At 56.9% G+C, this 57671-nt stretch carries 47 protein-coding genes, 2 tRNA genes and 1 riboswitch (2 of these 50 cut by a window edge); of the genes, 42 read left to right on the forward strand and 7 right to left on the reverse strand.

Going from position 1 to position 57671, the window contains the following annotated elements; translation table 11 throughout:
- Nucleotides 1-507, reverse strand: the 5' end (the start) of a protein-coding gene (locus tag Q4P78_RS03375; protein ID WP_303338909.1) for a DEAD/DEAH box helicase. 3411 nt of this gene lie to the left of the window's left edge; only the first 507 of its 3918 coding nucleotides appear in the window; it begins with the start codon at nt 505-507; its stop codon lies beyond the left edge, outside the window.
- A gap of 152 nt (nt 508-659) precedes the next feature.
- Nucleotides 660-789, forward strand: a riboswitch (SAM riboswitch).
- Nucleotides 790-821: 32 nt separating this feature from the next.
- Here Q4P78_RS03375 and Q4P78_RS03380 point away from each other — a divergent pair.
- The 3 genes from Q4P78_RS03380 (at nt 822) to Q4P78_RS03390 (ending at nt 3902) form a co-directional block, all read left to right on the forward strand.
- Nucleotides 822-1046: a nuclease PIN gene (locus tag Q4P78_RS03380; RefSeq protein WP_303338910.1), complete on the forward strand. Its 225-nt coding sequence runs from the start codon at nt 822-824 to the stop codon at nt 1044-1046.
- 179 nt (nt 1047-1225) lie between these two features.
- Nucleotides 1226-1660 (forward strand): plasmid stabilization protein, encoded by a 435-nt coding sequence (locus Q4P78_RS03385; protein WP_303338911.1) that lies wholly within the window; start codon nt 1226-1228, stop codon nt 1658-1660.
- Nucleotides 1661-1853: 193 nt separating this feature from the next.
- Nucleotides 1854-3902, forward strand: coding sequence for a DUF6350 family protein (locus Q4P78_RS03390; protein ID WP_303338912.1), 2049 nt, complete (start codon nt 1854-1856; stop codon nt 3900-3902).
- Between the two features lie 68 nt (nt 3903-3970).
- On the opposite strand, the gene Q4P78_RS03395 is transcribed toward Q4P78_RS03390, so the two are convergent.
- Complete coding sequence (locus tag Q4P78_RS03395) at nt 3971-4591, reverse strand: hypothetical protein (RefSeq protein ID WP_303338913.1); 621 nt, start codon at nt 4589-4591, stop codon at nt 3971-3973.
- Between the two features lie 120 nt (nt 4592-4711).
- Here Q4P78_RS03395 and purN point away from each other — a divergent pair, with 120 nt between their 5' ends.
- The 5 genes from purN (at nt 4712) to Q4P78_RS03420 (ending at nt 10312) form a co-directional block, all read left to right on the forward strand.
- Complete coding sequence (gene purN / locus Q4P78_RS03400) at nt 4712-5254, forward strand: phosphoribosylglycinamide formyltransferase (RefSeq protein WP_303339095.1); 543 nt, start codon at nt 4712-4714, stop codon at nt 5252-5254.
- Between the two features lie 104 nt (nt 5255-5358).
- Entirely contained in the window at nt 5359-6966 is a 1608-nt protein-coding gene (purH, locus tag Q4P78_RS03405; protein WP_303338914.1) for a bifunctional phosphoribosylaminoimidazolecarboxamide formyltransferase/IMP cyclohydrolase, read from the forward strand.
- A 155-nt stretch (nt 6967-7121) separates the two neighbouring features.
- Entirely contained in the window at nt 7122-7709 is a 588-nt protein-coding gene (locus Q4P78_RS03410; protein WP_303338915.1) for a TetR/AcrR family transcriptional regulator, read from the forward strand.
- Nucleotides 7710-7949: 240 nt separating this feature from the next.
- Complete coding sequence (gene glyA / locus Q4P78_RS03415) at nt 7950-9251, forward strand: serine hydroxymethyltransferase (protein ID WP_303338916.1); 1302 nt, start codon at nt 7950-7952, stop codon at nt 9249-9251.
- A gap of 182 nt (nt 9252-9433) precedes the next feature.
- Nucleotides 9434-10312: a bifunctional methylenetetrahydrofolate dehydrogenase/methenyltetrahydrofolate cyclohydrolase gene (locus Q4P78_RS03420; protein ID WP_303338917.1), complete on the forward strand. Its 879-nt coding sequence runs from the start codon at nt 9434-9436 to the stop codon at nt 10310-10312.
- 102 nt (nt 10313-10414) lie between these two features.
- Here Q4P78_RS03420 and Q4P78_RS03425 read toward each other — a convergent pair whose 3' ends face one another.
- Nucleotides 10415-11254, reverse strand: a complete 840-nt coding sequence (locus Q4P78_RS03425) for a GntR family transcriptional regulator (RefSeq protein WP_303338918.1) — start codon at nt 11252-11254, stop codon at nt 10415-10417.
- 116 nt (nt 11255-11370) lie between these two features.
- Here Q4P78_RS03425 and Q4P78_RS03430 point away from each other — a divergent pair, with 116 nt between their 5' ends.
- From Q4P78_RS03430 to Q4P78_RS03445, 4 genes are all read left to right on the forward strand, one after another.
- Nucleotides 11371-12219, forward strand: coding sequence for an exodeoxyribonuclease III (locus Q4P78_RS03430; RefSeq protein ID WP_303338919.1), 849 nt, complete (start codon nt 11371-11373; stop codon nt 12217-12219).
- Between the two features lie 45 nt (nt 12220-12264).
- Complete coding sequence (gene trpS / locus Q4P78_RS03435) at nt 12265-13335, forward strand: tryptophan--tRNA ligase (protein ID WP_303338920.1); 1071 nt, start codon at nt 12265-12267, stop codon at nt 13333-13335.
- A gap of 5 nt (nt 13336-13340) precedes the next feature.
- Nucleotides 13341-14000 (forward strand): 2'-5' RNA ligase family protein, encoded by a 660-nt coding sequence (locus Q4P78_RS03440; RefSeq protein ID WP_303338921.1) that lies wholly within the window; start codon nt 13341-13343, stop codon nt 13998-14000.
- A gap of 323 nt (nt 14001-14323) precedes the next feature.
- Nucleotides 14324-15658 carry a hypothetical protein gene (locus Q4P78_RS03445; protein WP_368660891.1) on the forward strand — a complete coding sequence of 445 codons (1335 nt, stop codon included), beginning with the start codon at nt 14324-14326 and terminating at the stop codon, nt 15656-15658.
- Between the two features lie 120 nt (nt 15659-15778).
- Here Q4P78_RS03445 and Q4P78_RS03450 read toward each other — a convergent pair whose 3' ends face one another.
- Nucleotides 15779-16888 (reverse strand): mannose-1-phosphate guanylyltransferase, encoded by a 1110-nt coding sequence (locus Q4P78_RS03450; RefSeq protein WP_303338922.1) that lies wholly within the window; start codon nt 16886-16888, stop codon nt 15779-15781.
- Between the two features lie 326 nt (nt 16889-17214).
- Between Q4P78_RS03450 and sdhC the strand changes: the two genes are divergently transcribed.
- The 18 genes from sdhC to ilvA all read left to right on the forward strand — a co-directional run bounded on the left by sdhC (nt 17215) and on the right by ilvA (nt 38551).
- A complete protein-coding gene (gene sdhC / locus Q4P78_RS03455; protein WP_303338923.1) occupies nt 17215-17661 on the forward strand; it encodes a succinate dehydrogenase, cytochrome b556 subunit in 447 nt (148 codons plus the stop codon).
- 3 nt (nt 17662-17664) lie between these two features.
- Nucleotides 17665-18150, forward strand: coding sequence for a succinate dehydrogenase hydrophobic membrane anchor subunit (locus Q4P78_RS03460; RefSeq protein WP_303338924.1), 486 nt, complete (start codon nt 17665-17667; stop codon nt 18148-18150).
- A 33-nt stretch (nt 18151-18183) separates the two neighbouring features.
- Nucleotides 18184-19947, forward strand: coding sequence for a succinate dehydrogenase flavoprotein subunit (sdhA, locus tag Q4P78_RS03465; RefSeq protein ID WP_303338925.1), 1764 nt, complete (start codon nt 18184-18186; stop codon nt 19945-19947).
- A gap of 1 nt (nt 19948) precedes the next feature.
- Nucleotides 19949-20737: a succinate dehydrogenase iron-sulfur subunit gene (locus Q4P78_RS03470; protein WP_303338926.1), complete on the forward strand. Its 789-nt coding sequence runs from the start codon at nt 19949-19951 to the stop codon at nt 20735-20737.
- Between the two features lie 208 nt (nt 20738-20945).
- The gene (locus tag Q4P78_RS03475) at nt 20946-22196 is read left to right on the forward strand and encodes an amidohydrolase (RefSeq protein WP_303338927.1); all 1251 of its coding nucleotides are present in this window, start codon (nt 20946-20948) and stop codon (nt 22194-22196) included.
- A gap of 69 nt (nt 22197-22265) precedes the next feature.
- Nucleotides 22266-25055, forward strand: a complete 2790-nt coding sequence (locus Q4P78_RS03480; protein ID WP_303338928.1) for a hypothetical protein — start codon at nt 22266-22268, stop codon at nt 25053-25055.
- Between the two features lie 106 nt (nt 25056-25161).
- Complete coding sequence (locus Q4P78_RS03485; RefSeq protein ID WP_303339098.1) at nt 25162-25866, forward strand: MazG nucleotide pyrophosphohydrolase domain-containing protein; 705 nt, start codon at nt 25162-25164, stop codon at nt 25864-25866.
- 208 nt (nt 25867-26074) lie between these two features.
- Nucleotides 26075-27355, forward strand: a complete 1281-nt coding sequence (gene eno / locus Q4P78_RS03490; RefSeq protein WP_303338929.1) for a phosphopyruvate hydratase — start codon at nt 26075-26077, stop codon at nt 27353-27355.
- A 177-nt stretch (nt 27356-27532) separates the two neighbouring features.
- The gene (locus Q4P78_RS03495) at nt 27533-28129 is read left to right on the forward strand and encodes a septum formation initiator family protein (RefSeq protein ID WP_303338930.1); all 597 of its coding nucleotides are present in this window, start codon (nt 27533-27535) and stop codon (nt 28127-28129) included.
- Between the two features lie 121 nt (nt 28130-28250).
- Nucleotides 28251-28841: a DUF501 domain-containing protein gene (locus Q4P78_RS03500; RefSeq protein WP_303338931.1), complete on the forward strand. Its 591-nt coding sequence runs from the start codon at nt 28251-28253 to the stop codon at nt 28839-28841.
- Between the two features lie 181 nt (nt 28842-29022).
- On the forward strand, nt 29023-29979 hold the full coding sequence (locus Q4P78_RS03505) for an exopolyphosphatase (RefSeq protein ID WP_303338932.1): 957 nt from the start codon (nt 29023-29025) through the stop codon (nt 29977-29979).
- Nucleotides 29980-30093: 114 nt separating this feature from the next.
- Nucleotides 30094-31584, forward strand: a complete 1491-nt coding sequence (locus tag Q4P78_RS03510) for a S8 family serine peptidase (protein WP_303338933.1) — start codon at nt 30094-30096, stop codon at nt 31582-31584.
- 394 nt (nt 31585-31978) lie between these two features.
- Nucleotides 31979-33364, forward strand: coding sequence for an NAD(P)/FAD-dependent oxidoreductase (locus Q4P78_RS03515; RefSeq protein WP_303338934.1), 1386 nt, complete (start codon nt 31979-31981; stop codon nt 33362-33364).
- A gap of 121 nt (nt 33365-33485) precedes the next feature.
- Nucleotides 33486-33559, forward strand: a tRNA-Leu gene (locus Q4P78_RS03520).
- Nucleotides 33560-33788: 229 nt separating this feature from the next.
- The gene (locus tag Q4P78_RS03525) at nt 33789-34688 is read left to right on the forward strand and encodes a Cof-type HAD-IIB family hydrolase (protein ID WP_303338935.1); all 900 of its coding nucleotides are present in this window, start codon (nt 33789-33791) and stop codon (nt 34686-34688) included.
- Nucleotides 34689-34763: 75 nt separating this feature from the next.
- Complete coding sequence (locus tag Q4P78_RS03530; protein ID WP_303338936.1) at nt 34764-35672, forward strand: Bax inhibitor-1/YccA family protein; 909 nt, start codon at nt 34764-34766, stop codon at nt 35670-35672.
- Nucleotides 35673-35846: 174 nt separating this feature from the next.
- The gene (locus Q4P78_RS03535; protein WP_368660892.1) at nt 35847-37232 is read left to right on the forward strand and encodes an AI-2E family transporter; all 1386 of its coding nucleotides are present in this window, start codon (nt 35847-35849) and stop codon (nt 37230-37232) included.
- A 68-nt stretch (nt 37233-37300) separates the two neighbouring features.
- Entirely contained in the window at nt 37301-38551 is a 1251-nt protein-coding gene (gene ilvA, locus Q4P78_RS03540) for a threonine ammonia-lyase (RefSeq protein WP_303338937.1), read from the forward strand.
- 422 nt (nt 38552-38973) lie between these two features.
- Here the strand turns inward: ilvA and Q4P78_RS03545 are convergent, their stop codons facing one another.
- On the reverse strand, nt 38974-40557 hold the full coding sequence (locus tag Q4P78_RS03545; protein WP_303338938.1) for a hypothetical protein: 1584 nt from the start codon (nt 40555-40557) through the stop codon (nt 38974-38976).
- 223 nt (nt 40558-40780) lie between these two features.
- Between Q4P78_RS03545 and Q4P78_RS03550 the strand changes: the two genes are divergently transcribed.
- On the forward strand, nt 40781-41959 hold the full coding sequence (locus tag Q4P78_RS03550) for a glycosyltransferase (protein ID WP_303338939.1): 1179 nt from the start codon (nt 40781-40783) through the stop codon (nt 41957-41959).
- A 189-nt stretch (nt 41960-42148) separates the two neighbouring features.
- Here the strand turns inward: Q4P78_RS03550 and Q4P78_RS03555 are convergent, their stop codons facing one another.
- Nucleotides 42149-43105 carry a glycosyltransferase family 2 protein gene (locus Q4P78_RS03555; protein ID WP_303338940.1) on the reverse strand — a complete coding sequence of 319 codons (957 nt, stop codon included), beginning with the start codon at nt 43103-43105 and terminating at the stop codon, nt 42149-42151.
- Between the two features lie 72 nt (nt 43106-43177).
- A complete protein-coding gene (locus Q4P78_RS03560) occupies nt 43178-45007 on the reverse strand; it encodes an ABC-F family ATP-binding cassette domain-containing protein (protein ID WP_303338942.1) in 1830 nt (609 codons plus the stop codon).
- 145 nt (nt 45008-45152) lie between these two features.
- On the opposite strand from Q4P78_RS03560, the gene Q4P78_RS03565 reads away from it, so the two are divergent.
- The 11 genes from Q4P78_RS03565 to Q4P78_RS03615 form a co-directional block, all read left to right on the forward strand.
- A tRNA-Gln gene (locus tag Q4P78_RS03565) sits at nt 45153-45223 on the forward strand.
- Nucleotides 45224-45279: 56 nt separating this feature from the next.
- On the forward strand, nt 45280-46746 hold the full coding sequence (gene glmU, locus Q4P78_RS03570; RefSeq protein ID WP_303338943.1) for a bifunctional UDP-N-acetylglucosamine diphosphorylase/glucosamine-1-phosphate N-acetyltransferase GlmU: 1467 nt from the start codon (nt 45280-45282) through the stop codon (nt 46744-46746).
- Between the two features lie 14 nt (nt 46747-46760).
- Nucleotides 46761-47744: a ribose-phosphate diphosphokinase gene (locus Q4P78_RS03575; protein WP_303338944.1), complete on the forward strand. Its 984-nt coding sequence runs from the start codon at nt 46761-46763 to the stop codon at nt 47742-47744.
- Nucleotides 47745-47849: 105 nt separating this feature from the next.
- A complete protein-coding gene (locus Q4P78_RS03580) occupies nt 47850-49661 on the forward strand; it encodes an ABC transporter ATP-binding protein (protein ID WP_303338945.1) in 1812 nt (603 codons plus the stop codon).
- A 6-nt stretch (nt 49662-49667) separates the two neighbouring features.
- Nucleotides 49668-50579, forward strand: coding sequence for a glycosyltransferase family 2 protein (locus tag Q4P78_RS03585; protein ID WP_303338946.1), 912 nt, complete (start codon nt 49668-49670; stop codon nt 50577-50579).
- Between the two features lie 164 nt (nt 50580-50743).
- Nucleotides 50744-51742, forward strand: a complete 999-nt coding sequence (locus Q4P78_RS03590; protein ID WP_303338947.1) for a glycosyltransferase — start codon at nt 50744-50746, stop codon at nt 51740-51742.
- Nucleotides 51733-52794, forward strand: a complete 1062-nt coding sequence (locus Q4P78_RS03595; RefSeq protein ID WP_303338948.1) for an RNA-binding protein — start codon at nt 51733-51735, stop codon at nt 52792-52794. Before Q4P78_RS03590 ends, Q4P78_RS03595 begins: the two co-directional genes overlap by 10 nt.
- On the forward strand, nt 52795-53520 hold the full coding sequence (locus Q4P78_RS03600; protein WP_303338949.1) for an acylneuraminate cytidylyltransferase family protein: 726 nt from the start codon (nt 52795-52797) through the stop codon (nt 53518-53520).
- A gap of 53 nt (nt 53521-53573) precedes the next feature.
- Entirely contained in the window at nt 53574-55817 is a 2244-nt protein-coding gene (locus Q4P78_RS03605) for an N-acetylneuraminate synthase family protein (protein ID WP_303338950.1), read from the forward strand.
- An 11-nt stretch (nt 55818-55828) separates the two neighbouring features.
- Nucleotides 55829-56902, forward strand: coding sequence for an acyltransferase (locus Q4P78_RS03610; RefSeq protein WP_303338951.1), 1074 nt, complete (start codon nt 55829-55831; stop codon nt 56900-56902).
- A protein-coding gene (locus Q4P78_RS03615) for a glycosyltransferase (RefSeq protein WP_303338952.1) crosses the window boundary here: on the forward strand, nt 56899-57671 show its 5' portion. Its footprint extends 355 nt past the window's final position; only the first 773 of its 1128 coding nucleotides appear in the window; it begins with the start codon at nt 56899-56901; the stop codon falls past the right edge of the window. The genes Q4P78_RS03610 and Q4P78_RS03615 overlap by 4 nt, the downstream gene beginning before the upstream one ends.

Below are 57671 nucleotides of genomic sequence, written 5' to 3' on the forward strand. Positions count from 1 at the left end.
GCCAGATGCCGCGCCATATGCCGGAGCAGAGACCGGTGCAGAATCCCTGTATGTCTGAATATCTTCTTCAAGTTTGCGAGCGGTAGTCAGCCCCGCCAACTTGGGGTTGGCCAGCAGGGACTCAATCTCGGGGGCGTTACGCTGCCCGGCGCGGGTTGCCTTGGGCTCGGGTGCATTGGGGTCGGGAATATTGAGTGCTTTACGCGCTCGCGCTGCCTGCTCCACGGCGGTAACCACCAGCGCCACCGCATGCTTGCACACGGTGCGCACGGGGCAATCGCAGTTCACGCTCAGGGGGCGCTCCCCGCTACCAATACGCACGGTGCATTCATAGGGCACCGCCAGGGATCCGGCGACCTGTCCGCTCAGGGTTCGAGTCTTTTCATCGTAGCTATAGCGAACCACCGCACCTTCGCGTGCGTAGCGTTGGCCGCGCGTGTACACCGTATTGCCCACCTGGCGAATAATGGCGGCGGTGGTAATGGGAATCTGCGGGAAAGCACTCATGCCCCCATTATCTCAAGAGGCACTCGGGCGCAGGACAGATCGGGTGCATATTCGAGCCCAGCGAAAGGGGCTGGGGGAGGTAAAAAAATATTTCGGAAATTTTTCGGGGCGGTGTTTACAAAGACAGAAAAGGTGTTGTAAGCTGTACTCAGCTTCAAGAATTTCGACTGATAAGCTCCGACTATGGTCGAATGCCAACCCCATGTTCACGGGTGGCTCGGATGACGAAGCGGTTTGTATTCGCCGCCCACGCGCGGTAACCGGTACAGGCAAGAGCAACGCGAAAGGAACGCGCATTTAGCGCAGGTTGTCACATGTACAACAGCTCTGCAACTGAAGCAGTCACTCTCAACCCCTCCCGTACTTTCCAGGAAAGCCTGCGTGCAGCATCCGTGCCCGCACGCAATGGCTACACCGCGGTGAGCATTCAGGATTACGAACGTATTTCTTCCCGTCGCGATGAATTTCTGAACTTCCTGCTGCTGCCCAACCCCGAGGGCATTCCCGCTATTGAATACGCGGGTCTGCGCGTGGCATAGCCCAAAAGATTCTCTACCGTCCCCTTCACGCCTGAACACCGTGGAGGGGACGTTTTTGTATCTGCGGGTGTTCTCTGTAAGTAGGGGAGAGAGCCTATTGAACGAGGGCAGAAGTGCTGACCATGAAATATTTCGCCTGCGGCTACACTGCACGCTCTAAGATTCGGTAGCATAGAAGAATGAACTTTTCTGGTATGCTCCTCGACTCGGATGTGCTGGCTGAAATTCGTAAGGCCACCCCCGACCCTAAAGTGGTCGCCTTTTTACGTCGACGAGCATACCGCCATATGTACATTTCCGTGCTGAGCGTGGGTGAGCTCAAGGGGCTCTACCCCTATCCGGAGACCGAACGCTGGATTGCAGAGCTGCTGGAACGCTTTGATGATCATGTGATTGATATTGATGCGCGCGTGAGCCTGCAATGGGCTGGACGTAATGCTGCCCCCGGATCCGTGGGTGCTGGGCGTGTGGATGCGGCGCCCCTGCCCACCGCGGCTCTTGAGGGTCTGATCTGTGCCAGTGCGATGGTGCACCAGCTGGAGATTGTCTCCTCTAAGGCGGATATTTATCGTGCCTGGGGTGCTACGGCGTCCAATCCCTGGGTTGAGGATTAAATCGCCGTACACTACGTGCGAGCCCGGTAGCTTACCGGGCTCTTTCTATGAGGGAACCATCTCTTCTCACTCACAATCCAAGTCTATATAGCCTGCTATCTATATGCGCCGTGCGCTAGGTAAACCGCTTATTTCATGGCATGATGGAAAGATAATGAAAAGCAGCATTTCTGAACCCCGCACTCTACGGCGTATGCCCCTGTGGCTTCAGGGCGCCCTCAATCTTTCATTGACCGCCCTCGCCTCCGCCCTGGCAATTCTTGCTATCCTGACGGCAATCTGGGCAAGCAATGGTTTTGAAACCATGAGCCTAACGCCGCTGGTACGCATGACCGGCCATTTCTGGCTGCTCATTCACGGAGTGCCGCTGAACCTTAGCCAAGTCTTTGGCGCTGGGGCTCCCGAAGCGACCCTGACTCTCATTCCCCTTGGCCTGAGCGTCATTCCGCTGCTGCTTTGCTTTGGTGCGGGCCGACGCCTGGCGCGCGCCTCCTATGAAGGCGAATTCTTTGTGCCCGTACTCAGCGGGTCCATTGCCTACGGCATTTTTAGCTCCGCGCTCTATGCCCTGAGCGCCGATTCTTCCTCCCCCCTGGCAATTCTGGGTGCTGCTTTTATTCCCCAGGTCATTGTCTGGTTAGGTGTTGTGCTGGGCGGTTTCTACGAGTCCCGATCCCTGGCACGTATGGTCGGCGTGGATACCGCCGAGCAGATTTCCCATATGAGCCAGTACTCTCGCTGGGCGGGATCCTATGTTTGGGCGGTAGTGCGCGCTGCCTTTGTTGCCTGCCTAGCGTTGGTTGTTACCGGTTCCCTGGTGCTGGGTATTGCTATTACCACCCACTGGGCGCAGATTGTGACCGTTTATCAGGAACTGAATGCGGGACCGGTGGGCGATAGCGCCCTGAGCGTGCTGCAGCTAGGCTTTATCCCCAATATGGTTATCTACGCCATGAGCTGGTCCACCGGCGCCGGCTTCTTCTTTGGTACCGGCACCCACGTGGGCCTGGAATCAACCGTCATGGGCTCCGTGCCCATGCTGCCCATTACCGCAGCTATTCCGGCATCCCTGGGCCCCTGGGGGTACACGGGTCTGCTGGCATCGGTGGGCGCGGGCGTATGCGCGGGCATTTGGTTTCTGCGCGAAGGCGAGGATCACCTCGAAGAGTGGCTGTGGGTCAAGACCCGCATGCGCTTTATCTCCTACCCCGTGGCGGCTCTGGGTACCGGCCTGCTGGTGGGCGCTCTGAGCGCTGTGGTGATGGCGGCTCTGGGCTGGGCTGCCTCCGGTTCGTTGGGTCTGGGTCATTTCACGCAGATCGGTGTGGGTCCGGCTGATTTTGCCCTGGGCGCTTTTGTGACCCTGGGGGCAGGCACTGCCCTGGGTAATATGCTTGCGCGCGTGGTCATTCATGACGAGAGCCGTTCCCTGCCGCGCTTTGCTCGTGAACCCGAGCTCAGTAGTGATGCTGAGGTGAACCGCGCAGCTAAGACTCAAGAGAAGAGCGCAGAAGAGAGTGCGGATGCATCGCAGCAGAGCGAGGGGTCGGTGCGCGCTAAGCGTTCTTTGCGCGGTCTTAAGCTTTCCCGTCGTGCTTCTGACACTGAGGAAGTCACTGCCTCTGAGATCTCTAGCGAGATTGCTGAAACCGAAACCAGCGCTGAAATCGTAGCGGAAGAGCCCGTTGAAGAGAGCGCACCTGCTCCCCGCCGCCGTAGGGATCCTCTGCTATCTATGAGCCGTATCTTTGCTCCCGCGCGCACTCGAACTGAGAGCGACGCTAATATCTCGGTTGAAGAGTCCGAAGAGATTATGAGTGTTAGCTCCGTGGATGAGAGCCTGCTGGAGCCGGTGTCTGAGCAGGATAGCGCAGAAATTCAGGCGCTCAATGAGCAGTTGCACTCGGAGTATTCTGCTGAGTCTATGGGTGCTGACTCTATCGGTGCTGAATCCGCCGACACCGAATCTGCCGATAATTCTGCCGGGGAGATTGTTGCACCGGCTCATACCGAATCTGACATTGAGGACGCTTCGGAGGGTGCTCTGGAACCTGAAGAGCACGCTTCCGAAAACTCCGACTCTGAGCATCAGGAAGAATCTGAGGCCCCGGCAGAGGACTCTGAGGACAGCTCCAATACTTCCGATACTCGGCAAGAGCCCGAAGAGTATCCGGTGATTACTCGCCGTCGCCGCCGTCCCGTGGGCACCCTACCCCGAGATCTGAAGTGGCCAACCTTCTAAACATGACATAAAGAGCGTGCGTCGCGTACCCGACAAAGGTACGCGGCGCACGCTCTATAGTCTAAGAATTAGCGCCCGGAAACACCCGAGACCGCATTATCCTGGCATTGCTGCAGCTCGCTGACGGTCAGCGCATTCTCCGCACAGGAGCGCGCATCATTGACCGAGGGCAGCAGCAGCGCCGTCAGGCTCATCATGAGGGTTCCCAGCGAGAGGAACATAGCCATGCCGACAACAATATAGGTCAGCGCCGGGCCGCGGAAGGACGCGCAACGCACAATCACGGTCACACCCAGGCCAATGGTCGCAGCGGCGAAAAGGAAAGCGACCACCAGCCACAGGGTACCGGGCAGGGTCATTGCCCAGGTGGCGGCAAACATGCAGGCAAGAGCGCCCCAGGTCATGGCGCGCACGCTGCGTAGCTTGGCGGAGCGTTCTTCTTCGCTCAGTTGAGGGCGCGCAGGTGCCGGCTGCTGATAATACGCAGGAGGTACCTGCTGAGGCTGCGCCTGGTGAATCTGCGCGGGCTGAACCGGCTGTACAGGTTGAACCGGCTGTGCTGGCGCCTGCTGAGCGTTCTGCTCGGCCGCGGGTGCCTGCACGGGCGCGTTCTGCACAGTAGTGTTGTGCTCGTGGCTTGCGGGCTGTTCGTGGCTCGCGGGCTGCGAGGGGGTGGGGCTTTGAGACATATCTCTAGGGTACCGGAGAAGGGCTCAACGTTGAATTTTTCACATTGACGCCTTAAAGCACTCCGCCCGGCTGTGTGCGCCCCGCCGGTACGATAGACTGGAGGAGTGCGTATTGTGATTATGGTCTCCGGCTCTGGTACAAATTGTCAAGCGGTTTTGGATGCGGTGGCATCCGGCGCCCTCTCCGCCGATATTTTGGCGGTTGGTGCTGATAAGCCCTGCACCGGTATTGAGCGCGCTCGCGCCGCCGGTGTTGAAACCTTCCTGGTGGAACCCAAGGATTTTGAATCTCGCAGTGACTGGAACCGTGCTCTGGAAGAAAAGATTGCTTCCTACGCCCCCGATTATGTCCTCTTCGCAGGCTTTATGCGCATTGTTGACGCGCAGCTGGTCTCCCGTTTTGAGAACCGCATTATTAATACTCACCCGGCTCTTCTGCCCTCCTTCCCGGGCGCTCACGGTGTGCGTGACGCCATGGCGCACGGTGTAAAGATTACCGGTGTGACCGTGCACTTTGTGGACTCCGGTGTGGACACCGGCCCGATTCTGGCGCAGGCAGCTGTTCCCGTGCTGCCCGAGGATACCGAAGAGTCCCTGCACGAACGCATTAAGGAACAGGAGCGTCCGCTTCTGGTTGCTACTCTGGCCTCCCTGGCCTCCTAAAGCTGCCCACACGGCATATGACCCCGGCAGCTTGATGAGCTGGCGGGATACAAGAAAAGCGGGCTACACCCGTTGACCCATCCACGAAAGAATCTGGAGTATCTGTGTCTCTTATTCAGCTCGATCGCGTGCCTCTGCGCCGCGCCCTGATTTCCGTATACGATAAGACCGGTTTGGCGGAATTGGCTCAGGGTCTGCACGCAGCTGGCGTGAGCCTGGTGTCCACCGGTTCCACCGCCTCCACCATCGCGGCTGCCGGTGTTCCGGTGACCGAGGTGAGCGAAATTACCGGTTTCCCGGAGGTTCTGGAGGGTCGCGTGAAGACCCTGCACCCGCGTATCCACGCCGGTATTCTGGCTGACCGCCGCAAGCAGGACCACATTGATACCCTCAAGGAACTGGATGTTGAGGCATTCGACCTGGTGGTTGTGAACCTGTACCCCTTCGTTGAGACCGTGGCAGCCGGCGGCACCCAGGACGAAATCATTGAGAAGATCGACATTGGCGGTCCCTCCATGGTGCGCGCAGCGGCAAAGAACCACGACGCTGTTGCAGTGGTCGTTGACCCCGCCGACTACGATGCTGTGATCGCTGCAGCTCAGGACGGCGGCTTCTCCCTGGCAGCACGCCGCCGCCTGGCAGCAAACGCTTTCGCTCACACCGCAGCATACGATAACGCCGTGGCAGAGTGGACCAGCCAGCAGTTCGCCAACGATGAGGATGCCTCCTTCTTCCCGCCCTACGCCGGCGTGAACTTCGAGCGCAGCGAATCCCTGCGCTACGGCGAGAACCCCCACCAGCAGGCAGCTCTCTACGCCGAGGTGAACCCCACCCCCGGTATCGCTCAGGCTGAGCAGCTGGGCGGTAAGGCAATGAGCTACAACAACTACGTGGATGCCGACGCAGCTCTGCGCGCAGCCTACGACTTCGATCAGCCCGCTGTTGCCGTGGTCAAGCACAATAACCCCTGCGGTATTGCTGTAGCTTCTGCCGATGCAGCCGACCCGATCGCTGAGGCACACGCAAAGGCCCACGCCTGCGACCCGCTCTCTGCATACGGTGGTGTGATTGCCGCTAACCGCGAGGTGACCCTGGCAATGGCAGAGACCGTTAAGGGTATTTTCACCGAGGTTATTGTGGCTCCCTCCTACCAGCCCGAGGCTCTGGAAGTGCTGCTGACCAAGAAGAACCTGCGCGTGCTGCAGCTACCCGAGGGCTTTGAGCGCCCGGCTATTGAGTACCGTCAGATTTCCGGTGGCGCTCTCTTCCAGGAAGCTGACCGCCTGGACGCTGAGGGTGACAACCCCGCTAACTGGCAGCTGGTTGCCGGCGAGGCAGCCGATGAGGCAACTCTGCGTGACCTTGAGTTCGCATGGCGTGCCCTGCGCGCACCGAAGTCCAACGCTATTTTGCTGGCGAATAACGGTGCCGCTGTGGGTATTGGTATGGGCCAGGTGAACCGCCTGGATTCCTGCCGCTTGTCGGTGGAGCGCGCTAATACTCTAGCGGGCGATGAAGAGCGTGCACGCGGTGCGGTTGCTGCATCGGATGCATTCTTCCCCTTCGCTGACGGTCTGGAGGTGCTGCTGGCTGCTGGCGTGCGCGCTGTGGTTCAGCCCGGCGGTTCGATTCGCGATGAAGAGGTTATTGCAGCTGCCCAGGCTGCTGGCGTGACCATGTACTTCACCGGCACCCGCCACTTCTTCCACTAAGAATTACGTCTTAGACTGTGCGCTGAACGTGGATAAGTCCTAAAGCGTATATGACGGGCATGCGTCTGGATATTCTCCGGCGTGTGCCCGTCTTTTTATGGGCGAAGAGGGCGTGCGGGATGCGCAATGGGGTGTAAAAACGTTAGGATTGAAACGTGCCTAAAGTCAGCGAAGAATATAAAAAGAACCGCCGCGCCGAAATCATCGCCGCGGCGCGCGAATGCTTCAGTAAAAACGGCTACCAGAAAACCTCCATGAGCGAGATTATTGCCGCATCCAACCTCTCCGCTGGAGCCATCTACAACCATTTTGAATCCAAGCATGAGATCATGCTTGCCGCCGCCGAACTGGACTACGCGCCCTTCGAAAAAATCAAAGCGGACGCGCCCTGGGACTATGTACTCGGCTGCCTGAAAGTACTCGATGCACCCAAGCTGCGCCGCTTCCTGCTGATCACCTGGGGCGAGGCGGTTACCGACCGTGAACTGGCTGCCGTGGTCTCCACCCAGCTGCAGACCCTGCGCGACCTGGCGCTGGAGCGCTACCGCCGCTGGGCTATTGAGACTCTGGGAGCACAGGAAGATCAACTGGAGGCATTCCTTGACTCTACGGGAGCTGCGATTCTCTCTGTGCTCACCGGCTACACGGTGCAGACTCAGCTGTTGGCTGGCGCGAAGAGCGAGCAAGCGCGTGACGCTTATTTGAGCTACGCTCTGGCAACCTTGGACCTTTCGGGCGAATAGCACCCGCACATACACAGTCCCCGGACACCGCGATAGAGGGTGTCCGGGGATTGCTTTAAGCACCTTGCTCAGCCCTTGGACCGACGTCTTAAATCTGACTATCGTCCGAGAAATGAACGGGGTACATTCACGTCTGGTCAGGGGCATTCAGCTTAGCTATACTTGAGAGTAATGTATAGCACATCATAGTGTTGAATTTTTATCCCAGCGCCTAATCCCGCGCCCAACTCTGGAGAGAGCATGACTGAGATTAACCCGACCGCAGAGGCGGCAGCAACCCTGCTGGAAACTCCCCTGGAAGTTTTCGACCCCGAGGTTGCCGAAGCCATCACCCTGGAACGCCGCCGCCAGCAGAACACCCTGGAAATGATCGCCTCCGAGAACTTCGTGCCGCATTCGGTGCTGCAGGCTCAGGGTTCGGTCCTGACCAATAAGTACGCTGAGGGCTACCCCGGCCGTCGCTACTACGGTGGCTGCGAATACGTGGATATTGTTGAGTCCCTGGCTATTGAGCGCGTGAAGGCTCTCTTCGGTGCCGAGCACGCCAATGTGCAGCCCCACTCCGGCGCGCAGGCAAATAACGCCGTTATGCACGCCCTGCTGAACCCGGGAGATAAGATTATGGGTCTGTCCCTGGCACACGGCGGCCACCTGACCCACGGTATGAAGCTGAACGTCTCCGGTAAGCTCTACGAGGTTGTCGCCTACGAGGTGGGCGAGGACGGCCGCGTGGATATGGAGAAGGTGCGCGAGCTGGCTCTGGCTGAGCGCCCCAAGCTGATTATTGCCGGCTGGTCGGCATACCCTCGTCAGCTGGATTTTGCCGCTTTCCGCGCTATTGCTGATGAAATTGGCGCCTACCTGTGGGTGGATATGGCTCACTTCGCGGGCCTGGTGGCAGCGGGTCTGCACCCGAACCCCGTGCCTCACGCTCATGTGGTTTCCTCCACCGTGCACAAGACTCTGGGTGGTCCGCGCTCGGGCTTCATTCTGTGCACCGAGGAGCTGAAGAAGAAGATTGACTCGGCTGTGTTCCCCGGTCAGCAGGGCGGCCCGCTCATGCACGTGATCGCTGCAAAGGCTACCGCTTTTAAGCTGGCTGGTACCGATGAGTTCAAGGATCGTCAGCAGCGCACCATTGAGGGCGCTCAGATTCTGGCGCAGCGCCTGACCGCTCCCGATATGGTTGAGGCGGGCGTTTCCATCGCTACCGGCGGCACTGATGTGCACCTGGTGCTGGTGGACCTGCGTAACCACAAGTTCAACGGTAAGGAAGCCGAGGATGCCCTGCACGCAGCCGGTATTACCGTTAACCGTAACGCCGTGCCGAATGATCCTCGCCCGCCGATGGTCACCTCCGGTCTGCGTATCGGTACCTCCGCTCTTGCCACCCGCGGTTTCGACGCCCAGGGCTTCACCGAGGTTGCCGAGATTATTGCTCAGGTGCTGCTCGGTGGCGACACTGCGGCTCTGCGCCAGCGCGTGGATGCTCTGTGCGAGCGTTACCCGCTGTACCGCGGCAGCGATGAGTGGAACTCCTAAACCGCTAACTTAATCTAAAACCCGCCCTGGTTATCCACTGCTGGAGAGCCCGGGCGGGTTTTCTCTGCCCATATGCTGCGTGTATGGTGGCGCACACGGAGGTGACGGGGGATAATGGTAGTACCTATGTCCCGGTAACTTGATTGACCGGGCAATAATGAATCAACATATTGGAGGATTCCATGCCGAAGATTTTGGACGGTACCGCCACCGCAGCCGCCATTAAGTCCGAACTGATTGAGCGCGTTGAGGCGCTCAAGGCCAAGGGTATTACCCCCGGTCTGGGCACTGTGCTGGTGGGCGACGACCCCGCTTCTCACTCCTATGTGGGTGCTAAGCACCGCGATTGCGCTGAGATTGGCATTAACTCCATTCGCGTGGACCTGCCGGCTGATATTAGCCAGGAGCAGCTGGAAGCCGAGATCGACAAGCTGAACAATGACCCGGAGTGCACCAGCTACATTGTGCAGCTGCCCCTGCCCAAGCATCTGGATACCAACCGCATTCTGGAAAAGATTGCCCCCGAAAAGGACGCTGACGGCCTGCACCCGACCAACCTGGGCAAACTGGTGCTTAATGTTTCCGAGCCGTTGGATTCGCCCCTGCCCTGCACCCCCAATGGTGTGATTGAGCTGGTGAAGCGTCACGGTATTGACTGGTCGGGTAAGAATGTTGTGGTGCTCGGTCGCGGTATTACCGTGGGTCGTCCCCTGGGTCTGCTGCTGACCCGCCGCGAGATTAACGCGACCGCTACCCTGGCTCATACCGGCACTGAGAACCTGGATGAGGTTCTGCGCGAGGCGGATGTTATTGTCGCCGCTGTGGGTGTTGCTCATGTGCTCAAGGAGCACCAGGTCAAGGACGGCGCTATTTTGCTGGATGTTGGTGTTTCCCGCGTTGAGGATCCCGAGACCGGTAAGAAGAAGCTGCGTGGCGATATCTCTCCTGAGGCTGCAGAAAAGGCTTCCTGGGTTTCCCCGAACCCCGGCGGTGTGGGGCCGATGACTCGCGCCATGCTGCTGGTGAATGTGGTGGAGACCGCCGAGCGTAACGCTCGCTAAGCTGAGCTAATAACAGATAATGCCCCGTATCCTTGGCGGATACGGGGCATTATCTTTAAGTGTTCTTAGGCTATATCCTCCTGCCCAAGGAATCCACATGAGCTAGAGAATAATCTCGTAAAAATAGGAATCCTGAGTGTAGAGGGTACGGCTATGCTCCACGGGAATACCTGTATCGGTGTATCCGATCACGCTCACATCCATCATTGCCTGACCGGGCTCAATGAGCTGATTAAACTCTTCATAATCATCCACGGTGCTTAGCGTTGCACCCACGCGCATGGTGCCGTGGCGCATGGCAAAGGCACTGCCTTCGAGCTGTTCAAAAATATTGCTGCCCTGGTTCACCGGCTGACCCATATTTTCCATCATTGCCTGCAGTAGAGCTTGGCCTGCGTCGGGGGAGAGGTGAATGCGCTCGTAGCCAATGATTTCCTGATCCGACAGGCGCAGGCGGCGCACATAGAGTACGGAGGTGCCCGCTTCAAGACCCAGGGATGCGCAAATAGCTTCTTCAGCCTCTACCCACTGGGTGGCAATGACGCGCGTGGAGCCTTCGTGGCCGCGCTGGGACATATCCTCCAGATAGGAGCACATACGCGGGGTGAAACGCGCCTGATTGCGCGGGGCAATATAGCTGCCGGAGCCGTGCACATTGTAGATGTGGCCGCGCTCGGTCAGCAGGGAGAGGGCATTACGCACGGTTTGGCGGCTGACGCTAAATTGCTCCTGCAGGGTGCGTTCGGGCGGCAGACGGTCGCCGGGCTCTCCCACAATCACATAGCGCTGCAGCAGGTACTGGGCGAGCTGCTCATACTTAGTTCCGGGTACCGGCGGCAGTTCACGGTCGGGGTAAATGACCGGTTCGCAATCCTGGGCACGATTCAGGTGCGGCAGGGGGTAGCCGGGGTCAGCGTTTTCTGTGTGTGAGGAGCGAAGCATTGTTTTATTTTACCCTGTGCAGTCCTGCACGCCTAGAGCTGGCATAATGGTTAGAGTATGTCCGGGCACAGGATTCGGACTGCACTGTACCCACTAGTCCAGCTGAAGGGAATGCCATGAGCCGCCCCGCTAAGAGCCTGCGCGTTGCCAGTGTGAATGTCAACGGTATTCGTGCCGCCTATAAAAAAGAGATGGCAGCATGGCTGCAGGAGCGCGATGTGGATATCCTCTGCCTGCAGGAGGTGCGCGCCCCCGATAAAATCGTGCGCGAGCTGCTGGATGAGAGCCAGTGGTCTATTCTGCACGCCGAGGCGGCTGCTAAGGGCCGTGCGGGCGTGCTGATTGCTACCCGCTTGACCCCCAATAGCAATGGTGAACTGCTAGAGAATCAGCCCGTGGCTACCCGCAGCGATATTGGTGAAGAGTACTTTGCCGATTCGGGCCGCTGGGTGGAGGCTGACTATACGCTTCCTAATGGACAGTCCCTGACCGTGGTTAGCGCCTATGTGCATTCCGGTGAGGTGGGCACCCAGAAGCAGGACGATAAGTACCGTTTCTTGGAGCGTATGCTGGTGCGCATGCCCGAACTTGCCAAGCACAGCGACCACGTGCTGATTGTGGGCGATTTGAACGTCGGTCACACCGAGTTGGATATTAAGAACTGGAAGGCAAACCAGAAGCGCGCGGGCTTTTTACCCGAGGAGCGCGCCTACTTCGATAAGTTCTTTGGCGAGATCGGCTATGTGGATGTAGCCCGCTCTCTTGCCGGTGAAGTACCCGGCCCCTACACCTGGTGGTCCTACCGCGGCCAGGCATTCGATAATAACGCCGGCTGGCGCATCGATTACCAGATGGCAACCCCCGCACTGGCAGCCCTTGCCTCCAACGCCACCGTGGACCGCGCAGCAAGCTACGATGAGCGCTTTAGCGACCACGCGCCCCTGGTAGTGGACTACCTCTTCTAAACTCCGCACCCCGTATACGGCACTCTAGATTTCAAAGGACAACACATGACCGAACAGATGATTGAAACTCAGGATAAGTCCCTGATTCCCAACGCCAGCGTAGATAAGGTGCGCGTGTTCTCCGGCGCCCAGCCTTCGGCTGATTCCCTGCACCTGGGTAACTACATTGGTGCGGTCAATAACTGGGTGGCCCTGCAGAATGACCCCGGCAATGAGTCCCTGTTCTTCATTCCGGATCTGCACGCGGTGACCGTGCCTCAGGACCCGGCGGTGCTGCGTGAGCGCACCCGCATGACCGCAGCCCAGTACCTGGCGGCGGGCATTGACCCTGAAAAGGCATCCCTGTTCGTGCAGTCCCATGTTCCCGAGCACACCCAGCTGGCGTGGGCGCTGAACTGCATTACCGGTTACGGTGAGGCTGCCCGCATGACCCAGTTCAAGGACAAGTCTCAGAAGCAGGGCGCCGATAATGCTTCGGTGGGTCTGTTCACCTACCCGATTCTTATGGCTGCCGATATTCTGCTCTACCAGGCGGATGTTGTGCCCGTGGGTGAGGATCAGCGCCAGCACCTGGAGCTGACCCGCAACCTGGCTCAGCGTTTCAACTCTCGTTTCGGTCAGACTTTTGTGGTGCCCGAGCCGGTGATCCTGAAGACCACCGCGAAGATTTACGATCTGCAGAACCCGACCTCCAAGATGTCTAAGTCTGCAGAGAGCGATAAGGGTCTGATTAAGCTGCTGGATGACCCGAAGAAGACCGCTAAGAAGATTAAGTCCGCCGTGACTGATGACGGCTCTGTGATTGCTTTTGATCGCGAAGCTAAGCCCGGCGTGTCCAATCTGCTCTCGATTTACTCGGCTCTGACCGGTGAAGAGATTGATACTATTGTGGCTCGCTACGAGGGTAAGATGTACGGTCACCTCAAGGTGGATCTGGCTGATCTGGTGGTGGAGAAGCTCGACCCGATTCGCCTGCGCGCCCTGGAACTCATGGACGACCCGGCTGAGCTGGATCGACTGCTGGCTATTGGTGCTTCCAAGGCTCGTGAGATTGCCTCGGTGACCATTGAGAACGTGTACGATGCTATGGGCTTTTTGCCCGCGTATAAGGGCTAAGGACCGTGGCGATAGTGCCTGCGGGTACGGGCGATCATGAGGCGGATGCCCTGATCGCTGCCGTATCCGCCGAGGCGAGCTCGCAGCCGCCTTCTTCACCGACCCTGCTTGAGGGCAAGAGCTATCTGAGTCTGATTGCCCATGTGCCGGCTCAGCTGAGCGCACGCGTGCTGGATTTCAAACGCTCTGTGGGGCTTGAGGACCCCATGAACGCCCATATTACGGTGTATGTGGGGGAGCTGACCGATGAGCGTGCTCAGATGCTCTCCAGTGCAGAGTTTGCTCGCTCTTTGCAGCAGCTGGGTACTTTCCAGACGGCTTTGGGCGCTGTGGCATCTTTCCGCCCGGTGACCGAGATTGATTATTTGGCGGTGACCGAGGGCTTTGAGCATTTTGAGAGCCTGCGCGAGCGGTGTATTGCGGCTCTGGGTAAGAGCGCTTCACCTTTTCCCTATGTGCCGCATATGACTCTGGGTAATGGGCTTTCTGAGGCGCAGCGTGAGCAGCTGGAGCGTGAGTTCTCGAGCCTGCCGGCTCAGGAGGAGCGTTTTATGGTGCGTACTCTGCATGCCTATGCTTTTGATGGTTCGCTCTGGCAGCCTCTGGGTGCTATTGCTCTGGATGGCGGCTGTGCCGAAGCGAGCGAATCTGTCGACGGCGGCTAAGCTCTGACTGTGCTTATCGCACAGTGTTCATAAACTTCATAGAGGGGACTTCCCTCTAGGGGCGCCCTGCCCGTATGTCTTTGATGAGAAGATATGCGTGCAGGGCGCCCCTGTGCTTTATCCGTGTATTCCGCGGAATGTCGCTGAAGAGGGGAGTGATGGAAGCGTAGATATATAAAGAGATATTTATGTATCAAAATACTTTTATATGAAGAAAAGTTCTCATTATGTTAGAGTTGGACACAGCTCAACACACCGTATATATCGGCGCGCTCCATAGCTCGGTGGCAAGCGATGGGGCGCACATAGAAAAGAGGTTTCACGTGTCCGCTTTGTCGTCTCTATCCCGCCGCTCCCTTGGATTGGGAGCACTGGCGCTCTCTATGAGTATGATTGCCTCCGGCTGCGCATCCTCCGCACCCAGCTCGAATAGCAGCAGCGTCGCAAGCTCCAGCACAAGCGCCGCCGAAACCCAGGCACCCATTGTTGAAGGCGCGGGTGCTACCAGCCGTATTGCCCTGACCTATGACGGTGGCATTATGGTCATTGACGCCAAGGATATGAAGGTGCTCGAAGACATTAAAGCCGAAGGCTTCTTGCGCCTGAGCGATGCGGGCGATAACCGTCACCTGGTGGTCGCTGACGGCAACACTTATACCTTCCTGGACACCGGTATCTGGTCGGTAGCCCACGGGGATCACTCCCACTACTACCGCACCGCCCCGAGCCTGTCTTCCCTAAAGATTGAAGCCGACCACACCGGCCACGTGATTGGCGATAACGGTCGTGTAGCTGCCTTTGCCGACGGCACCGGCTCCTTCGCCGTCTACGACCCGGCGGATTTGGTGCACGATAAGCGCACCGCCTCCCACCTGGAAACCACCGTGACCAAGCTGGCGCAGCCCCACCACGGCTTTGCTATCCCGCTGGAAAATGATCAGTACCTGGTGGCAGTGGGCGATTCCAAGACCCGCACCGGTGCAGCAGTGGTGGATAAGAACGGCACAATCCTTGTTGAAAACTCCCAGTGCCCCGGCGTGCACGGCGAGGCTATTGCGGCGAATAAAACCTTTACCGTGGGTTGCACCGACGGCGTGCTGATTTATAAGAACGGCGCCTTTACCAAGGTCACCAACCCCGACAACCCCTACTCTCGCTCGGGTAACCAGGCGGGTCACCCCGACTCGCCCTATGTGCTGGCGGACTACAAGACCGATAAGGACGCCAAGCTCGAGCGCCCCGAAAAGTTCGCGATTATTGATACCCTCAGCAATGAGCGCCGCGTGTACTCCCTGCCTGCCGGCGTGAGCTACACCTTCCGCTCCCTGGCTCGCGGTCCCAAGGCGGAGGCGCTGCTGCTGACCACCGACGGCAAGCTGCGTATTTTTGACCCCGCGACCGGTGCTCAGCTCTCCGAGCTGTCCGTGATGGAGCCCTGGAGCGAGTCTGAGACCTGGCAAGATCCGCGCCCGGCTATCTGGGTGGACGGCAAGATTGCCTATGTGAGTGATCCTGCGACCAAAAAGCTGCACGCTATCTCCCTAGCGGATGTCAGTGCGCCCAAGCTGCAGCTGAGCATGGATCTGCCCCATGTCCCCAATGAGATTAATGGCGTGAGCTCCTCCAAGGCAGCACCCGTTGAGGCACTTGCCCACTAAAGGCGTGTAGCGGCTGATCGGCTCATGAGCGCCTGGCAAGCTTATGTTATGACATAAAAACTATGCCCCGGATATCTGAATAGATATCCGGGGCATATGCGTTTAGTCAAGCTTTAGGGCTTAGAGCAGGTTATCCAGGCCGCGAGCCTTAACCTCAGCCACAGCGTCCTTGACCTGCTGAGCCTTGGAGCGCGGTGCCACCAGCAGAGCGTCGTCGGTATCAACCACCACAATGTCATCCATGCCGATGACGGAAATGGTGCGCTGAGTCTGAGAGACAATAATGCCGGAGCAGCCGTGGTTCAGAACCTTGGTCTTATCGCCCAGAATGGTCATGGGTTCGCCGCTCTTCTCCTGGTTCAGGCGAGCAACGGCGTCGAAATCTCCCACATCATCCCAGGAGAAGGAACCGGGAACCATTGCCACATCTCCCGCAGCTGCGGCGGGTTCAGCCACAGCGTAGTCAATAGCGGTCTTGGGCAGGGTGGGCCATACGCGCTCCATGACCTCTTCGCGAGAGGGGGTGTCCCAGGCGGTGGCGATTTCCATAATGCCGGCGTAGAGCTCGGGCTCATTGGCTTCCAGGTGCTCGAGCATCAGGGCTGCGGGAGCCACAAACATACCTGCATTCCAGGTGTACTCGCCGGATGCAAGATATGCAGCTGCGGTGTCGGCATCGGGCTTTTCCACGAAGGAGTCCACGGCGAGGGCGTGCGGTGCCTCGTCAATATTCAGGGACTTGGTGGCGCGGATATAACCAAAAGCGGTGGAGGGCTCGGTGGGGGTAATACCAATCGTGACCACCTTGCCGGTAGCTGCGGTAATCACAGCTTCGCTTACCACCTTCTGGAATTCCTCCACGGGGCTGATCACGTGGTCAGCTGCAAAGGAACCAATAATGGCCTCGGGCTCGCGCGCGTGAATAATAGCGCACGCCAGACCGATTGCTGCCGCCGAGTCCTTGGGGGAGGGCTCGAGCACCATATCGGTGCCGCGCAATTCGGGCAGCTGCTGGGTAACGGCATTGGCATGGGAGGCGCCGGTGACAACCATGACGGAGCCGTTGCTCAGGGGAGCTAAACGGTCGTAGGTATCGCGCAATAGGGAATTGCCCGAATCGGTAAGATCCAGCAGGAACTTCGGCGCGTGTGCGCGGGAGAGCGGCCAGAGGCGAGAGCCTACGCCACCTGCGGGAATGAGGGGTCGAAATCGAGTAAGTGCAGTATTCATCATCTCTAGGATAGCGGGCAAAGTGTCATGTACTGAATTGTTTAACGTTTTACCCAGCAAACACCCAGGTTGAGCTTGGTCACATAAGGTGTGCATTAGTTCCGCGAGCTGGTGCGGTAAAAGTGGATATGGCTACTTAAACTTTCTCTAATTATTTTGGTATTTTCAACAAAAACACCCCGACAGCCTGTCAATAAGCTGTGAATTTTCCTGGTATCTTGAAGGTATATCGGACAATTAACCACGTTCGGGAATAGCATCCCATCGCGTTGCGGAAAGACCCGCAATACGTGCTAATCCCGCAACGACATGCAGGAGGTTATTCAGTGCTGACTAAAAAGGGCACTCTCTACCGCGGCCGCTGGGGTATGTGGTCATGGGTAGCGCACCGTATTACCGGTATCGCTATCTTCTTCTTCCTTCTTGTGCACGTGCTTGATACCGCCGTTGTGCGTATCTCGCCCGAGGCATATAACAGCGTGCTGAGCCTGTACAAGAACCCGATTATGGGTCTGGGCGAGCTCGGCCTGGTCGCCGCTATCGTGTACCACGCGTTCAACGGTATCCGCATTATCCTCATTGATTTCTGGGGTCCTGCAACCAACGCTAAGGTTGAGCACATTCAGGCGCCCAATAAGGACGGCGTGATTGAGACCAGCCAGAAGGCAAGCTACACCCACATCGTTCTGCTCTGGGGCGTTCTGGTGCTCTGGGCTCTGACCGTTGCTGGCTTCGCAGCCCGCCACCTGCCCCACGTCTTTGGAGGTCACTAAGCCATGGCTATTCCCCTTAAGTCTCGCGTCTCCACCCCGCGCCTGCGCGATAACAAGATCGATGGCGTGAAGTACAACCGCTCCTCCTCCAAGCGCAATAACTTCGAAATGTTCGCTTGGCTGGGTATGCGCGTCTCCGGCGTGCTGCTGATTGTCCTGATTTTCGGTCACCTCTTCGTTAACCTGATGGTCGGCGACGGCATTAAGGCTATCGACTTTGGTTTCGTCGGCGGTAAGTGGGCGAACCCCTTCTGGCAGGTTTGGGATCTGCTGCTGCTGTGGCTGGCTATGCTGCACGGCACCAACGGCATCCGCGTCATTATTGACGACTACGCTGAAAAGGATTCCGTCCGCGCATGGTTGAAGATTATTCTCTTCCTGGCATCGGCATTCGTGCTCCTGGTTGGCACTCTGACCATCTTCACCTTCGAGCCCTGCCCCGCGGGCGCAAGCCCCGATCTGCTGGCAAGCTTCTGCTCTGCACGCTAAGCTCACTTAATTTTCACGGAGAAAGATTTATCAATGCAGGTACATAAGTACGATGTAGTGATCGTCGGCGCTGGCGGTGCGGGTATGCGCGCAGCCATTGAGGCCGGCCAGCGAGTACGCACCGCCGTGCTCACCAAGCTTTACCCCACCCGCTCCCACACCGGTGCAGCTCAGGGCGGCATGTGTGCCGCACTGGCAAACGTGGAAGAGGACAACTGGGAGTGGCACACCTTTGACACCGTCAAGGGTGGCGACTACCTGGTAGACCAGGACGCAGCAGAGATCATGGCTAAGGAAGCTATTGACGCTGTGCTGGACCTGGAAAAGATGGGTCTTCCCTTCAACCGTACCCCCGAGGGTCGTATTGACCAGCGTCGTTTCGGTGGCCACACCCGCGACCATGGTAAGGCAGCAGTGCGTCGCGCATGCTACGCAGCTGACCGTACCGGCCACATGATTCTGCAGACCCTGTACCAGAACTGCGTGAAGCACAACGTAGAGTTCTACAACGAATACTACGTGCTGGATCTGATCATGGTTACCGACGAGAACGGTAAGCGCCGTCCTGCAGGCGTTGTTTCCTATGACCTGGCAACCGGCGAAGTACACGTCTTCCAGGCAAAGTCCGTGATCTTCGCATCCGGCGGTACCGGCAAGATCTTCAAGACCACCTCCAACGCTCACACCCTCACCGGTGACGGCATGGCCATCGCACTGCGTGCGGGTCTGCCCCTGGAGGATATGGAATTCGTTCAGTTCCACCCGACCGGCCTGGCAGGCCTGGGTATTCTCGTGACCGAGGGTGCTCGTGGTGAAGGTGGTATTCTGCGTAACTCCAACGGTGAGCGCTTCATGGAGCGCTACGCACCCACCATTAAGGACCTTGCACCCCGCGATATCGTGGCACGTGCAATGGCAAATGAGGTGCGCGAGGGTCGCGGTTGCGGCCCCCACAAGGACTACGTCTACCTGGATCTGACTCACCTGGAGCCGGCACATATCGACGAGAAGCTGCCCGATATTACCGAGTTCGCTCGTACCTACCTGGCAGTGGAACCGCACCACCAGCCGATTCCGGTGTTCCCCACCGCGCACTACGCAATGGGCGGTATCCCCACCAATAACGAGACTGAGGTCTACATTAACGAGACCGAGACCGTCCCGGGTCTGTACGCAGCGGGCGAATGTGCATGTGTTTCTGTGCACGGCGCAAACCGCCTGGGTACCAACTCCCTGCTGGACATTAACGTCTTCGGTAAGCGCGCCGGTAAGGCAGCAGCTGCCTACGCACGCGACGCTGACTTCCTGCCTATCCCCGATGATGCAGCAGATCGCGTGAACGAAATGCTCAACAGCATCCGCGAGGGCAAGGGCACCGAAAAGGTGGGCGCAATCCGCGCCGAGCTGCAGCGCACCATGGACGCTGATATGCAGGTGTTCCGCACCGAAGAGACCATTAAGCGCGCGCTGAAGGTCATCGAGGAGCTCGAGGAGCGCTACAAGAACATTGCTATCCAGGATAAGGGCAAGCGCTTCAACCTGGATCTGCTGGAGGCAGTGGAGCTGGGCTTCCTGCTGCAGCTGGCAAAGGTCATGAGCGTTGGTGCACTGCACCGCAAGGAATCCCGCGGTGGTCACTACCGCGAGGACTTCCCCAAGCGCGATGACAAGAACTTCATGGAGCACTCCCTGGTTTACCTGGATGAGGACTCCGAATTTGAGGGCGTGAAGGGTCTGCGATTCTCCACCAAGCCCGTTGCCTACACCCGTTACGAGCCCAAGGAGCGTAAGTACTAAAATGGCTGAATACGAAATTCCGGAAGCGGAATCCGTCAAGCTTTTTGAAGGCATGGGCGGCGACGGTGCGGATTCCATCCCCACCTACAATGTGACTGTGCGCGTGCGCCGTTACAACCCCGAGTTCGATAAGGAAGCCTACTGGCAGGACTACGAACTGGAAATGTACCGCACCGACCGCGTGCTGGATGCCCTGCACAAGATCAAGTGGGAGCTGGACGGCTCGGTTTCCTTCCGCCGCTCCTGCGCACACGGTGTGTGTGGCTCCGACGCAATGCGTATTAACGGTCGTAACCGCCTGGCATGTAAGACCCTGCTGAAGGATCTGGACATGTCCAAGCCCATTACCGTTGAGCCGATTAAGGGTCTGCCCTGCGAGAAGGACCTGATCGTGGACATGGAACCCTTCTTCCAGGCATACCGCGAAATCATGCCCTTCTTCATCAACGACTCCAACGAGCCCGAGCGTGAGCGTCTGCAGAGCGCCGAGGACCGTGAGCGTTTCGATGACACCACCAAGTGCATCCTGTGTGCAGCGTGCACCTCCTCCTGCCCGGTGTTCTGGACCGACGGCCAGTACTTTGGCCCCTCGGCAATCGTGAACGCACACCGCTTCATCTTCGACTCTCGCGATGACGCCGGTGACCTGCGCCTGGAGATCCTCAACGATAAGGAAGGCGTGTGGCGCTGCCGCACCACCTTCAACTGCACCGAGGCTTGCCCCCGTGGTATTCAGATCACCAAGGCAATCGCCGAGGTCAAGCAGGCAATTCTGCAGCGTTCTCTCTAAGAGAGAGCTCATGGCTTGATAGCTTGAGGTTCAGGGGAGCCGATACTGATTCAGTATCGGCTCCCCTGGCGTTTAAACGCTGCGTTTAAACACCGTAAATATGACAGTTCATGACAAAGAACCGTCATATATGGCGCGGACGGTTCAGTCCGCGATGCACAGCGGTGCGAAACTATGCAAAGAAGCTCCCGGGCGGTATGCTCAAACTATGGTATTCGCAAACTCTCACTACGACCTTTCCAAGCCCGTATTTGACGACTGGGTGGAACGCATGATGCCGCAGCTAGTGGCGTTCCGCCGCGAGGTGCATCAAAACCCGGAGCTTTCCTTCCAGGAGCACCGCACCACCTCCCGCATTATGGAAAAGCTGACCGAGGCGGGTTTGCGCCCCATTGCCGCCGAGGGAACCGGCTGCTATGTGGATATTGGGTCCGGACCCATCGCTGCGGCGTTGCGCGCAGATATTGATGCGCTGCCTATTTCCGAGCAGACCGGCCTGGAGTACGCCTCCACCGTGCCGAATGTGATGCACGCCTGCGGCCACGATATTCACCAGACCGTGATGCTCGGTGTGGCTCTGGCTCTGCACGAGTTGAACGAACAGACCCCTCTGGGACGTACCGTACGTATTTTGTTCCAGCCCGCTGAGGAGCAGCTGCCCGGCGGTGCTGTGCAGATGATTCGTCAGGGTCTGCTGCAGGGTGTGCCGCGTGCCTTTGCCCTGCACTGCGATCCGAAGGTTTCGGTGGGTACTATCGGTACCCGTATTGGTGCTATTACCAGCGCGTCGGATACCGTCAAGATTCACCTCTCCGGTCACGGTGGCCATACCTCCCGCCCGCACCTGACCGAGGATTTGATTTACGCCATGAGTCAGATTGCCGTGCAGGTGCCGGCAGTGCTGACTCGCCGCACCGATGTGCGCAGCGGTGTGCTGGTCGCTTGGGGTCAGGTTAACGCCGGTGTGGCTCCCAACGCTATTCCCGCCCAGGGTTATTTGGCGGGTACCATGCGCTGCCTGGATGTTGAGGTGTGGAAGCAGGCGGGTCAGTTGCTGGATGAGGTTATTGAGCAGGTTGCTGTGCCCTTTGGTGTGACCGCCCGCGTTGAGCATATTCGCGGTGTGCCCCCGGTGGTGAACACTGATCTGGAAACCACTATGCTGGAGAATTCTGCGCGTGCCGAGCTGGGCGAGGATTCTATTGTGCTGGTGGAGCAGTCCATGGGTGGCGAGGATTTCGCCTGGATGCTTCAGGAAGTGCCCGGTTCCATGTTCCGCCTGGGTACCCGCGAGGAAAACGACCCCGTGTATGATCTGCACCAGGGCGATTATGCACCCAGTGAGCGCGCTATTGGCGTGGGTGTGCGCGTGATGGCGTCCACCGCTTTGCGCGCGGTGCGTTATGAATTGGCGAAGGCTGCTAAAGCGGCGAATCCTGCTCGAGATGAAGCGCGCTAAACTTTAAGAAGAGAGTTTATGTCGCGCGCCGTCTCACTCCGGCGTGCGCCCAACCCCTGTGGAGGATTCATGGGTATTTTTGGCTTTGGTAAGAAGAAACAAGAGGATCAGACTCCTCTGGATCCGCAGGCGCACAGCAGTGCTGTTGAGAGCGCTAGTGTTGAGGGTTCCAGTCTGAGCGATAAGGTCATGGAGCAACAGCAGTGGGAGGAGTCCCTGCGTCGTTTTGTGAAGGCTGAGGGTGAGCGCCACCACGGCTCCCACCCGGTGGAGGAGAAGGCAGCAGCTGGTGCGAGTGACCGTGAGTCTTTCTTTGAGGAATCTGCCGATAGCTCTGAGTCTGTGGCTGGTGAATCTGTAGAGACTGAGTCTGCATACGCCGAGGCAGTAGAAACTGAAGCAGTGGAGCCCGCTCAGGATTCTGAGGATAAGAGCGAGCAGGCTGAGAGCTCTGCGGAGGCTACCGCTGAGGATGCTATTGCCAAGATCAATAGTCTGCTCAGCTCCATGCATTCTTCCAATGCTGAGAATAAGACCAATAGCGAAGAAGACGAGCAGAAGGCTCAGGCTCTGCGCACAACCGAGCTGGACTTGGACACTCTGGCAGCTGAACGTAATGCTCGCCTGGGTATTTCTGAGGAGGAGCTTTCCGAGGCTGAAGACGCCGAGGAAGCACCTGCTGAAGAAGCACCCGCTGATATCGCACAGGCTCAAGAACCCGCTGCAGCGCAGCAGAGCGCTGTAGAGAGCGCCTCCGCTCCCCTCGAAGCTCCCGCAGCTAAGGAAGATGCGCTTATTGAAGACTCTGCCGCCTTTACTCAGGCAGCGGTATCGGCTGCTGAAGAGGCTGCAGAAGAGGACACTACTCCGACTCTTGCCGAGAGCGACCCGCTCTACCAGCTGCTGGTGCTCATGCGCTCCTACGGTCACGGTCAGCTGACCTTTGATTTGCGTCTGCTGGATTCTGATATGCATTACCGCCTGTACCACCGCGGTACCCAGACGGAGCAGGGTATTGTGCTGCCCGGTATTAAATTCTTTGAGCCGGTGGCTGCGCTGTACACTCGCGCTCAGCGTAGCAGCGAGCAGATTTGGAACCGTGCCCTGATTGTGGCGAGCCCGGATGCTCAGGGTCATGTTTCGGTTCAGGCGTCCTATATGTCTGCTGATGGTAGCGACCGTACTGAGAGCTTCATTTTCCCCGGTGAAGAGTCGGCTACTGAGGCTGCTCGTATTCAGGTGGAGAATGAGGAAGGTCCGCAGACCCGCCAGGCTCTGGGGCAGGCTGCTGTGGCTGCCGGTTTGGCTCCCGAGCCCTATCCTTTCGAGCATGATTACGATAGCGATTCGGGTACTGAGGGTCAGATTCTGCGCGCTGATTCTGCCCATGATGAGAGTGCCCCTGATGAGGCAGCTGAGCCTGTAGAGCTCGAAAAGAGCGAGTCTGTTCAGGCTCAGCCCGCTGCGCAGATTGAAGAGGCCGAAGAGACGCTTGATCCTGACGAAGCTGAAGATAGCACCGAGGCGGCTCTGGCGGCTATTATTGCCGGTGCCGATGCGCGCCTGGCTCATTCTGAAGAGAGCGCTGAAGAAACTTCTGCAGAATCTGAGGAAGAGACTGTTGAAGAAGCAGCTGAATCTGTAGATGTAGAGTCTGTCGCTGTCCCGGCGGAAGAAATTGAGTCTCTCGTGGCTGAAGTTTCCGAGTCCGAGAGCATTGATTCTCTGATTGTTAGTGAGCTGAGCGAGGATGATTTTGCCGCCGAGTACCCGGTGGAGGATCTGGGCGCTTCGGCTGAAGAAGAGACCCCGCTACTGAAGCTGGACGATATTACCACCCCCGTGGATGCTGAGGGTTCTGTGCGTGCGCCCGGTCTGGCTCAGGCGTCGGCTCAGCTGAGCCAGCTGACCGCTCCTGTTGAAGAGCCCGCTGTGGAAGAAGCTACTCAGAGCGATAGCGAGCTGGCTGCCGCCTATGGCGTGGAAGAACTGCCCGCATTCCTTGCCGATGAGTCCGCTGTAGAAGAAAGTGCAGCTGATGAGCCCGCTGCAGAAACTCCTGCAGAGACTGCACAGAGCGAGTCTTCCGAGAACGCTCATTCGCTTTTTGAGGATTTCTCCACCCCCGCTGCCTCCCTGGTAGATGGGGAAGAGGGCGCTAAGGATGCTCCCGCAGCCGACACGAGCGAAAAGACTGAAGAGAGCGAACCGGCTCTGCCCGCCTCCCTGGCTGATATTGCACCCGAGGAAGAAGAGGATCTGCTGCCTCCCATGCAGGCAAGCACCGAGGGTCTGCAGCTGGCTGTGGGCCTGAACGAAATGCCTCCGGCTGTTGCTGAGCCCGATACCCCGGCTCGTAGCGCTCAGGTGCCCGCGCCCTCGGATATTGAGCTGGCTGAGGGCAACCTGGTGCTCACCCAGGCGCAGGTGGCTCGTCACCTGGCTCCGGTGGCAGAGGCTCTCTTCGGCGAGCACGGCACCGCTAAGGACGCCACCGCGGTTCTAATTCGCGTGCGCGCCCTGGGCTCCTACTACGATGCCCTGACCCATGTGCGCCGCGGCGGTTTCTGGGAGCAGGTGCGTACCTTTGACCTGGTGCCCGAGGAGCTGCTGGATATTCCGGGTCTGAAGACTGCCTCCTATAGCGAAGGCGACGGTTCGCCCCTGGCAATGAGCTTTAGCTTCACTCCGGGCGTGCCGGTTCAGGCTCGTTTCGACTACTCCAATGAGCAGGCGTTTGTGAGCTACCCGCGTGCCCTGGAGGCTGAGCGTTCGGTGGAGGAGCTGCGTATGTTCCCGCGCCTGGGTGCAAAGATTCCTGTGCACATGGCTCAGGCTCTGGCTCATTGGAACCTCTAATCCTCTGGAGTAGTGAAGGACTATCATGACCGAATCCCTGCCTGTGGAACATCTTGCCGCTGACGCTGCTGGCGCTACCCACGCCGTGCCCGAGCATATTGACGCTATGGCTCGTGCTGCCGGTGATTCTTTCGCCGAGCTGGTGCGTATTATGGCGACCCTGCGAGCACCCGGCGGTTGCCCCTGGGATGCTGAGCAGAGCCACACCTCCCTCATGCGTTACCTGGTTGAGGAAGCCTATGAGGTTGTTGAAGCTGTCGAGGCACCCGAGGGCGTGAATCTACCCCTGCTGCGTGAGGAGCTGGGCGATGTGCTGCTGCAGGTGGTCTTTAATGCCGATATTGCATCTAGCGAGGCGGGCGGTTTTGATATTGTCCAAGTCATTGATGGCTTGAGTGCTAAGCTCAAAGACCGTCACCCGGATGTTTATGGCAGCGATGAGCAGCGCGCCAATGCGCCCAAGGACGCCAGTGACCAGCAGGCGCGCTGGGATGAGCTCAAGGCAGCGGAGAAATCCGAGCGCGGCCCGTTGGACGGTATTCCGCCTCATCTGCCGGCTTTGGCAATGGCGGAAAAGACCGTGACCAAGGCGAAGAAGGCGGGTATTACTCTGCCTCCCGAGCCGGTGTCTATGACCGATGATCTGCCCTCCATGCTGCGCGAGGAGGATTTCGGTGAGCTGCTCTTTACCCTGGTGTGCCGGGCAAAGCAGAACGGTCTGGATTCTGAGCGTGCTCTGCGCACCTATACCCGCCACTTTATTGAGCATTTTGGTCGTCCTCGACCGGGTGCCTCTGGCTTGGAGGACTAGATAATCTCTAGAGAGTTAGGGACATCGTTACCTGATAGATGGGTGCGATGTCCCTATCTTTTTCTCCTCTTTTTCGAGTCGACCGGTGTTTTTATAGGCGGGATTTTGCTAAAATTTGGGGTGTATAGGTTTGCTCTCTACCGCGGCGAAATGCGCGCTTAGAGAGCGCGAACCTGGCATTTATAAACCTCTTTCTAGGAGTATTTTCATGGCTGTTATTACCGCAGTACACGCCCGTCAGATTCTTGACTCCCGCGGCAACCCGACCGTTGAGGTTGAGGTTCTGCTCGAAGACGGCGCTTTTGCTCGCGCTGCTGTGCCCTCGGGCGCATCCACCGGTGAATGGGAGGCTGTTGAGCGTCGCGATGGCGACAAGTCCGTTTACCTAGGCAAGGGTGTGCTGGGCGCAGTCAAGTCTGTTATTGAGGAAATTGCTGAGGAACTGATCGGTATTGACGCAGCTGATCAGCGCACCGTTGACGCAACCATGATTAAGCTCGACGGCACCAACAACAAGGGCAAGTTGGGCGCTAACGCTATTCTGGGTGTTTCCCTGGCTGTGGCGAAGGCTGCTGCTGAATCCGCTGACCTGCCCCTGTACAAGTACCTGGGCGGCCCGAACGCTCACGTTCTGCCCGTTCCGATGATGAACATCCTCAACGGTGGTTCTCACGCAGATTCCAACGTTGATATCCAGGAATTCATGATCGCTCCGATCGGTTTCGAGTCCTTCTCTGAGGCTCTGCAGGCTGGCGTTGAGGTTTACCACGCTCTGAAGTCCGTGCTGCACGACCGTGGCCTGTCCACCGGCCTGGGTGACGAGGGCGGCTTCGCACCGAACCTGGAGTCCAACGCAGCTGCACTGGACCTGATTATTGAGGCAATCGAGAAGGCTGGCTACAAGCCCGGCGAGCAGGTTGCTCTGGCACTGGACGTGGCTTCCTCCGAGTTCTACAACGACGGCGCATACGACTTCGAGGGTCAGCGCAAGTCCGCTGAAGAGATGAGCGCATACTACGCTGATCTGGTTGCTAAGTACCCGCTGGTTTCCATTGAGGATCCGCTGGACGAGAACGACTGGGAGGGCTACAAGACCCTGACCGAGCAGATCGGTTCCAAGGTTCAGATCGTCGGTGACGACCTGTTCGTGACCAACCCCGAGCGTCTGGCTAAGGGTATTGAAGAGGGCGCTGCTAACGCTCTGCTGGTGAAGGTGAACCAGATTGGCTCCCTGACCGAGACCCTGGACGCTATGGAACTGGCTCAGCGTCACGAGTACCGTTGCATGGTTTCTCACCGTTCGGGCGAGACCGAGGACGTCACCATCTCTGACCTGGCTGTTGCTACCAACGCTGGCCAGATCAAGACCGGTGCACCGGCTCGTAGCGAGCGCGTGGCTAAGTACAACCAGCTGCTGCGCATTGAGGAAGAGCTGGGCGAGGCAGCTGTTTACGCTGGCAAGTCCGCTTTCCCCCGTTTCACCAAGTAATTCGGTGATACTCTAGCTAAGTATTAGCTTCTGTCGTGGGGTGGGTAGTGTGAACTACCCACCCCACCTTTTTATATCTGCCGGTATCCTAGGGTAGATATTGTGCTTAGAGTTCCCGGGCGTACACAGGCTATACGCTAAAATGGTGATAGCCGTGCCCGCAGGATAAGGAGAGATATGGTCCCGAAGAACCGTGAAAACCGGGTAGACTCTGCCTCCGATTCCCGCACCCGGGCAGATGAGAAAACTGCGGATAAAAACGCGCGCGAATCTGCGCCTTTTGCGCCCGTTGAATCCACGACAGGAACCCACGAGCCCGAAAAGAACGTATCCGTCTTTGAACGCGCCCGTGATCTTGCCCAGCGTTTCTGGGGTACTTCGGGGGCTGAGGAAGAAAGCGATATAGAGTCGGCAACCTTCTCCTGGCGTATGCTGGGTGCCCTGGTGCTGCTGGTGGTGCTCATTGGTTCCCTGTATCCGACCCTGCAGACCTTCTATCAGCAGGATCAGGAGCTTAAGAGTGTGACGAATAATGTGCAGCGTCTGACTAATGAGAATGCTCAGTTGCGCGCGGAGCAGACCTGGTGGGATGACGATAATTATGTGCGTCAGCAGGCGCGCAGCCGCCTTTTCTATATTTCTGCCGGCGATATTCCTCTGACGGTTACCGGTCTGGATGATTCTTCTTCTAAGGCGGATGCTTCTTCGGCTAATGGTCAGGATCAGCCGGAGGAATCCTGGACTACGCGCCTGTGGTCTTCCCTAGAACAATAGACACAGCCCCCTAAGACTTAGCCTGTACTCTCAGGCACTATCGGGCGTGTAGCCTGTATTCTCGATATACTTACATCACTGTGCGATTTAGCCCGTGAGGGCACGATATAAGAAAGCAAGCATGAGCAGCATTGAAGAATTGAAGTCCCGCACCCCCGGCGGGTATAACGTGAGCGTAGAGACCTTGGAGCCGACCGAGCAGGATATTCGGGTGCTCTCGGCGCAGCTGGGTCGTGCCGTGCGTGACGTGGTGGAGATCCCCGCGCGTTGCGTATGCGGTAACCCGCTGGTGGCGGCGACCGCGCCTCGCCTGTCCAATGGCACTCCGTTCCCGACTGTGTTTTACCTGGCGCACCCGGTAATTACTGCGGCTGCTTCCCGCCTGGAGGCGGGCGGTCTGATGTATCAGATGACCGATGAGCTTGCGGAAAACGAGGAACTGGCTCAAGCCTACCGTGCCGCTCATGAGAATTACCTGGCGGAGCGCGAGCGTATTCGCGCGATTGCTGGCGTGGATGAGGTACCCGAGATTGAGGGTATTTCCGCCGGCGGTATGCCCACCCGCGTCAAGTGCCTGCATGCTGTGATTGGTCACAGCCTCTCGGTAGGTCCGGGTGTGAACCCGATGGGTGATAAGGGTCTGGAGGCTATCGCCGAGTGGTGGACTGTCGATAAGTGCTCTTGCGACCCGGTGTGGCGCGAGGAAGCATAGTCGCCAGAGACTAAAACGTGAATAGATATGCGCCCGGTGGGGGAGAAAAGCTAACTTTTTCCTCCCACCGGGCGCATAATAGTATTCGGGGCAGCGCGCAGATACGCGCCCGGTTCCTGTGCCGGATATAGCCCCGCGGAGGGCTCAAGCCCCCTGGAAAGATTCAAGCGAAGGACTCATCATGCGTGTTGCTGCCATTGACTGTGGAACGAACTCTATCCGTCTGCTCATTGCCGAAGTCTATGAGGACAACGGTGCGCGCCGCCTGCGCGATATTGTGCGCGTTATGCGCATTGTGCGCCTGGGTGAGGGTATTGACGCCACCGGTGAGTTTGCTCCCGCCGCCCTGGAGCGCACTTTTGAGGCTGCGCGCGAGTACGCGGCGCTCATTGCTGAGCATAATGTACCCACCGAGGCTATTCGTTTTGTTGCCACCAGCGCCAGCCGCGATGCCCGCAATAAGCAGGTCTTTATTGACGGTATCCGTGACATTTTGGGTATTGACCTGGAAGTTATTAGCGGTGATGAGGAAGCCTCCCTTTCTTTTGCCGGGGCTTTGCTGGCGGTGGGCGCCGATGAGCGTGAAACCCTGGTCTTTGATTTGGGCGGTGGTTCCACCGAGTTTGTGCTGGGTACCGCAGCGGGTGTGCAGGTTTCTAAGAGTGTGAATATTGGGTGTGTTCGCCTGACTGAGCGTCTGATGCATCACGCCCCGGCTCTGGAGAGCGAGATTGCGGCTGTGCGCGCCGAGGCCGATGAGCGTATTGCCGAGGCTGCCGCTATTGTGCCTCTGGAGCGCGCGCAGCGTCTGGTGGCTGTGGCGGGTACGGCGACCACGGTTGCCGCTGCTGCTTTGGGTTTGGACTCTTATGATTCTGCGGCTATTAATGCTCAGTATTTCACGGTGGGTCAGGTGCAGGAAACCGCGAGCTGGTTGGCTGCGCTGGGCACGCAAGAGCGTAGCTCCCTGGGGTATATGCACCCGGGCCGTGTGGATGTGATCGGTACCGGTGCCACCATTTATGCGCGTATTGTTGAGCGTATTTCTGAACTAACCGGCGGTGTTGTTGAGGGTGTGACGGTGAGCGAGCACGATATTTTGGATGGTATTGCGCTGTCCATTGCTGAGCGTTTCTAAACTTTTGTGCGGGCTCCTGGAGCGTTCCTGGAGTCCGTGAACCGCACACCGTATAGAACAATCATTTTATATAGTGTGTGTCGTTGTATTCGCTGTAGAATCCAAGGATTATCTGTGAACTACTCACCCTCTACACATCTGTTCCCGCGCAAGGATCGCGGAAGTAATCGCACGCGCCTTGGCGCAGCTGCCCTCGCTCTGAGCTTGGGTACCTGCGCCGCGCTCGCACCCGCCCTGACCCAGCATGCGCATCTGCCGGCAGCTCACGCTGAACCCTCGGCGAGCCCGAGCGCATCCCTGCCGGTGGCAACCCCTTCGCCCACCATCAAGCAGGATCCCTCCCCGACCCCAGCACCCTCCAGCGCTGCGGCTAATACGGGACAGGGTGATGATTTGCGTCAGCGTGAGTATTGGCTGAGCGACTACGGTTTTAGTTCCCTGTGGGCGCAGAGCACCGGTAAGGGGGTGACTGTTGCGGTCATTGATACCGGCGTGGATGGCACCCATCAGGATCTGCAGGGTAATGTGCTTGAGGGCTATGATGCCTCCGGTATTGGTGATTCGCGCGGTTGGAAGGGACTGGGTTCTGAACCCATGCACGGTACGGAGGTGGCGTCTCTGATTGCAGGTCACGGTCACGCCGATTCTGCCTATTCTTCGATTCCCGGTCAGCCGGGTCACCCGGCGGGTGTTATTGGTGTGGCGCCCGAGGCGAAGATTCTGCCTATTTCCCTGAATATGGGTGCTACGGGCGGTAAGAGTATTGATGAGCAGATCCCTTCTGCGGTGCGCTACGCGGTGGATCACGGGGCGCAGATTATTAACCTTTCGGTGGGTTCAAATAAGACCTCCTGGCCCGCTAGCTGGGATGAAGCTTTTGTTTACGCCGAAGAAAAGGGCGTGCTGGTTATTGCCGCCGCGGGTAATCGCGGTAGCGGTCTGACTCAGGTGGGTGCGCCCGCGACCATTCCGGGCGTGCTGACCGTGGGTGGTGTGGATCGTCAGCGGAAGGATTCTTGGGATTCCTCCTCTCAGGGTATTTCCATTGCGGTCGCGGCTCCCAGTGATAATTTGGTGGGTGCAGCCCCGGGCAACCAGTACTTTATTTGGTCGGGCTCTTCTGCGGCGACGCCCCTGGTATCCGGGCTGGCGGCGCTGATTAAATCCCGCTACCCGCAGCTTAGCGCCGCGCAGATTGCTCAGCGCATTATTTCTAGCGCCGATGATGCCGGCTCTGCCGGGCGTGACCCGCTTTATGGTTACGGCATTATTAATCCTCGCGCGGCGATGGCTGCTTCCACGCCCAGTGATGCGACCAAGAATCCTCTGGGTTCTATGAAGGAGTGGGTGGCTATTCACCGCAAGCAGGCTTTGCCTAGCGCTTCGCCTTCGGATGAGGCTCCGGTGCATGAGCGCGGTGAGAATATTGCTAAGGTTGCTGCTCCCTCTCCGGTGCGCCCGGCTGAGGATGCGGGTGTGATTCCGCCTCTGCTGGTGGGTTCTTTGGTGGTGCTGGTGGGTATTGCTACCGCCGGTACGATTGGGCGTCTGAATAGGCTGTATCGTCACCGTCACGGAAAGTATCCGGGCTATCCGCGATCATAAACGGCGTGATAGAAATAGGGTGTTTCTGACCTAAAAGAAAGGGTAAGAAACACCCTATTTTCACTTTGAGTCCTAGAGCACCTAAACTCGCTCATTGAAAGCCGTTCACCTGCAGAAAGCCCGAAATTTCTAGTCCTTTTGCGCCTCTTTAAGTACATTTTCTAAGCATTAGAGGCGTAAAATATTTAACAAAGGTATATGCGCGCTCCCCGCCCATATCATCTCTAGCCGTGCACGCGAGCCGAAGAATCTTAGCCCGCGAGTTAGCTTAGAGCGGTCGGGGGATACACACACCGGCACCTAGAAGGAACTCAACCGACGGGTGCGGTAGCTAAGCGCGCCATACACGTGCGTCGTGCCGCTTGGGCGCGGCACTCTAGCTGAGGAAGACATTATGGCATTTTCTAACATGGTACAGGATCGCCCCCGCATCCTGATCGTCGGTGGCGGCTACGTAGGCTTCACCGTTGCAAAGAAGATTCAGAAGGCAATCAAGGAAACCGGTGGCGTTGTCACCATCGTTGAGCCCAACCCCTACATGACCTACCAGCCCTTCCTACCCGAGGTCGCTGCAGGCTCCATGGAAGGCCGTAACGCAACCGTGCCGCTGCGCCAGCACCTGCGCGACACCGAGATCATCTCCGGTCGCGTGACCAGCGTAAACCACGCAGCACGCACCGCAGTTGTTGAGCCCATCGACAACGGCGAGCCCTTCGAGCTCAAGTACGACGAGATCGTCCTGGGCGCAGGCGCTGTGACCCGCGCATTCCCCATCCCCGGCCTGGCAGACTTCGCTATCGGTATGAAGAGCATCGAAGAGGCAGTCTCCGTGCGTAACTGGGTACTGGAGCGCATTGAAGCAGCATCCCTGATGACCGATCTGGACGAGCGCCGCCGCGCCCTGACCTTCGTGATCGTTGGTGGCGGTTTCGCTGGTGTTGAGACCATCTCCGAACTGGAAGATATGGCTCGCGAGGCAGTAAACCGTAACGGCTTCCTCTCCCCGGCAGACCTGCGCTTCGTTATGATCGAGGCTGCACCGCGCATCATGCCCGAGGTTCCGGCAGAGCGCGCAGAGATGGTTGTTGCAGAGCTGCGTGCACGCGGCATTGAGATCCTGCTGAACACCTCTCTGTCCGATGCAACCGACGGCAACCTGCAGCTGATCAACATGGCTGATAAGTCCCCTGCAGGTGAGATCGACACCGACACCCTGATCTGGACCGCTGGTGTGGCTGCATCCCCCATGCTCAAGAACACCGACTTCCCGATTGACGAGCGTGGCCGCGTGCGCGTATCTGCAGACCTGCGCGTTACCGGTGACGAGGGCGTTATTGAGGGCGCATGGGCAGCAGGCGATAACGCTGCTGTTCCCGACCTGTCCGGCGGTGGCGTGGGCGGCTTCTGCGTGCCCAACGCACAGCATGCATCTCGTCAGGCACTGGTTCTGGCTAAGAACATCCTGGCTTCTCGCCGCGGCGAGGCACTGACCGACTACTACCACGAGACCATCGGTGTTGTGGCAGGTCTGGGTCTGTGGAAGGGCGTTGCTAACTTCAAGGGTAAGACCCTGGGCGGCCCGCTGGCATGGATTATGCACCGCGGCTACCACGGCACCGCAATCCCCACCGCTGAGCGTACCGTTCGCGTGATGGCTACCTGGGCACTGAACCAGGTATTCGGCCGCGACACCACCCCTCTGCGCCACCAGCGCTCCCCGCGCCTGGCATTCCAGAAGGCAACCGGTACCGCTCCTGAGGCTAAGAAGCCCAAGCTCTAAATCACTTCACGTCTCATATAGGCTGATAGTGTGATGGCACGCGCCGCGTTCGTGATGGACGCGGCGCGTGTCTTATAATATAAGAGTTCATCGTGTTACTGTGGTTGGTTGCGCGGTGGATGCCCCCGTAGCCCAATTGGCAGAGGCAGAGGACTTAAAATCCTTGTGTTGTGGGTTCGAGTCCCACCGGGGGCACTTTATATACCCCTCTAGACCATCACATGTCAGTTTCTATGACATGTGATGGTTTTTGTTTTCGGTTGTCTTCCTCATTCCACGCGGGCTAATAGCGTGCGCGAATGCCTTTTCCTCGTACCGCGACCCACCTCGAAAACTCTAGCCTCAGAAACTCAACTTCTAACATATGCTCTACCTCAGTAGTGTCTTAGAATTAAGTGAACACATTGACTGAAAGGAATACTCCATGAGCATTCACCTGCCGCACCGTACTCGCCTGATTGCCGCCGATATGGACGGAACCTTCCTGAACGACGCGAAGACTTTCGACCGTGAGCGTTTTTCGGCTCAGTTGGAGCAGCTGGATGAACTGGGTATTCGTTTTGTGGTTGCTAGCGGTAATACCTACACGAAGCTGCTGCAATATATGGAGGGTTTTGAGAATCGTAACCTGATTTATGTTGCGGAAAATGGTGCGTATTTGGCGGATGATTCGGGTCAGTTGGCGGTGCATCCTTTTGAACCGGACTCTGTGCCGCGCGTCTATGAGGTGCTGGATTCTCTGCCGCAGATCGGTGCATTGATTTGCACTACTGAGGGTGTGTTTATGCCCGTTGATCGCGAAGAAACCGTAGTAAACATTATTAAAGACTATTTCCTCAGCCAGGACACCCCGGTGCCCGCAGGTATGACCGCCTACGATTTTGTGAGCATTTTTTATCCGGGTACTCAGATGATTGACTCGTACGATCAGGTGCACGGTGCGCCGATTAAGTTCCCCCTGCAGACTCTGCGTGAGGATACCTATCCGATTCTGGAGATTTTGCAGCGCGATCTGCCTGCGAGTGTAACTGCTATGGCCAGTGGTTTTGGCGCTATTGACCTAGTACGTACGGGTGCTAATAAGGGTACCGGTTTGCTGGATTTGAGTGAGCGTTTGAATATTGCGCCGGAGTCTATGGTGGCCTTTGGTGATGGTGAGAATGATATTGAAATGCTCAAGGTTGCCGGTACGGGTGTTGCGATGGGTCATGCGCCGCAGTCTCTGCGTGAGCATGCTCAGCTGGTGATTGGTTCGCCCAATGATGGTGCTGTGCTTGACGCTATTGACGAAATTATTACGGTTGAACGCGCGCGTGGGCTCTAATACACGTACAATAGCTTCTAATATGCCTGAACTCTATCTATTGTTTGGGTTAGTTTTCGAGTGTGAGGTGTGATGATGGCGGGTAACCCCCTTATCAATTCCACGGTGAAGAAGAACCGTTTTGGTCGTTTTGGTGCTCAGGGCGCCGGTTCTGCTCAGCCTCAGGGCCAGCAGGTTCCCGGTTTCTTTGGCCAGGGTACCTATGGCGCGCAGGGTGCGCAGTTCGCGCATCAGGCCCAGCCCGGTTATGCACAGGGCGGTTATGCACAGCCCGGTTATGAGCAGTATGCTCCGGTTAATCAGGGTGTCATTGGCGAGCGCGCCACCATGGATGACGTAATCATGAAGACCGGTTTGACCCTGGCTATGGTTGTGCTCGGCGCAGCGGTGAGCTGGTACATGCCGATCCTGATGTATGTTGGTCTCCTGGCTGGCCTGATCCTGGGTATTGTCAATGCGGTGAAGGCTAAGCCCGTTCCGGCTCTGGTGCTTCTGTACGGTGTGGCTGAGGGCCTGTTCCTGGGCGGTTTTTCGGGTCTGGTGAACCAGCGTTACCCCGGTATTGCTCTGCAGGCTGTGCTGGCAACCGTGGCTGTGTTTGCTGTTATGCTGTTCCTTTTTGCTAATGGCAAGGTGCGTGCAACCCCGAAGCTGAATAAGATTTTCTTTGCGGCTACCCTGGGTCTGCTGGGCTACTACCTGCTGTCCATGGGTGTTGGTCTATTCACCGGTTCGTCCTTCAACTCCTTCATTCTGCCCGGTACTAACCTTCCGTTGGGTCTGATTGTTGGCCTGCTGGGCATTGCTTTGGCAACCTATTCGCTGGTGATTGACTTTACCACCACCGCAGAGGCTGTTGAGGCTGGCGTGCCGCAGGTTGAGTCGTGGCGTCTGGCATATGCTCTGACTGCTTCGCTGGTCTGGCTGTATGTTGAGATCCTGCGCGTGCTCATGTACCTGTACTCCATGTTCTCTAATGACTAGTAGCCAGTAGTACGTAGCGTAGCTATAGATGAAGGGGCGTTTCTTTCCGATAGGGCAGAGACGCCCCTTTGCTGTATCCTCTGCCCTGCGATGAGCCTCGGTGCGAGCACGGTTCTTATGCTTTGAGCACGGGCGCGATATACTGAAAATCTAGTATTTGACCCGGAAGGAACCATGCCTGAATTCCGCACCCCGCGCCCTGCCAAGGGTAGCAGCGCATCCGCAGTAGATAATGCAACGGACGGCGACCACAGCGCCCTGATGGACGGCGCAATCCCTTACGCCCTGCGCGTGGCGGCGGGCTGGTCCTGGCGCCTGGTCGCTATTGCCGCAGCCCTGTGGGTGCTCGGCAAAGCCATTGCGCCCTTATCCCTGCTGCTGATTTCTGTACTGGTGGCGGCACTGCTGGCGGCTCTGCTCTCCCCGAGCGTAATGACTCTGCGTAAGCGCGGTGTGCGTGCTGCCGGTGCTGCTGCTATTGCCGAGATTGGCATGGTGCTGATTGTGGTGGGTCTGCTGGCTCTGACCGGTCAGCAGCTCATCCGCGGATTCGCGGCGCTGACCGACAAAGCCATCCAGGGCTACTATGAGGTGACACGCCTGCTGCACGAGCAGGGTCTGGATTTCACCTCTGAGCAGATGAACGAACTCATGGCGCATGTGCAAACCGCCATAACCGACAACCCCAATGCGGTGCTCTCGCGTGTCTCGGCTGCGGGTTCTTTTGCCGCCGAGGCGGGTACCGGCGCCCTGCTGACCCTCTTCGCGCTCTTCTTCTTTTTGATGGAGGGCGAGAACATTTGGCTCTTTATGGTGCGTCTCTTCCCGCGTGCAGCTCAGCAGGCTGTTAACGGTGCGGGTCGTGCCGGCTGGAAGTCCCTGGGCGCCTATGTGCGCGTGCAGATTCTCGTAGCTGCTATCGACGCCGTAGGTATCGGTCTGGGCGCCGCGATTCTGGGTGTGCCCCTGGCAATCCCCCTGGGTGTGCTGGTCTTCCTCGGTTCCTTTGTCCCGGTGATCGGTGCGCTCTTCTCCGGTGCCGTGGCGGTGCTGCTGGCACTGGTTGCCCTGGGCCCGGTGCAGGCGCTGATCATGCTCGGTATTGTACTGCTGGTTCAACAGCTCGAATCTAATATTCTGCAGCCTTTTATTATGGGCAAGGCGGTTTCCCTGCACCCGCTGGCTGTGATTCTGGCGGTTGCTGCCGGTTCCATTCTCTTCGGTGCTGCCGGTGCGCTCTTTGCTGTTCCGGCACTTGCCCTGAGTAATACTGTGGTGCGCTATTTGGCAACTCGCGCCTGGGAGAACGATACCGAGAATCGTATTGAGCCTTTAGAGTTTGCCCATGAGAAGCGCCGCCGTGAGCGCGCCGAAGCAAAGGCGGCTGAGCGTGCTGCGCGTCTGGCTGCTCGTACCGAGGCTCTGCTGCATTCTCATCAGGAGAATCAGCAGGATAGCCGGCAGGGCAGTAACCGACCGGATAATCCTGCACAAAGCCCGGCCGCTGACAGCGCACCCGATAGTGCGCCCGAAAGCCCGAGCGAAAGCAGCGCGCTCTAAATCGCACAGCACCCGCCTGCGGGTAGAATAGACATAAGTCTTCACATACACCACAAAGAGAGTATTCAATGAGTTTGGAAACCCTGCCGGTTCACCTTAACGACATCGAAGCCGCCGCACAGCTGCTTAACGGAATCACCGAATACACCCCCATGGCGCACTCCCGCGCCCTCAGCCAGCAGATCGGCTCGGAAGTCTACCTCAAATGCGAGAATCTGCAGCGCTCCGGCTCCTTCAAAGCACGCGGGGCGTACGTGCGCATGGCAAAGCTCACCGATGAAGAAAAAGCACGTGGCGTGGTCGCAGCCTCCGCAGGTAACCACGCCCAGGGTGTAGCGCTCGCTGCCTCCAAGCTCGGCATTAAAGCACGTATCTACATGCCCCTGGGTGCCGCACTGCCCAAAATCACCGCGACCCGCGACCACGGCGCAGAAGTAGAACTGCACGGCGAAACCGTGGACGAGGCACTGACCGAAGCCAAGAAGTACGCGCAGGAAACCGGTGCGGTCTTTGTACACCCCTTCGACAATGAAGATATTATTGCCGGTCAGGGCACCATCGGCCTGGAAATCCTGGAGCAGGTGCCCGATGTAGACACCATTATTACCGGTGTGGGTGGCGGCGGTCTGCTCGCAGGTATTGCCGCAGCAGTACGCGCTAAAGAAGCGGAACTCGGCAAGAAAATCCGCATTATTGGTGTGCAGGCTGAACACGCGGCAGCATACCCGCCCTCTCTCGCAGCCGACGCTCTCGTGCCGCTGAAGAAGGTCTCCACCATCGCTGACGGTATTGCTGTGGGTCGTCCCGGTCAGCTGCCCTTCTCCATTATTAAGGAACTGGTGGACGATGTGGCAACCGTGAGCGAAGACGATATTGCTCGCGCGCTGATTTTCCTCATGGAACGCAATAAGCTGGTCGTTGAGCCCGCAGGTTCTGTTTCCGTGGCGGCGCTCATGAACGGCAAGCTGCTCAAGGACTACGGCAACCTGGGCAATGTGGTGTGCGTGCTGTCGGGCGGTAATATTGACCCGATGCTCATGCTCAAAGTGATTCAGCGCGGTCTGTCCGCTGCCGGCCGATTCATGACTATCCGCATGATGCTCTCCGACCGACCCGGTGAGCTGGCGTTGATTTCTAAGGTCATTGCTGATAATGACGCGAATGTGACCGGTGTGGACCACACCCGTGTGGGCGGTTCGCTCTCCATGGGCGATGTGTCCATTACGATCGATATGGAAACAAAGGGCGAAGAGCATTGCCGTCAGGTGATTCGGGCTTTGGAGGCTGAGGGTTTCCGCCCCATTGTTGTTCAGGGCTAGCGCCTGAGCTATACACTGTATGGTTGCGTTTGGGAGTACGGAGGCGAGGGTAGAGAGCCCGCTTTAGCTCAGACAATGCCAAACCCCGCGCTATCTGATGACATTCTGAATGTTGTTGGGTGCGCGGGGTTTGTCATAGCTCGCGAGTTGCGGACCTCCACTCTCGCCTCTGTGCTTGCGTTCCCACGGTGGCTGGGTGGGAGTGCCGCACGTCCCCGAGGAGGTTACGAATGGGGTTTTCGACGGTGCCGGCTTCGCACGCGTGTCCCGTCGTTCTTGCCCCAGCCTCGGGGTGGTTCCGTTCCAAAGATTTCTTCTGTTTTCTTTTTCCAGGTAAGCAAAACACCCGCATGGGATGAGCCTCTTACCTGCTCTGAAGAGGCTCATCCAATACGAGCGTTCTAAGTATATGAATCAGCCTATTAATGCTGAGCGAAGTGTACGGGCAGCCACTTGACCTGATCCCACGGGAATGCAGAACCAGTAAAGCGAATAGCGCTATCCATAACCTTCTTCACCGCAGGATCAGCCTCGTAGACATTCAGACCACGACGAGCGTAGGATGCGTAACTTAGGGGCGATTCAAGGTTGAACGCATTATTGAAGGCATTACGGTCACAAATCATGAAACCGTATTCCTTCATTGCGACCAGAATCATACGCTTGAGCTGATCATTTGCCTGGTTGGTGGACTTCAAATAGGCATCTACATTAAAGGAAGCCGGCAGGAAGCCACGTTGGCCGGCACGAGGCGCATTTGCCACGACATGATGTCCATCGCTACCCTTCGCGGGGAAAGAAGCAAGATTCGTATAATCGGCAGCGGTGATAGAAACCACGTGATTAATACGGCCTGCACGAATTTCATCCACGCCAATCTGGGTGAGCTCATTAGCCATGCCAACCACGGAGGAAGTACCGTTTTTCAACGTGAGCCAGTAATTAGCCGCACCAACACCATTGAAATCACGGTTGGCGATCATATAACCAGCAGACGAAACACGATAGACAGCCGGGTAATCAACGGCTACCTTCAGCTCCACCAGCTTGTTCGCATGGGCAGTAGACGCCTTAAAAGTGATCTGACCTGTCGAAGCGTCGATGGTAGCGGCGCCGCCGGCATTATCTATCAGACGGAACTTAGCACCGCGGCTAATAGGGTACTGCGCATTGGCATCGTGTTTATTGGAAGCATTCATATCCACGCTGATGGGGGAAAGGCTGGTGCTCTGACCCACCTGAACCTGCGGGACCTGAGAATAGAAAATCTTGGAAATAGCAGGTGCTTGGGCTGACGCATTACCCACGCGGATACGCGCTACAGAAGTATAGGTGGTAGCTGCAGAATCCTGCAGGAACATGAACAGGGAACGCCAAATACCGGTTGCTTTATCGTATACGGCGATTGAGTAATCCTTACCGCGTCGAGGCATATCCAGGAACCACTTAGGTACCGGAACTGCACCGGTAACCATACGGCGATTTATATCGTTTGCGTTGACTAGGTTGTCACGGCTAACAATTTCTACGTAGTGCTGATGGGGGTTAGAAGAATCAACACTGAGTGCAGGGATATTATCATGAGCACCTACGCGTACATTACCCACTTGGCCTGCGTTAAAGGAGGTATGCCATACGGGGTGCGCTTTAGCGGTTAGCTCCTTGCTGAGCGCGGCGCTATTGGGCTGTACGGGTTCATGACCGGTAATGCGCTGAGTGGCAAAAGTGCCATTAATCAGGCGACCGTTGAGAGGGGAAATATTCTCGATTGCTTCCAGATGAGCAGGCGTGAGAGAACGATTAATCGGGGCGAGCAGAGTAATACTCTTTGCCTGGGGATCAGCGTTCCAGTAGCAATGCTGAGCGGTAGTGACAGCGCCATTAAGAGGAACGGAACGACCGTTGACTGTAATGCATGCGGGTGTAGCGATAGCGCTAGGTTGAAGGGTCGCAATACCTGCTGCCGCAATACCGGAAGAGAGGAAGAGACGGCGATTGAACTTCATTCTTCTCCAATACATAGAATGGGTAGATGAAGTTGAGAGAATACGGGGAGCCTTAGTAGTAAGGCACAACTAGTATACATGCTGTCACTTAGGGAAAGGCAAGAGGTCTCATCTCTAGTGTGGTGTGGTATAGGAAGGACGAGACACTGAGTATACTTTCGCGATGCAAGGAGGAAAGCTATACTTAATACATCATTTGCTCGACATGTCATAGGAAGTAGCCATGGAACAAACCTTTAATCGCGTCATTATCGCCTCCGATGTCGTTGGTAGTAAAATTGGCGGTATTGAAGTAGTTGCCAATACTCTGACGCGGGGATTTCTGGATAGAGGGATTTCTGTGGAACGAATAAGTGTGATTGGTGAGAAGATTCCTGAGTATGATATTGATGTTCCTGTTTTGAATCTAGGGAAAAATAGGTCAAAAACAACATATAATAAGGCCTCTGAAGGTGCCTCTGGTTTTTTTAATGTAGCGAAGCATATTATTCGTGCGGTGTATACTCCTATTTGGAAAACAGGGGTTTATATGAAATGCATCAAGTATCTTAATTCTCTGGGTTCTAAGGATGTCGTTGTATTATTTTCTATGCCTTCCATGGGGTACTTTGTGCCTGCATTGAAGATTATGAAATATAAGAAGAACCGCCCGCTTGTTATTGGACAACATCATAATAGATTTGGTGCATATTTTGATGGTGAATTTGACTATCATAATATCATCAATAAATGTGATAAATTCCTCGTTCTGTCCCATGGCGATGCCAAACTCTTTGCTGAAGAGTTTGGTGTAGATGTTGGCGTTATGAATAATCCTATTGATATGTCTGATGCTCAGCCAGGTCTTGAGAAAAATAACGTTGCTATCGTTGTGTCTCGCCTGTCTCCCGAGAAAAATATTGATAGTATTATTCGTGCTTTTGACATAGTAGCTCGTGATGCTCCGGGATGGGAACTTCATATTCACGGTTCGGGTCCAGAAGAAGAAAGCCTGAAGGAGCTTATTGAGTCTTTGGATAACCCCTCGATTCTCTTCAAAGGTCCTATTTATCATCAGGATAAATGGGAAGCTCTTGGACGGGCAAAACTTGCGCTGATGAACTCAGACTTTGAGGGGCTTCCGATGTTCATGATCGAAGCTCTTGCTTCGGGTACCCCGGTGATTTCTTCTCCCTCGGCGCCTGGTGTTGAAGAAGTTTTACACAATGTGGGCTATCTGACGGAAGACACATCCGTTGACGAGCTTGTTGAGAAGATTACGCAGGCTATAGCAAATCCTGACGAGCTTGAGGATAAAGCGCAAGCATCTGTTGAGAAATCTAAAGAATTTGAGATATCTACTGTGCTGGATGCATGGGGAAGGTTGATTGACTCCCTGAATACAGAACGTTTCGGTCAATAGGTCTGTCATAATTTCCGTATATTATGGGGTGTACCTGGTAGCAGAGTAACTGAGGTGCTCTCCGCGGGCCTAGAAAACTTTCAAACCCGGTGGGGCAGTAATAGCCAGCATACCGGTACATGTGAAGGGGCTGTTTCCGATATGGAAACAGCCCCTTCACATGTACCGGTAGCCAGTTAAATGGTTATATTAACGGTCAATATGCGGGTAATCCTTCTCCGTAAAGAACATGGGTGCAGGAACTTTCTTCAAAATACGGAAATGTACAATGCCCTTCAAAGAACCCCAATGGCCACCCACCGTATAAGCAGCCTTTAAGCGAGTCGAAGACTTTGCCAAGCCCGGAAGAGCCTTTACCAAAGACAGTAGAGAATACTTGAAGCTCGGGCCGATCATCGACGTTTTCTTATAACGCTCCCACAAAAGAACCTTATTAAACTGATAATTACGCTGCTGTTTAAATATCATCTGAGGAGTCTGGCGCAAACGATAATTGATCAAGGGCACTGAGGTCATGGCAATTTCGTAACCCGCCAGGGCAGCGCGCCATATAAAGTCAGTATCTTCAGAGCCGCCTACGAAGCTCGAATCCATGCCGCCAATTGCAAGGTACGCCTCACGAGGTATAGATACATTAGAGCTAGGAATTGATGGAAGATACCCTGAGAAAGGAAGCAGATCCTGTTGGCGTGTAATATGTGCAGGAGCTGAACGAAGCTGCTCATCTAATCCCGACGGAACACCGTAAGCGTCCAAAACCTCCGGAGAATTGAACTTATCATGCAGAATCGGAGCACCGATAACCGCATTCGGAACCTGCTGATGAGCTTCCCAATGACCCCGCAACCAGTGAGGCTCCACAAAATCATCAGCATCGCAGAACACGCATAGATCAGCACGCGCAGCAAGGACGCCCACATTACGCGCCCACGAGGGGCTCTGCACCTGGCTTGCGTCCACAATACGCACCGGGAAATCAGAATGATACTTTGCAATAACCTCTCGCAAATTATCCGTACTGCCGTTATCGCTCAGTACAACCTCAAAGGTAGGTGCATTCACCTGCTGAGCCAGCGAATCCAGCTGCTCGACAATAATATGTGCCGCATTATAAACAGGGATAACGACACTAGTCTGACAATCCATGGAAAATCCTAGAAAAGAGATGAGTAGTGATTTTTCTGAGTATAACACCCCGACTGAAAGCGAGGATAAGCGTTAGGACAGTAGCTCAGAAATCTCCAACCAGCGCAGCTCCAGCTCGTCAATCTCATCCTGAAGAGCCTGCTGCTTTTCGCCCAAAGTCGCCAAACCCGCATAATCGCTGGGATCGTGCGCGCTCATCGCCTCGCTCAGTCTCGCCTGCTCATCGGAAAGCTTAGCCAAACGGCGTTCAATCGTGCCCGACTCCTTCTGCAGTGCACGAGACTCAGCACCCGAAATCTTCGGAGCACTCTGCTCGCTATCGCTGGCAGTAGAGGACTTCGCCGCCGTGGGGTGAGAGGAGGAAGAACCGGTACTCGTCGCACCCTGGGCAGAGAGCTGCAAATACTCATCCACACCGCCGGGCAAATGGCGGAAAGAACCATCCATGACCGCATATTGCTGATCGGTCACACGCTCCATCAGGTAACGGTCGTGAGAGACCACCAGCAGAGTACCCGGCCAGCTATCAAGCAAATCCTCCATAGCTGCCAACATATCCGTATCCAGATCGTTCGAAGGCTCATCCAAAATCAGCACATTCGGCTCATCCAGCAGAATCAACAGCAACTGCAAACGGCGCTTCTGTCCACCGGAAAGATCCTTGACCGGAGTGGACAGCTGAGCACTCGTAAAGCCCAGACGCTCCAGCATCTGAGAGGGAGAGACCTCTTTACCATCGGCGATATAGCTGCGCTTTTTACGACCAATCACATCCGAGACACGGTCGTTCTCCACCTCGCGCAACTCATCCAGCTGCTGAGTCAACGTAGCAATTTTGACCGTCTTACCGTGCTTGACACGACCAGAAGAAGGCTGCAGAGAACCTGTCACCAGAGAGAGCAGAGTGGACTTACCGGCACCGTTCACACCCAAAATACCCGTGCGCTCACCCGGGGCAATACGCCAGGTCACGCGCTTGAGTACCTGGCGTTCACCCTCACCCGAGGGCAGCGGGAAAGAAACCGAAACATCCTCAAGATCCACAACATCCTTACCCAGACGGGTCAGAGCCATCTTCTTGAGCTCAATCGTGTCGCGCACCGGCGGGACATCAGCAATCAAAGCGTTCGCGGCATCAATGCGAAACTTCGGCTTGGAGGTACGCGCAGGAGCGCCACGGCGCAACCACGCCAGCTCCTTACGCATGAGGTTCTGGCGCTTCGCCTCCGCAGCGGCAGCCTGACGATCACGTTCCACGCGCTGCAAAATATACGCCGCATAGCCACCCTCAAAAGGCTCCACCATGCGGTCGTGAACCTCCCAGGTGTCGGTGCAGACCTCATCCAAGAACCAGCGGTCGTGAGTAACCACCAGCAGACCGCCCGCATTCTTAGACCAGCGGGACTTCACATGGGAAGCAAGCCACGTAATAGCCTCAACATCCAGGTGGTTCGTGGGCTCATCCAGCATGAGCACATCCCACTCCTGCGCCAGCAGAGCCGCCAAAGCCACGCGGCGACGCTGACCACCCGAAAGGGAAGACACCGGAGCATCCCACGGCAAATCAGAGACCAGACCCGAGATAACATCGCGAATACGTGCCTGAGACGCCCACTCATACTCCGGGGTATCGCCCACAATGGCGTAACCGACCGTGTGGTCGTCATTGAGAACATCCGACTGGTCCAAATAGCCAATGCGGGTACCATTACGCACCGTCACACGCCCCGAATCCGGTTCCAGACGACCTGCAAGGATCTTCATGAGCGTAGACTTACCGTCGCCATTACGACCGACAATACCAATACGATTGCCCTCGTTAATGCCGACCGTCACGTTCTCAAATACAGTACGGGTAGGAAACTCAAGATGCAGCGATTCGCCGCCTAATAAATGTGCCACCCTCTAAGATTACCCGCCCGCACCGCCACAAAAGCGCCCGAAGGAAGGAAAATCTCTCTCGAGGGAGTAAAAATTTTGCTAAACTGGTTCTATCCCTGTGCGCTTTGCGGTCAATGCCGCGCGAAGAAGGCGCCCATGGGAAGGATCCGCCATAGTGTAATGGCAGCACACCGGCCTTTGGAGCCGTTCGTCTAGGTTCGAATCCTAGTGGCGGAGCAAACCCCGAACACTCGGGCCCGAAATACACGGGACACCACTCATCGCAAGGAGCAATGGTAGTGAACGCATCGAGCGCAGTACCTTCGGCTGTCATCATTCTCGCAGCGGGTGCAGGCACCCGCATGAAATCTGAACTCCCCAAGGTCATGCACGCCATCGGTGGCCGCTCCATGCTGGAGCACGCTATCGCCGCCGGCCGTGAACTGAACCCCGAACGTATGGCTGTAGTTGTGCGCCACCAGCGCGATAAGGTCGCTGAGCACATTGCAGCATTCGACCCGCAGGCAGTCATTGTGGACCAGGACGAAATCCCCGGCACCGGTCGTGCCGTTGAGGTTGGTCTGCAGGGCCTGGACGCATCCGGCGAAGTAACCGGCACCGTTGTGGTCACCTACGGCGACGTTCCCCTGCTGCAGGCACAGACTCTGCGTGAACTCATTGCCTTCCACGAAGAAGACTCCAATGCTGTCACTGTGCTGACCACCCACATTGACAACCCCGGCTCCTACGGCCGTATTGTCCGCAACCAGGCGGGCGAAGTAGTTGCCATCGTCGAGGCGAAGGATGCCACCGAAGAGCAGCTCGCCATTACCGAAATCAACTCCGGTATTTACGCCTTTGACGCGCGCGTACTGCGCGAAGCACTGCTGGAAGTCACCACCGACAACGCACAGGGTGAAAAGTACATTACCGATGTGCTCGCCATTGCCCGGTCCAAGGGCTACCGCACCTCCGCATTGGCTATTGAAGACCGCTGGGAAGTTGAAGGTGCCAACGACCGCGTGCAGCTGGCTCAGCTGGGTCGTAAGCTCAACGACCGTATTGTAGAGGCGCACATGCGCAACGGCGCAACCATTATCGACCCCGCCACCACCTGGATCGACGTGACCGTTGAAATCTCCAATGACGTCACCATCCTGCCCGGTGTGCAGCTGCACGGTACAACCCGCATCGAAACCGGCGCAACCATCGGTCCGGACACCACCCTGACCGACACTGAAGTACACGCCGGTGCCACCGTGACCCGCGCGCATTCCCTGGGTGCTATTATCGGCGAAGATGCGACGGTTGGCCCCTTCGCCTACCTGCGCCCCGGCACCGTACTAGGCACCAAGGCAAAGCTGGGTACCTTCTGTGAAGCCAAGAACTCCCAGCTGGGTGAAGGCGCAAAGGTTCCGCACCTGTCCTATGTGGGTGACGCAACCATTGGTGAAGGCTCCAATATTGGTGCCGGTTCGATCTTTGCAAACTACAACGGTGTGGAAAAGTCCCGTACCGTCATCGGCAAGCACACCCGCATGGGCTCCGGCGGTATTTTCGTCGCGCCCGTGACCGTGGGCGACGGCGTATACTCCGGCGCAGGCGCACTGATTCGCAAGGATGTGCCCTCCGGCGCTCTTGCCTTCTCCGAGACTTCCCAGCGCAATATTGACGGCTGGGTACAGAAAAACCGTGCGGGTACCGAACCCGCCCAAGCAGCAGCCGCGGCAGAGGAAACTCAGCCCGGACAACCTGAATAAGGAAAGCGATACTCATGACTCGTGAGATTACGAACCCCGGTGAGCGCAAGCTCGCAGTAGTTTCCGGCCGCGCGCACCCCAAGCTCGCCGAAGAAATCGCCAAGGAACTCGGCCACGACCTGCTCCCCACCAGCGCATACACCTTCGCTAATGGTGAGACCTACGTGCGCTACGAGGAATCCGTGCGCGGTGCTGATGCCTTTGTGATCCAGTCCCACCCCGCTCCCATTAACGAGTGGCTCATGGAACAGCTGATCATGATTGACGCTCTCAAGCGCGCATCCGCTCGTTCCATTACCGTGGTTGCACCCTTCTACCCCTACGCACGTCAGGACAAGAAGCACAAGGGTCGCGAGCCCATCTCTGCTCGCCTGGTTGCTGACCTGTACAAGACCGCAGGCGCAGACCGCATGATGACCGTGGACCTGCACACCTCGCAGATCCAGGGCTACTTCGACGGCCCCATGGACCACCTCTTCGCTATCCCCGTGCTGGCTGACTACATTAAGACTCGCGTGGCTGACCCGGAGAAGGTCACCGTGGTTTCCCCCGATACCGGTCGCGTGCGCGTGGCAGAGCACTGGGCTGATCTGCTCGGCGGCGCGCCCCTGGCGTTCGTGCACAAGACCCGCGATATTAATGTCCCCAATCAGGCTGTTTCCAAGACCGTGGTGGGCGATGTTGAGGGTCGTTCCTGCGTGCTGATCGACGATATGATCGATACCGGCGGAACCATTGCCGGCGCGGTCAAGGTGCTCAAGGATAAGGGAGCGAAGGAAGTTATTATCGCAGCCACCCACGCAGTGTTCTCCGACCCTGCTGTTGAGCGTCTGTCCGGTTGCGGCGCATCCGAGGTTGTTGTGACCAACACCCTGCCCGTTCCGGAAGAGAAGCGTTTCGATAACCTGACCGTTCTGTCCATTGCTCCGCTGCTGGCACGTGCCATCCGCGAGGTCTTCGATGAAGGCTCTGTGACCGAAATGTTCAACGAAGGCTAAAGAACATGTGTTCAAGAGTACCCCCGGCATACGCTGGGGGTACTCTTGTCATCGGATAAAATAAATAGAAATCTACCGACTCACTCTACAAGTTTAAGGTTGCCCATGCTCGACGTGTACAAAAAGGTCAGGGTTCTCTTCCCCGGCAAAAAATTCTCTCTTTTGATGCTCAATGTTCTTGGAACGTTCTTTTTGGCTCTAGTTGATGTCGTTGGTATTACCGCAATTTTACCGATTGTATCCTTGAATGGTGGAGCAGAAATTACCGGTTACTTGGCGACTATCTCTAATATTTTTGGTAACCCGGATCGTTCAACCTTGGTTCTTTATCTGGCAACTCTGATGGTTGGTATTTTCATCCTCAAAGCTGTGGCCTCGCTAATTTTTAGGCGTTGGAGTATCTTCCTGATTGCGCGTCAAGAACTAGCTAGTGGTGTTGCTTTGCTTCGCGATTTCGTAACTTCCCCTTACGACCGCGTTCGTAAGGTTGCAGTGGACGACGTTGTTACTGTGATTAGTTACTATAATACTGCCGCGTATTCTTCCTATATGAATGCTTTGATTTCATTGGTGAGTGATATGCTGTCTGTTATCGTTATTATGGCCATGCTCTATATTGCGATGCCTTTGCAAGCATTTATTGCGACTGTTTATTTCGGAGTTGTAATTTTTGGTATGCAGTATGTTCTCAAGAACATTAATAAGCGTCAGGGTAAACGCTCTGCAGAGGCAAGCCGTCGATCCATGGAATCCTTGCTTGCTAATGTCAACGGATTCCGTGAGATTCGTCTTGCCGGTACCTCAGACCGCTATCTTTACCGCTATCAGAAAGCATCTGAAGAGGGCATTGTGGCACGCGCAAATTCCTCCTTCCTCTTTGAATTGCCTAAGTACACTTTGGAGATTATCTTCATTATCGGTGTGTGTTTGCTGATGCTTTTCCCCGTGACCGAATCATCCACTGATAACACCGCCTACTTGCTGCTCTTCTGCGCAGCTGGTGTGCGTATGTTGCCCTACGCAACCCGTCTTGTTGCTTCGCTGGGAAGCATACGCTCCTCTGAGGTAGTCATGCAGCGCGCCGTAGACCGTCTGAGCGAGCTATCTCAAGAAGGCGTAGAATTCTCCCTAATTCCTGAACCTGCACAGCGCACCCTAAATATTATTGATAATGAAGACAAAGCTACGTCTGAAGTATCCGTTCGAGATATTAGCTATCGATACCCTGATGGCGAAAAGAACGTACTTTCCCATGTATCTTTGGATATCCCCTCGGGTTCGTCTGTAGCATTTGTGGGAGGCTCCGGTTCCGGTAAGACCACCCTGGTTGATCTCATCCTCGGTCTGCTCAAGCCGACCGACGGAACGATCTTGGGCAATAGCCAGAACATCTCCGAGAATACCGGCGAATGGTACAAGGGCATCGGATACGTTCCGCAGGACCCCTATATGGGTAATATGCCTCTGCGAGAGGCTGTAGCATTCGGATTTGTCGGTGATGAAATCGACGATGAGCGTGTATACAAATGCCTTGAGCAGGCAGAATTGATGGATATTGTCGATACTCTTGAAGATGGTATTCATACCATGATCGGTGAACGCGGTAGCCGCCTCTCCGGTGGTCAACGACAGCGCGTGGGTATTGCCCGTGCACTCTACCGTAACCCCAGCCTGCTGATCCTCGACGAGGCAACCAGCGCGCTGGATAATGAAACCGAGCACAAGATTACTCAAACCATTGAAAATATCTCGGGTGATGTCACTGTTATCATTGTGGCGCACCGTCTCTCTACCGTTCGTCATGTCGATCAGTTGATTTACCTTGCTAACGGTGAAATTCAGGCATCCGGTACGTTCGAAGAAGTTCAAGCTAAGAACAAGGACTTCGCACGCCTTGTAGAACTTGGTAAGTTATAGGAAAATATGCAGACTGTCTCCGCAGTGATTCCCTTCTACGGGGAACCCGAACCCGTTCTGGAACTCATTCAGAACCTCAAAACCCAGCAAGGCATTGACCCTGCACAGCTAGAAATCATCGTCTCCGATGATGTATCGCCCGTGCCTTTCCCCGAGACTGAAGGTGTTAAGGTCGTACGCCGCGCCCAGAACGGCGGCTTTGGTAGCGCCGTCAACTCCGGCGTCGCGGCAGCCACCGGCACCTGGCTCTTTATCCTCAATAGCGACCTGGAACTCTACCCCCGCTTTATTGCCGATATGCTCGCCGCCGTAGAGCCCCTCGGGGACGCTATGGCCAGCCCCCAGATTATCGGCCACGACGGTGCGCACCAGTGGGTGGCACGCAAGTTCCCTACCGCATTCCACGCCGCCTGGGAATGGGCAACCCCTCTGGCACGCTTCAAGCCCACCGCATGGTGGCACAAGTACGTTGGCCACGATGTTCCCGCATGCACCGCCACCGCCACCACCACTACTGACTGGCTCATGGGCGCCTGCATGGTGCTGCCCCGCGAAGTCTACAACCGTGTAGGCGGTATGGATCAGCGCTTCTACATGAATAGTGAAGAAGTGGATCTGCAGTACCGCCTGGTACAGGCGGGCGTACCCCGCTATATCGTGCCTGAAGTGGTGATTACCCACGAGGGAGGCGGCTCCTCGCCTTCTGCGCGCCGTCGTCAGTGGCTGACCACTGCCCGCTTTATCTATGCAGATAAGTGGGGTTTTGAAGACCGCCTGGAGCGAGCGCTGAAAGCAACCACCTACCTGAACTTCGCAGTGAACTCTGTACGTGCCCTGCGCAACCCAGATGTGCAGGCGCGAGTAGCTCTGCGCGAGGAATTGGGCTATATTGCCGCCGCGAAGCGTCGCGAGAATTAGCCACCGCTCAAAATGCTAGCTAGGTCATAGCACTACTAAGGTCACGTATGCCCCGAAAGGGCCTCTATCTTTAGTAGACTAGGAAATATACCGTGCACAGCCGACCCCGGGAGTGGGTCGGCGGTGCGTGCACTCCCACTCAGACATCAAGGAATTCCTCGCGAATGAGCACTCCGAAACTACTGCTGGTCTCCCCAGCATTCCACGGATACTGGAAAGCTATCCATGCATCCCTGGAAGTACATGGCTACGCTGTGCGTACCCATATTTACGATGCCCCCGGCACCCTGGGCGAACGCATTATTAATAAGCTCGCCCACGAGCTGCCCGAGCGCTACCGTCCCGAAAGCCTGGCGCAGCAGGCAACCACCAAAGCCATTGAAGCATTTAATGACTACCGCCCCGATATTGTCCTGGTCATTAAGGGCGATATGCTCGGCGCCGCCTGGTGGGAAACCCTGCGTGCCTCCGGAGTGCGCTACGCGACCTGGCTATACGACGAGCTGCGCCGCATGCACTATAGCGAGGAAGACCTGCACAATCTGGGCGCTCTGGCAAGCTACAGCCCGCTGGATGCAGAGCACCTGCGCTCCATCGGCTTTGATGTGGTTGATATGCCCAATGCCTACGACTCGCACTGCCCGGTAGTGCCCACCCGCGAAGACTCCATTAGCTTTGTGGGTGCACGCTACCCCAACCGCGAAGAAATCCTCAAATACCTGGTGGATGCGGGCCTGCCCGTGCGCGCCTACGGTCGCGCCTGGTCCCGCCATCCCTGGGATATTGCACGCACCAAAATGTTTACTGACTCCGGTGTGCCCGCAGAGCGTGATATTGACCGCTCCGTAGCCTACGGCGTCATGGCTTCCTCCCCGGCAACCCTGAATATTCACAGCAACCAGGACGGCTTTACCATGCGCACCTTCGAAGCGCCCGGTGTGGGAGCCCTGCAGATTATTGACCGTCCCGATGTGGACCGCTACTACGAGCCCGGTAAAGAGGTACTGGTCTACGAGTCCCTGGATGAGCTGGTGGAGATTAGCCAGCGTATTTTCCAGGATCCCAAGTGGGCGGCACAGATTCGCGAAGCCGGCCACCGCCGCACCCTGGCGGAGCACACCTTTGATCAGCGCGTGAAGATATTGGAGCAGCTATGGGTCTAAACTATCCCCTGGATTTGGCGGCGTGGTCGCGCTGGCAGCAGCGCCAGAACCGCGTGCGCTGGGCAAAACACGCCCTGAAGTCTGCGCTGACGCGAGGCGGCTCGGGGGAGAGCGCCGTACCTGCCGCCTACCTGCACACTCCCGTTATGCACGGTGAGCAAATGCAGGTGCTGGTTGTTTTGGATTCTTTCTCACCCACCAGTCGAGCCTCCCTACTGGAACCGGTTAAACGCCTGCAGGCACCCGCGGTGATTCTCGCTCCCGGCGATGCCCGCGAATACCTGGAGGGTGAATGGTCGGTTGAACCCGTAGAGCTTAGCTCACTGGCTCAGAAACTACCGGAAGTGCAGATTGTGCTCTCTCTGGGACACTATCTGGCGCTGGGCTACGCAGCCTACGACTATGCCCGTGCTATTGGCGCCCAGTACTGGGTGGTGCAGCACGGTCTGCTGGTTCCCAATGCGCCGCCTCTACCTATTGGCTCGGTATTGCTCGCCTTTAGCCAGCAGGACGCCGACTACTGGAAGAGCGGACGTAAAGACATCCGCAGCCACGCTGTAGGATCCCAGCTGCTCTACACCGCAGCGCAAACCGCACGCGAACAGCAGCAGCACACCAGCGGAGAAATCGTGTTCCTTGGACAGATGCACGGTGCGGAACTGCCGCGTGCCTCCTTCGCCCGCGCGGCCTACACCTTCCTGAAAAACAATGGGGGAGTGTACCGCCCGCACCCGAGCGAAAAGGATAAACTCTCCACGCTCACCCACAGCCTCTGGGAAAAGACCGGGATTAAAATCGACCGCTCCAGCGCTGCACTCAAGGACCTAACGAATCCGGTCGTTTCAATCTTCTCCACCGGAGTGCTCGAAGCAGCCATCCGTGGAATCGACGCGTGGGTCTACCACCCGGCGCCCCCGGCATGGCTCGAAGAATTCTGGGACCGCTACGGCATGCACCGTTGGGGAGAAACCCCCACGCCCGCGCCGGAGCAACCGGAGACGGAACCCGCCCAAAAAATCGCTGAACTGATCATGGAAGAATTGGAGAACTAAATGCGTATCCTCTGCGTCATCCCCGTGCGCGGCGGCTCCAAAGGCATCCCGCGCAAAAACCTGCGCGAAATCGCCGGCAAACCCCTGGTTGCCTGGACCATTGAACAGGCGCTCGCAGCAGCCGACGAAGTAGCCCCCGAGCACGAACTGCGCGTTATCGTCTCCACTGACGACACCGAACTGGCAGATATCGCACGACGCTACGGTGCCGAGGTGCCCTTTATGCGCCCGGCACACCTGGCAGAAGATACCACCGCCACCGAGCCCGTCATCGAGCACGCTATTGAGTACGTGAGCGATAACGGCTGGGCACCCGATGCCGTCATGCTGCTACAGGCAACCAGCCCGGTTCGTCTGCCCGGCACCCTGGCACGTGCAGTGCACCAGTTCGTGGAGAACGGCAAGGACTCCATGGTCGGCGTGATTCCCATGGGCCCCTTCGTCTGGACCTGGCATGCAGACGGCGAACCCACCGCCGAATTTGACGTCATGAACCGCCCGCGCCGCCAAGAACTCACCAAGGAAACCTTCCGCTACCGCGAAAACGGTTCCATGTACATTACCAAAACTGATGTGTACACCCAGCATCACAACCGCCTGGCGGGGTATCCTGGAGGTAGCATCGATTTGTTCATGCTTGAAGAAGTCGAAGGTGTCGACATTGACGCACCCATCGACTTCTCCGTGGCAGAACACCAGCTCCTGCAGATCCTGGAGAGCAAGTAAACGCTCAACGCTTGCCCTAGCATCATCTCACTCATAAGAAAGACAATACACACGTGATTATTGAACGTAATATCGCACCCTACGTGGTCTTCGCAGAAGACCCGATGCTCACCGCACTCCAGAAGATCTCTGCAAACGGTCAGCGAATCATCTTCCTGGTTAACGAATCCGGTGTGTTGCGCGGTTCCCTCTCCGACGGCGACTTCCGCCGCTGGTTGATCGCTAACCCCACCGCCTCCCTGGAAACCAGCGCACAGGCAGCAGCAAACCCCAACCCCACCACCGCACCCGTCGGTAGTGAGGCAGAGGTGCTGCGCAGCCACTTCGCACACGGCATTAACCACGTGCCGCTGGTGGACGAGCGCGGCCACCTGGTAGCCCTGGCGATGGATGAGCAGGATGTTCTGCGCATCGGCAAGCACACCATTAGCGAAGATTCCCCCGCCTTCATCATTGCCGAGATCGGTAATAACCACCAGGGTGATGTGGATCTGGCAAAGCATCTGGTTGACCTGGCTGTTGAGGCAGGCGCCGACGCCGTGAAGTTCCAGCTGCGCGATATGGACGCCCTGTACCGCCAGCGCGGCGCAGCAACCGCCGGTGAGGATCTGGGCGTGCAGTACACCCTGGATCTGCTCTCCAAGTACTCCTTCAGCGTGGAGCAGATGTACGAGGTTTTCGACCACGTCAAGCAGCACGATATGGACATTATGTGCACCCCCTGGGACGCACCCAGCGTGCAGGCGCTGGTGGACTATGGCATTCAGGGCATGAAGATCGCTTCTGCTGATTTGACCAACCACGAGCTGCTGCGCGATGTGGCATCCCGCGGCCTGCCTATGCTGGTCTCCACCGGTATGAGCCGTGAAGAGGAAATCCGCGAGTCTGTGGCTCTGCTGCGCAATGCGGGCGCCTCCTACGCCCTGCTGCAGTGCCAGTCTGCATACCCTGCACCCTTCAAGGACGTTAACCTGGCGTACATGGACCGCCTGGCTGAAATCGGTCAGTGCCTGGTCGGTTACTCCGGCCACGAGCGCGGCTTCCACGTGCCGATCGCTGCCGTTGCACGCGGTGCAAAGATCATTGAGAAGCACTTTACCATCGACAAGACTCTGGAAGGCAACGACCACACTGTTTCGCTGCTGCCCGAGGAATTCAAGACCATGGTTCAGCAGATCCGCGAGGTTGAGACCTCTATCGGTTCTGCCGCTCCCCGCGAGGTATCCACCGGTGAGCTGATGAACCGCGTGAACCTGGCAAAGTCCCTGGTTGCTACCCGCCACATTGCCAAGGGCGAGGTTGTCACCGAGGCTGACGTTGCCGTGAAGTCTCCCGGCCGCGGTCTGCAGCCGAACTACCTGCCTCAGCTGCTGGGTCGTACCATGCAGCGCGACGTTGAAGAAGGTACCTTCTTCTTTGAGGGCGATTTGAAGGATGATGTGGTCACTCGACGTACCTTCGAATTCGATCGCCCCTGGGGTCTGCCGGTTCGCTATCACGACTACAAGCCGCTGCTGCAGGACTCCAACCCTGACTTCCTGGAGTTCCACTTCTCCTACAAGGACCTGGAAATCAATATTGACGAGGTCTTTGACGAGAAGCTGCCCATTAGCTTCACCACCCACCTGCCCGATTTGTTTGCAGGTGACTTCCTGGTGGACCTGGCGTCCAAGGACCCCGAGGTCTGGGAGCGCTCCATTGCTGAGGTTCAGCGCACCATTGACATTACCCGCGATCTGACCCGCTACTTCACCGTAGAGGACGATCCGGTCATGGTCGTGACCATGGGCGGTTTCACCAAGGATAAGCACATCCCCGCCGCAGCTCGTGCCGAGAAGTACGAGCGCATTGGCGAGGCTCTGAAGCGTCTGGACGCATCCGGCGTGCGCCTGGCGGCTCAGACTCTGCCCCCGTACCCTTGGCTGATGGGTGGTCAGCAGTACCACAACCTCTTCCTGGATCCCAAGGACACCGCTGAGTTCTCGCGTGCCTACGACACCGCACTGTGCCTGGATATCTCCCACACCATGCTGGCATGTAACTTCCTGAACATCCCGCTGTCCGAGGCTGTTGAGCAGCTGGCTCCGCTGTCCATCCACCTGCACCTGGTGGACGGTACCGGCGTGGACGGCGAAGGCGTACAGGTCGGCGAAGGCGATGTGGACTGGGCTGCACTGGGTAAGCAGCTGCGTGAGCTGACCCCCAAGTCTTCTTTCATTCCCGAAATTTGGCAGGGTCACATTAACAACGGTGAGGGCTTCTTCACCGCTCTGGACCGCCTGGAGAAGTGGCTGTAGGTCGGGAAACAGTGACTGTTCATCAGAACACGCGACGTACCGGGGGCAATGAAGTACTGGATAATAGCTTCATTACCCCCGGGCGTTTCCGCGAGCTGGACGGCCTGCGCGGTATCGCGGCTATCACTGTGGTTTTGTACCATTTTGGTATGCCTGCTGGAGGCGCACCCGGTCCCTACGATATTTCCTGGGGTGAGTTGGGCGTCCAGCTCTTCTTCATCATTTCCGGTTACGTTATTTTGTTGACGGCTATTAAGAGCGCGAATGCCCTGAGCTTTGTGATTTCTCGTTTTAGCCGCCTGTACCCGACGTACTGGTTAGCCCTTGCTCTTGCTGCGGGAACGTATTTTTTGTATGGAAATCCCCACCGCAATATCACGGCTATGCAGACCCTGGTCAATACGACCATGTTCCAGCGCTTTTTCCTGGTTGATAATGTGGATCAGGTGTACTGGACCCTGGCAGTAGAGCTGCAATTTTATGCGTTGATGACGGTATACCTGCTGTTTCGTCGGGGCACGGTGTACCGACGGGAACTGGTCGTTGGCATGCTGATCTGGGTTTTTATGGGCTCAATTCTGTGTGTGGTGTTCCACCCCGAGGCCGCACTTTCAGGCGTTCCGAAGATGCTTGTCTGGGCGGTAGTTGCCGAACACGCACCGTTATTCAGCCTAGGTATGGTGCTCTTTATGTACAGTCATGATCGTCGCTTTACTCTGCTGATTCCTCTCTTTAGCCTGGTAGCGTCGCTTAACGCATGGCTCATGCATGATGCAGTTCACGGTATTGGTGTTGCGCTGATTTGTGTGGCGTTCTTTGCGGTTATTTATGTGAAGAACGTGCCCTGGCTGGCACACGGTCCTCTGAACTTTTTAGGTCAGATTTCCTATCCTCTGTATCTGAACCATGAAATGTTCGGCTATATGTTGATTGACATTTTCGTGCCTGTTCTCGGTGTATGGGGCGGTCGTGTGCTTGCTCTGGTTATTGTGATTCTGTGGGCTTATCTGATGCATCGTACGGTGGAAACTCGTCTTTCTTCCGCGCTGCGTAAGAGCTTGCAAGGAAAGTTAGTGAAATCATGAGTTCTGTAGATTCTCCTGCTGCTTTGTGGGTCGTTCCTGTCCCTGATTTTGGCGGTGTAGCTCGGCACGTCGTTGATATGGCACGTGCCGGGCTTCCCGGCTTTAACCTCGTGGTTCTAGCCCCCACTGGTAAGCTAACCGAGCGCCTGGAATCTATGGGCGTTGAGGTTATCCATGCTGAGTTTGGTCCCGACTACGGCTTTAAGACCTCTTTTGCCACTTTGGACGCCGCCATTAGTGAGCATAAGCCCGCGCTGGTCCATAGCCATCTGGCGTACGCTGATGTGGTTGCTGCTGCCGTGGTGAATGCTCGTGCAGTGCGCCGCGTGCTTAACAAAGGTGTGTGGGTTCCCAAGCTGGTGACCACCGAGCATGGTATTGCTGGTAATGATACGGTCTATCACAAGAGCTCCTGGCGTTCTAAGCTCATGGAGCAGGTACACCGTGTGCGCCTGTGGGGTACGGATAAGGCTATTGCTGTTTCCGACTCTACCGCTGAACAGATGGGTGCCAAGTGGGGCGCCCGCAATGTCACCACCGTATATAACGGTGTGGATATTGAGGAAGTGCGCTCGGCGGTTGAGGCTCAGCGTACCGTTCCCCTGGATGGTGCGCCGCGTCTACTGTCTCTCTCTCGTCTGTCCCCCGAAAAGGGGATTGACGTGCTGCTGGAGGCATTTGCCCTGCTGCATGCTGACTACCCGCAGGCTCACCTGGAGATTGCCGGTAGCGGTGATTTGGCGGATGAACTGGCAGCTCATGCGGAGCG

Source organism: Rothia sp. (in: high G+C Gram-positive bacteria) (genome assembly GCF_030540545.1).
Lineage (GTDB): Bacteria > Actinomycetota > Actinomycetes > Actinomycetales > Micrococcaceae > Rothia.

Bases quoted from the DNA above. Each gene is read 5' to 3' on its own strand.
- Q4P78_RS03380 (WP_303338910.1), top strand. From the start codon at position 822: ATGTACAACAGCTCTGCAACTGAAGCAGTCACTCTCAACCCCTCCCGT.
- Q4P78_RS03385 (WP_303338911.1), top strand. From the start codon at position 1,226: ATGAACTTTTCTGGTATGCTCCTCGACTCGGATGTGCTGGCTGAAATT.
- Q4P78_RS03390 (WP_303338912.1), top strand. From the start codon at position 1,854: ATGCCCCTGTGGCTTCAGGGCGCCCTCAATCTTTCATTGACCGCCCTC.
- Q4P78_RS03395 (WP_303338913.1), bottom strand. From the start codon at position 4,591: ATGTCTCAAAGCCCCACCCCCTCGCAGCCCGCGAGCCACGAACAGCCC.
- purN (WP_303339095.1), top strand. From the start codon at position 4,712: ATGGTCTCCGGCTCTGGTACAAATTGTCAAGCGGTTTTGGATGCGGTG.
- glyA (WP_303338916.1), top strand. From the start codon at position 7,950: ATGACTGAGATTAACCCGACCGCAGAGGCGGCAGCAACCCTGCTGGAA.
- Q4P78_RS03420 (WP_303338917.1), top strand. From the start codon at position 9,434: ATGCCGAAGATTTTGGACGGTACCGCCACCGCAGCCGCCATTAAGTCC.
- Q4P78_RS03425 (WP_303338918.1), bottom strand. From the start codon at position 11,254: ATGCTTCGCTCCTCACACACAGAAAACGCTGACCCCGGCTACCCCCTG.
- Q4P78_RS03430 (WP_303338919.1), top strand. From the start codon at position 11,371: ATGAGCCGCCCCGCTAAGAGCCTGCGCGTTGCCAGTGTGAATGTCAAC.
- trpS (WP_303338920.1), top strand. From the start codon at position 12,265: ATGACCGAACAGATGATTGAAACTCAGGATAAGTCCCTGATTCCCAAC.
- Q4P78_RS03450 (WP_303338922.1), bottom strand. From the start codon at position 16,888: ATGAATACTGCACTTACTCGATTTCGACCCCTCATTCCCGCAGGTGGC.
- Q4P78_RS03460 (WP_303338924.1), top strand. From the start codon at position 17,665: ATGGCTATTCCCCTTAAGTCTCGCGTCTCCACCCCGCGCCTGCGCGAT.
- sdhA (WP_303338925.1), top strand. From the start codon at position 18,184: ATGCAGGTACATAAGTACGATGTAGTGATCGTCGGCGCTGGCGGTGCG.
- Q4P78_RS03470 (WP_303338926.1), top strand. From the start codon at position 19,949: ATGGCTGAATACGAAATTCCGGAAGCGGAATCCGTCAAGCTTTTTGAA.
- Q4P78_RS03475 (WP_303338927.1), top strand. From the start codon at position 20,946: ATGGTATTCGCAAACTCTCACTACGACCTTTCCAAGCCCGTATTTGAC.
- Q4P78_RS03480 (WP_303338928.1), top strand. From the start codon at position 22,266: ATGGGTATTTTTGGCTTTGGTAAGAAGAAACAAGAGGATCAGACTCCT.
- Q4P78_RS03485 (WP_303339098.1), top strand. From the start codon at position 25,162: ATGGCTCGTGCTGCCGGTGATTCTTTCGCCGAGCTGGTGCGTATTATG.
- eno (WP_303338929.1), top strand. From the start codon at position 26,075: ATGGCTGTTATTACCGCAGTACACGCCCGTCAGATTCTTGACTCCCGC.
- Q4P78_RS03495 (WP_303338930.1), top strand. From the start codon at position 27,533: ATGGTCCCGAAGAACCGTGAAAACCGGGTAGACTCTGCCTCCGATTCC.
- Q4P78_RS03500 (WP_303338931.1), top strand. From the start codon at position 28,251: ATGAGCAGCATTGAAGAATTGAAGTCCCGCACCCCCGGCGGGTATAAC.
- Q4P78_RS03505 (WP_303338932.1), top strand. From the start codon at position 29,023: ATGCGTGTTGCTGCCATTGACTGTGGAACGAACTCTATCCGTCTGCTC.
- Q4P78_RS03515 (WP_303338934.1), top strand. From the start codon at position 31,979: ATGGCATTTTCTAACATGGTACAGGATCGCCCCCGCATCCTGATCGTC.
- Q4P78_RS03525 (WP_303338935.1), top strand. From the start codon at position 33,789: ATGAGCATTCACCTGCCGCACCGTACTCGCCTGATTGCCGCCGATATG.
- Q4P78_RS03530 (WP_303338936.1), top strand. From the start codon at position 34,764: ATGGCGGGTAACCCCCTTATCAATTCCACGGTGAAGAAGAACCGTTTT.
- Q4P78_RS03535 (WP_368660892.1), top strand. From the start codon at position 35,847: ATGCCTGAATTCCGCACCCCGCGCCCTGCCAAGGGTAGCAGCGCATCC.
- ilvA (WP_303338937.1), top strand. From the start codon at position 37,301: ATGAGTTTGGAAACCCTGCCGGTTCACCTTAACGACATCGAAGCCGCC.
- Q4P78_RS03545 (WP_303338938.1), bottom strand. From the start codon at position 40,557: ATGAAGTTCAATCGCCGTCTCTTCCTCTCTTCCGGTATTGCGGCAGCA.
- Q4P78_RS03550 (WP_303338939.1), top strand. From the start codon at position 40,781: ATGGAACAAACCTTTAATCGCGTCATTATCGCCTCCGATGTCGTTGGT.
- Q4P78_RS03555 (WP_303338940.1), bottom strand. From the start codon at position 43,105: ATGGATTGTCAGACTAGTGTCGTTATCCCTGTTTATAATGCGGCACAT.
- glmU (WP_303338943.1), top strand. From the start codon at position 45,280: ATGGTAGTGAACGCATCGAGCGCAGTACCTTCGGCTGTCATCATTCTC.
- Q4P78_RS03575 (WP_303338944.1), top strand. From the start codon at position 46,761: ATGACTCGTGAGATTACGAACCCCGGTGAGCGCAAGCTCGCAGTAGTT.
- Q4P78_RS03580 (WP_303338945.1), top strand. From the start codon at position 47,850: ATGCTCGACGTGTACAAAAAGGTCAGGGTTCTCTTCCCCGGCAAAAAA.
- Q4P78_RS03585 (WP_303338946.1), top strand. From the start codon at position 49,668: ATGCAGACTGTCTCCGCAGTGATTCCCTTCTACGGGGAACCCGAACCC.
- Q4P78_RS03590 (WP_303338947.1), top strand. From the start codon at position 50,744: ATGAGCACTCCGAAACTACTGCTGGTCTCCCCAGCATTCCACGGATAC.
- Q4P78_RS03595 (WP_303338948.1), top strand. From the start codon at position 51,733: ATGGGTCTAAACTATCCCCTGGATTTGGCGGCGTGGTCGCGCTGGCAG.
- Q4P78_RS03600 (WP_303338949.1), top strand. From the start codon at position 52,795: ATGCGTATCCTCTGCGTCATCCCCGTGCGCGGCGGCTCCAAAGGCATC.